The organism is Longimonas haloalkaliphila, from assembly GCF_055379825.1.
The window spans coordinates 1,176,716-1,234,386 of sequence record NZ_AP043948.1 but is presented as its reverse complement, the minus strand read 5'-3'; the positions used below and the strand labels follow the sequence as shown (position 1 = coordinate 1,234,386).

General features: G+C 60.4%; 45 protein-coding genes (1 of these 45 cut by a window edge). 19 read left to right on the top strand and 26 right to left on the bottom strand.

Annotated features, from left to right (window positions below; translation table 11 throughout):
* Positions 1-103: 103 nt before the first annotated feature.
* The 8 genes from ACZ48V_RS04855 to ACZ48V_RS04820 all read left to right on the top strand — a co-directional run bounded on the left by ACZ48V_RS04855 (position 104) and on the right by ACZ48V_RS04820 (position 6,832).
* Entirely contained in the window at positions 104-382 is a 279-nt protein-coding gene (locus ACZ48V_RS04855) for a hypothetical protein (protein ID WP_464542131.1), read from the top strand.
* Positions 383-426: 44 nt separating this feature from the next.
* Positions 427-1,026 carry an ExbD/TolR family protein gene (locus ACZ48V_RS04850; RefSeq protein ID WP_464542129.1) on the top strand — a complete coding sequence of 200 codons (600 nt, stop codon included), beginning with the start codon at positions 427-429 and terminating at the stop codon, positions 1,024-1,026.
* 48 nt (positions 1,027-1,074) lie between these two features.
* A complete protein-coding gene (locus ACZ48V_RS04845; RefSeq protein WP_464542127.1) occupies positions 1,075-1,527 on the top strand; it encodes an ExbD/TolR family protein in 453 nt (150 codons plus the stop codon).
* A 184-nt stretch (positions 1,528-1,711) separates the two neighbouring features.
* Positions 1,712-2,743: an isocitrate/isopropylmalate dehydrogenase family protein gene (locus ACZ48V_RS04840; RefSeq protein ID WP_464542125.1), complete on the top strand. Its 1,032-nt coding sequence runs from the start codon at positions 1,712-1,714 to the stop codon at positions 2,741-2,743.
* Positions 2,744-2,845: 102 nt separating this feature from the next.
* Positions 2,846-3,271, top strand: a complete 426-nt coding sequence (locus ACZ48V_RS04835; protein ID WP_464542123.1) for a DUF4293 family protein — start codon at positions 2,846-2,848, stop codon at positions 3,269-3,271.
* Between the two features lie 15 nt (positions 3,272-3,286).
* Entirely contained in the window at positions 3,287-4,216 is a 930-nt protein-coding gene (locus ACZ48V_RS04830) for a DMT family transporter (protein ID WP_464542121.1), read from the top strand.
* A gap of 732 nt (positions 4,217-4,948) precedes the next feature.
* Entirely contained in the window at positions 4,949-5,284 is a 336-nt protein-coding gene (locus tag ACZ48V_RS04825) for a TolB family protein (RefSeq protein ID WP_464542119.1), read from the top strand.
* Positions 5,285-5,590: 306 nt separating this feature from the next.
* Complete coding sequence (locus ACZ48V_RS04820) at positions 5,591-6,832, top strand: IS256 family transposase (protein ID WP_464538642.1); 1,242 nt, start codon at positions 5,591-5,593, stop codon at positions 6,830-6,832.
* A 513-nt stretch (positions 6,833-7,345) separates the two neighbouring features.
* Here ACZ48V_RS04820 and ACZ48V_RS04815 read toward each other — a convergent pair.
* A complete protein-coding gene (locus ACZ48V_RS04815; RefSeq protein ID WP_464542117.1) occupies positions 7,346-8,398 on the bottom strand; it encodes a glycosyltransferase family 2 protein in 1,053 nt (350 codons plus the stop codon).
* Positions 8,399-8,510: 112 nt separating this feature from the next.
* On the opposite strand from ACZ48V_RS04815, the gene ACZ48V_RS04810 reads away from it, so the two are divergent.
* Positions 8,511-10,514, top strand: a complete 2,004-nt coding sequence (locus ACZ48V_RS04810) for a RecQ family ATP-dependent DNA helicase (RefSeq protein WP_464542115.1) — start codon at positions 8,511-8,513, stop codon at positions 10,512-10,514.
* 236 nt (positions 10,515-10,750) lie between these two features.
* Here ACZ48V_RS04810 and ACZ48V_RS04805 read toward each other — a convergent pair whose 3' ends face one another.
* The 13 genes from ACZ48V_RS04805 to ACZ48V_RS04745 all read right to left on the bottom strand — a co-directional run bounded on the left by ACZ48V_RS04805 (position 10,751) and on the right by ACZ48V_RS04745 (position 23,141).
* Positions 10,751-11,218, bottom strand: coding sequence for a DUF4296 domain-containing protein (locus tag ACZ48V_RS04805; RefSeq protein WP_464542113.1), 468 nt, complete (start codon positions 11,216-11,218; stop codon positions 10,751-10,753).
* Between the two features lie 63 nt (positions 11,219-11,281).
* Positions 11,282-12,430 carry a DUF4837 family protein gene (locus ACZ48V_RS04800; protein WP_464542111.1) on the bottom strand — a complete coding sequence of 383 codons (1,149 nt, stop codon included), beginning with the start codon at positions 12,428-12,430 and terminating at the stop codon, positions 11,282-11,284.
* 48 nt (positions 12,431-12,478) lie between these two features.
* Positions 12,479-13,315 (bottom strand): tryptophan synthase subunit alpha, encoded by an 837-nt coding sequence (gene trpA, locus ACZ48V_RS04795; RefSeq protein ID WP_464542109.1) that lies wholly within the window; start codon positions 13,313-13,315, stop codon positions 12,479-12,481.
* Positions 13,316-13,363: 48 nt separating this feature from the next.
* Complete coding sequence (trpB, locus tag ACZ48V_RS04790) at positions 13,364-14,608, bottom strand: tryptophan synthase subunit beta (RefSeq protein ID WP_464542107.1); 1,245 nt, start codon at positions 14,606-14,608, stop codon at positions 13,364-13,366.
* 107 nt (positions 14,609-14,715) lie between these two features.
* Positions 14,716-15,381, bottom strand: a complete 666-nt coding sequence (locus ACZ48V_RS04785; protein ID WP_464542105.1) for a phosphoribosylanthranilate isomerase — start codon at positions 15,379-15,381, stop codon at positions 14,716-14,718.
* 106 nt (positions 15,382-15,487) lie between these two features.
* Complete coding sequence (trpC, locus tag ACZ48V_RS04780) at positions 15,488-16,297, bottom strand: indole-3-glycerol phosphate synthase TrpC (RefSeq protein ID WP_464542103.1); 810 nt, start codon at positions 16,295-16,297, stop codon at positions 15,488-15,490.
* Between the two features lie 54 nt (positions 16,298-16,351).
* Positions 16,352-17,383: an anthranilate phosphoribosyltransferase gene (gene trpD / locus ACZ48V_RS04775; RefSeq protein WP_464542101.1), complete on the bottom strand. Its 1,032-nt coding sequence runs from the start codon at positions 17,381-17,383 to the stop codon at positions 16,352-16,354.
* Between the two features lie 77 nt (positions 17,384-17,460).
* On the bottom strand, positions 17,461-18,045 hold the full coding sequence (locus ACZ48V_RS04770) for an anthranilate synthase component II (RefSeq protein WP_464542099.1): 585 nt from the start codon (positions 18,043-18,045) through the stop codon (positions 17,461-17,463).
* Positions 18,046-18,157: 112 nt separating this feature from the next.
* Positions 18,158-18,574 (bottom strand): four helix bundle protein, encoded by a 417-nt coding sequence (locus ACZ48V_RS04765; protein WP_464542097.1) that lies wholly within the window; start codon positions 18,572-18,574, stop codon positions 18,158-18,160.
* 88 nt (positions 18,575-18,662) lie between these two features.
* Positions 18,663-19,673, bottom strand: coding sequence for a tryptophan--tRNA ligase (trpS, locus tag ACZ48V_RS04760; protein ID WP_464542095.1), 1,011 nt, complete (start codon positions 19,671-19,673; stop codon positions 18,663-18,665).
* 62 nt (positions 19,674-19,735) lie between these two features.
* Positions 19,736-20,206 (bottom strand): hypothetical protein, encoded by a 471-nt coding sequence (locus ACZ48V_RS04755; protein WP_353562580.1) that lies wholly within the window; start codon positions 20,204-20,206, stop codon positions 19,736-19,738.
* Between the two features lie 116 nt (positions 20,207-20,322).
* The gene (gene trpE, locus ACZ48V_RS04750; RefSeq protein ID WP_464542093.1) at positions 20,323-21,828 is read right to left on the bottom strand and encodes an anthranilate synthase component I; all 1,506 of its coding nucleotides are present in this window, start codon (positions 21,826-21,828) and stop codon (positions 20,323-20,325) included.
* A 350-nt stretch (positions 21,829-22,178) separates the two neighbouring features.
* Complete coding sequence (locus tag ACZ48V_RS04745) at positions 22,179-23,141, bottom strand: PLP-dependent cysteine synthase family protein (RefSeq protein WP_464542091.1); 963 nt, start codon at positions 23,139-23,141, stop codon at positions 22,179-22,181.
* Between the two features lie 890 nt (positions 23,142-24,031).
* On the opposite strand from ACZ48V_RS04745, the gene ACZ48V_RS04740 reads away from it, so the two are divergent.
* On the top strand, positions 24,032-25,126 hold the full coding sequence (locus ACZ48V_RS04740) for a hypothetical protein (RefSeq protein WP_464542089.1): 1,095 nt from the start codon (positions 24,032-24,034) through the stop codon (positions 25,124-25,126).
* Between the two features lie 9 nt (positions 25,127-25,135).
* Here the strand turns inward: ACZ48V_RS04740 and ACZ48V_RS04735 are convergent, their stop codons facing one another.
* Positions 25,136-25,795: a class I SAM-dependent methyltransferase gene (locus tag ACZ48V_RS04735; RefSeq protein WP_464542087.1), complete on the bottom strand. Its 660-nt coding sequence runs from the start codon at positions 25,793-25,795 to the stop codon at positions 25,136-25,138.
* Positions 25,796-26,151: 356 nt separating this feature from the next.
* Between ACZ48V_RS04735 and ACZ48V_RS04730 the strand changes: the two genes are divergently transcribed.
* From ACZ48V_RS04730 to ACZ48V_RS04720, 3 genes are all read left to right on the top strand, one after another.
* On the top strand, positions 26,152-27,357 hold the full coding sequence (locus ACZ48V_RS04730) for a thioredoxin domain-containing protein (RefSeq protein WP_464542085.1): 1,206 nt from the start codon (positions 26,152-26,154) through the stop codon (positions 27,355-27,357).
* 153 nt (positions 27,358-27,510) lie between these two features.
* Positions 27,511-29,559: a transketolase gene (gene tkt, locus ACZ48V_RS04725; protein WP_464542083.1), complete on the top strand. Its 2,049-nt coding sequence runs from the start codon at positions 27,511-27,513 to the stop codon at positions 29,557-29,559.
* A 381-nt stretch (positions 29,560-29,940) separates the two neighbouring features.
* Complete coding sequence (locus ACZ48V_RS04720) at positions 29,941-31,380, top strand: lysophospholipid acyltransferase family protein (protein WP_464542081.1); 1,440 nt, start codon at positions 29,941-29,943, stop codon at positions 31,378-31,380.
* A 21-nt stretch (positions 31,381-31,401) separates the two neighbouring features.
* On the opposite strand, the gene ACZ48V_RS04715 is transcribed toward ACZ48V_RS04720, so the two are convergent.
* Complete coding sequence (locus ACZ48V_RS04715) at positions 31,402-31,902, bottom strand: hypothetical protein (RefSeq protein ID WP_464542079.1); 501 nt, start codon at positions 31,900-31,902, stop codon at positions 31,402-31,404.
* A 295-nt stretch (positions 31,903-32,197) separates the two neighbouring features.
* Between ACZ48V_RS04715 and ACZ48V_RS04710 the strand changes: the two genes are divergently transcribed.
* On the top strand, positions 32,198-34,009 hold the full coding sequence (locus ACZ48V_RS04710) for an acyl-CoA dehydrogenase family protein (protein ID WP_464542077.1): 1,812 nt from the start codon (positions 32,198-32,200) through the stop codon (positions 34,007-34,009).
* Between the two features lie 39 nt (positions 34,010-34,048).
* Here the strand turns inward: ACZ48V_RS04710 and ACZ48V_RS04705 are convergent, their stop codons facing one another.
* Complete coding sequence (locus ACZ48V_RS04705; RefSeq protein WP_464542075.1) at positions 34,049-37,492, bottom strand: ankyrin repeat domain-containing protein; 3,444 nt, start codon at positions 37,490-37,492, stop codon at positions 34,049-34,051.
* Between the two features lie 471 nt (positions 37,493-37,963).
* Here ACZ48V_RS04705 and zigA point away from each other — a divergent pair, with 471 nt between their 5' ends.
* From zigA to ACZ48V_RS04685, 4 genes are all read left to right on the top strand, one after another.
* Positions 37,964-39,163: a zinc metallochaperone GTPase ZigA gene (zigA, locus tag ACZ48V_RS04700; RefSeq protein WP_464542073.1), complete on the top strand. Its 1,200-nt coding sequence runs from the start codon at positions 37,964-37,966 to the stop codon at positions 39,161-39,163.
* A 210-nt stretch (positions 39,164-39,373) separates the two neighbouring features.
* A complete protein-coding gene (locus tag ACZ48V_RS04695; RefSeq protein ID WP_464542071.1) occupies positions 39,374-39,985 on the top strand; it encodes a riboflavin synthase in 612 nt (203 codons plus the stop codon).
* Positions 39,986-40,065: 80 nt separating this feature from the next.
* Positions 40,066-40,776, top strand: coding sequence for a J domain-containing protein (locus ACZ48V_RS04690; RefSeq protein ID WP_464542069.1), 711 nt, complete (start codon positions 40,066-40,068; stop codon positions 40,774-40,776).
* A 172-nt stretch (positions 40,777-40,948) separates the two neighbouring features.
* The gene (locus ACZ48V_RS04685; protein WP_464542067.1) at positions 40,949-41,740 is read left to right on the top strand and encodes a tetratricopeptide repeat protein; all 792 of its coding nucleotides are present in this window, start codon (positions 40,949-40,951) and stop codon (positions 41,738-41,740) included.
* A 611-nt stretch (positions 41,741-42,351) separates the two neighbouring features.
* Here the strand turns inward: ACZ48V_RS04685 and ACZ48V_RS04680 are convergent.
* The 7 genes from ACZ48V_RS04680 to ACZ48V_RS04650 form a co-directional block, all read right to left on the bottom strand.
* Positions 42,352-43,413 carry a DUF2231 domain-containing protein gene (locus tag ACZ48V_RS04680; RefSeq protein ID WP_464542065.1) on the bottom strand — a complete coding sequence of 354 codons (1,062 nt, stop codon included), beginning with the start codon at positions 43,411-43,413 and terminating at the stop codon, positions 42,352-42,354.
* Positions 43,414-43,457: 44 nt separating this feature from the next.
* Complete coding sequence (locus tag ACZ48V_RS04675) at positions 43,458-45,497, bottom strand: heavy metal translocating P-type ATPase (protein WP_464542063.1); 2,040 nt, start codon at positions 45,495-45,497, stop codon at positions 43,458-43,460.
* Between the two features lie 370 nt (positions 45,498-45,867).
* Positions 45,868-47,724 carry an efflux RND transporter periplasmic adaptor subunit gene (locus ACZ48V_RS04670; RefSeq protein ID WP_464542061.1) on the bottom strand — a complete coding sequence of 619 codons (1,857 nt, stop codon included), beginning with the start codon at positions 47,722-47,724 and terminating at the stop codon, positions 45,868-45,870.
* A gap of 71 nt (positions 47,725-47,795) precedes the next feature.
* On the bottom strand, positions 47,796-49,403 hold the full coding sequence (locus tag ACZ48V_RS04665) for a TolC family protein (RefSeq protein WP_464542059.1): 1,608 nt from the start codon (positions 49,401-49,403) through the stop codon (positions 47,796-47,798).
* Between the two features lie 59 nt (positions 49,404-49,462).
* Positions 49,463-53,140, bottom strand: coding sequence for an efflux RND transporter permease subunit (locus ACZ48V_RS04660; RefSeq protein WP_464542057.1), 3,678 nt, complete (start codon positions 53,138-53,140; stop codon positions 49,463-49,465).
* 583 nt (positions 53,141-53,723) lie between these two features.
* Positions 53,724-54,110 (bottom strand): cupredoxin domain-containing protein, encoded by a 387-nt coding sequence (locus ACZ48V_RS04655; RefSeq protein WP_464542055.1) that lies wholly within the window; start codon positions 54,108-54,110, stop codon positions 53,724-53,726.
* A gap of 164 nt (positions 54,111-54,274) precedes the next feature.
* On the bottom strand, positions 54,275-54,739 hold the full coding sequence (locus ACZ48V_RS04650; RefSeq protein WP_464542053.1) for a hypothetical protein: 465 nt from the start codon (positions 54,737-54,739) through the stop codon (positions 54,275-54,277).
* A gap of 269 nt (positions 54,740-55,008) precedes the next feature.
* Between ACZ48V_RS04650 and ACZ48V_RS04645 the strand changes: the two genes are divergently transcribed.
* Positions 55,009-55,380, top strand: a complete 372-nt coding sequence (locus ACZ48V_RS04645; RefSeq protein WP_464543100.1) for a DUF411 domain-containing protein — start codon at positions 55,009-55,011, stop codon at positions 55,378-55,380.
* Between the two features lie 107 nt (positions 55,381-55,487).
* On the opposite strand, the gene ACZ48V_RS04640 is transcribed toward ACZ48V_RS04645, so the two are convergent.
* On the bottom strand, positions 55,488-57,341 hold the full coding sequence (locus ACZ48V_RS04640; RefSeq protein ID WP_464542051.1) for a BatD family protein: 1,854 nt from the start codon (positions 57,339-57,341) through the stop codon (positions 55,488-55,490).
* A 159-nt stretch (positions 57,342-57,500) separates the two neighbouring features.
* On the bottom strand, positions 57,501-57,671 hold the end of the coding sequence (locus tag ACZ48V_RS04635; protein ID WP_464542049.1) for a hypothetical protein. Its footprint extends 624 nt past the window's final position; only the last 171 of its 795 coding nucleotides appear in the window; the start codon falls outside the window, past its right edge — the gene reads right to left on this strand; the stop codon is at positions 57,501-57,503.

Sequence of the window (57,671 nt, the reverse complement as noted above, 5' to 3'; positions counted from 1 at the left end):
ATCAGGCAAGCGCAGCAATGGCAGGCAGCGCGTTAGTGCTCCTGCCACCTGTTGCTTCCCACCTCATCCTCTGTTTACCCCCTTGACCAACGGTTCCGTACACATGGGTAACAACGTCATCCTGATTGTAAGCATCTATATCGCGCTGGGTCTCGGCGGCCTCGGCATCCTGTCTATGGCCCTCTTCAGCCTGCGTAATGTGACCTATGGCAAGGTGCGTCCTATTACCGTCGTGCTCGTCGTAGCCCCCATTCTCCTGCTCGGCATACTCGGGCTCACCATGGAAACATGGGCAGAAGCAGGCATCCTCACGGTTGTCGCTATGTTCATCATAAGCCTTATTGGGCTGTTGGGAAGCGGTGTGCGCTCGCTCTTTCTGTGATCCGCTCTCCGGTTTTTCCTTCTTTCCCCTGAATCTCTCTTGCTATGGCTGGATTGCTTGACAAACGTCGCTCCAAGCGCGACGAGGCGGAAACGCCAACCTCCTCGATGGCAGATATTGCCTTCCTGCTCCTTATCTTCTTTCTGGTGACTACCACCATTAATGTGGACACCGGAATTGGAATGACGCTCCCTCCTAAGCTCGAAGAAGAGCAGGAGCCGCCGCCTGTCATTGAACGTAACTTGCTGCGTGTTCTTGTGAACGCCTCCGGTGAGGTCCTCATTGATGATCGCATGTCGTCGGTCGGGCAGATTCGTGAGGAGGTGCAGACGCACGTGCTTAACTACGGAGAAGAACCGGATTACTCCGAGTCACCTGGCGATGCCGTGATCTCTCTAAAGACCGATGCTCGCACTCCCTACCGCGTCTATATTGACGTCCTCGATGAGATCCAGATGGGGTACCGCGAGATCTATGATAGCATTGTTCAGTCGGGTAACTTGCCTACTGGCGAGCGCATCATGGACCAGACGTACAGCAGCTATAATGAGTACCGGGAGCAACTTGAACCCGGTGAGGATGACGTAGTACGCGAAAACTTCCCGCGGAATATCTCGATTGCTGAACCCGATGCCGGAACGTAATCGGCTGCTCCTCTTGCTCGCCCTCCTTCGATCTTAGCCCCTTCATTCATGGCTTCCGAACGCTTTCAGAAACGATCAGCCGATACGTCGCCCGGCATTACGACGGCTTCGCTCCCTGACATCATTTTCATGCTCCTGATTTTCTTCATGGTTACCACCGTGTTGCGGGAGACGGAAATCCAGGTTCGTACGGAGCTGCCCGAGGCCGAAGCGCTTACCAAAATTGACCAGCGCCGCCTCATTTCAAACGTATATATTGGCCCCGTCATCCGTGGGCCGCGTGAGGGCGAAACTGCCGTTCAGATCGACGATGCGCTTATCGAAGACTATACGGCGATACGCACCATCATGTACAACCAGCTGCAGGAGGAACCCCGCCTCATTGTCTCGCTTCGCGTAGATCGTGAATCCGAGATGCAAGTTGTCAATGAAGTTCAGCAAGAGCTGCGTGAGGCCGGGACCCTCCGAATCAACTACTCGTCCAATCCAGCGCTTGATTAATGATAATCAACCGATAGCGCTCAGCCCGTGCAATGGTTTCTTGGACGATAGTACACTTGTAGTGTGGCCGAAAAAGCTCTGCTCGCCTGTAGCAGAGCTTTTTCTTTGAGCACAACTTTCTTCCCCTGGTTTTGGCTGCACACCCTTTGCACACCCTTTTTGATTGAACTATACCTACTCCACTATGGCTCACCGCGTAACTCTTCTCCCCGGCGACGGCATCGGCCCTGAGGTCACCGCCGCCACTCTTCGTGTGCTGGAAGCAACCGGCATTGACTTTGAATGGGACCGCCACGAAATCATTGGGATCTCGGCTGTCGAAGATGAACGCCCCGAGCTTCCTGATGATGTCCTTGAATCTATACGAGAGCGCAAGGTTGCCCTGAAAGGCCCTATCACCACGCCGGTGGGCGAGGGGTTCACAAGCGTGAACGTGCAGCTGCGCCAGCGCCTCGACCTCTACGCAAACGTACGCCCATGCGTGAGCTTACCCGGCCTCGATACGCCGTATGAGGATATCAACCTGATTATCTTCCGCGAAAATACGGAGGGCCTCTATGCCGGAATCGAAACCTACGACGAGCGCCTTGAAATTGCCGACTCCATCGCACGCATCACGCGTCGCGGATCCGAGCGTATCGTCGACTTCTGCTTCCAGTACGCCGAAAAGAACGGTCGCAATGCCGTTACCCTGGCCCACAAAGCAAATATTCTGAAGAAGTCGTCCGGACTCTTCCTGCAGGTCGGTCGCGAGGTCGCCGAACGCTATCCCGACATTGCCTTCAACGACCGCATCATCGACAACATGTGCATGCAGCTCGTCATGTACCCGCAGGAGTACGACTGCATCGTGAGCACCAACCTCTTTGGCGATATCCTCAGCGACTTGGCTGCCGGACTCGTGGGCGGGCTTGGCGTAACCGCCGGTGCAAACTTCGGAGATGATTACGCCGTGTTCGAGGCGGTCCATGGAAGTGCACCCGACATTGCCGGACAGGGCATTGCAAACCCAACTGCGCTCATTCGCAGCGCTGTTATGATGCTTCGCCACCTCGACGAAGTAGAAGCCGCCAACACAATCAATCAGGCACTCCGAGAGGTGTATGCTGAGGGCGATGCCCTGACCGCTGACGTAGGCGGGTCGAGCTCGACGATGGAGTTTGCTGAGCACCTGGCAGCCCGAGTCGAGAAGCTCCTTGCCACATCCACAGCGTAGCTCTGTCAGATTACGCAGGCCAATGGGGGAAGTGGCATGCCGCTCTTCCGCCCGCGGGCCTGTGCTTTTCTCTGTTGACTGAGACTTGAAAACGATTCCGCTATGATCCAACGCATCCAAACCGTTTATCTGGCCCTTGGGGCGCTGGTCGTGCTGGGCACGCTTCTGCTGGAACCCCTCTGGGCAAGCGAGGCTGCTGCCATATACGGCTGGTTCCTTCCGGTTATCGTAGGGCTTGGCGTCGTAACAGCACTCGACGCCGTCGGGGCTATTTTTCTATACAACGACCGCCCCACCCAGCGCACCGTTGTTGTCGGCGCTCAGCTCATGACCGTGCTATGGGCGCTTACGCTCTATGGGAGTTTCTTTATGACAAACGAACTGGCCGTGTACGATACGTCTGGCTTCAACGTGCAGATGGGACTGCTGATTGCCGCTCCGCTCGTGGCATATATTCTCTTTTGGCTCGCCCGCCGCGGCATTGAGCACGACATCGAACTGGTCGCGTCGATGGACCGCCTTCGCTAATCCTTCCGCTTCAACATGGCTGATTCGCTCCCCCCACGCGTGACTCTTGCGCTCACCGTGGGGGTTCTTAGTTTTGCCTTTGCCCCAATTCTTGTCCGGTGGGCCAGCGAAGCTCCTGGACTCACCATTGCCGTATGGCGCACCAGCACCGCCGCCCTCGTGATGCTCCCGGGCCTGGCCTACGTGCACGACGAAGTGCGCGCGTTCGGATGGCGTGACTGGGGGCTCATCATCGCCTCGGGCACGGCGCTCGGAGCGCATTTCATCACGTGGATCGAAGCACTCTACTACACCTCCGTAGCCAGCGCCTCCGTGCTTGCCACCACGAGCCCGGTCTTCGTGGCCGTGCTGGGCTACCTGATCCTCAAAGACCGGCTGGCGTGGCCCGTGGTGGGTGGCATCGTCGTGGCTGTGGGCGGAGCCGCGCTCATGGGAATGACAGATGCCGGCGCGGTGGCCTTTGGTCCTGAAGCCTGGTGGGGCAACACCCTCGCGCTGTCGGCTGCGCTGCTCGTGAGCGTCTACCTGCTCATCGGTCGTGCGATCCGGCAGCGCGTATCATGGCTTGCGTATCTGATTCCGCTCTACAGCGTGGCTGCGCTGGTCACCCTCGTTGCTGCCGTCGGGCAGAGCGTCCCGCTCACCGGATACAGTCCGGTTGTGTACGCCTGTGGCATCGGGCTGGCGCTGGGTCCGCAAGTGCTCGGCCACAGCGCGTTTAATTTTGCATTGCAGCGAGTACCCGCTGCGCTCATCGGGATGCTCGCGCTTTTGGAGCCGGTCGGCGCCTCCATTCTCGCGTACTTCCTGTTTGGAGAAGCGCCAGGCGGGTGGTCGGCTGCGGGGATGGTCGTGGTACTGGGAGCGGTCGCCTTCGTGGTACTGTATCGGAGTCGTACGGCCACTCCTCAACCAGATGATACATCGCTTCAAGAATCACCGTAGTGAGCGCGTTCGTTGCGCGTGGCAGGGGCAAAAGGAGCGCATCTCTTCGACACGTCCGTACAGTGATGCTGCGCAAGCGCAAAGGGGTCCAGCACGACGAATTTGCATCAGGGAGGATACACAGCGTATCCCTTTGATTCTGATCTGACACGATCAACGGCATCGGGGGGACTGGTACGCTTGGTCGTGTAGTTGAGACGCACTGTCTTGCGCTTCATTCTGGCACTGGACGAGAATCTTGGAGAAGACAGGCCGCTGAATCATCTACACATGTATCCCAAATTGGATACAACTGTACCTTGCACCGGTCTACAATTGTACCGGAAAGAGGGAACACCTGTGTATTGTGGGAGGGCATTGCGCCGTGTAGATTGCCTGTGGTTTGTTTTCCGAGGGCGTGTTGAAGGCTATCCCATAAGGGATCAATCGCATGCATGTATACCAAATGTTAAGTTTGTATGACCATCGGGGGGGGAGGGTAGGGTTTACAATGGCTGCACCGCCTTGTATGCTACCAGTGCATGTATTTCAAATCATCGGCTCTTCATGTCGTGGGTCGGTTCCCCGTTTCGTTGTATACATCTGCGTTCTCATGCCCTTTTCCATACCGGTGTGTCTGTCACGTTTCTCGCATCATGCTCGTCGCTTGTGGTACGGTTGCTTGCGGTACGCATTGCGGTATGCAGGTCTTGTTCTGCTCGAGGCCTGCGCCGTTGGACTGGGGGATGTGATATGTCCTCAGAACCGGATATGCCGGAGCTGCAGCCCCCTGCCCCCCCTGAGGTTTTTCCGACCGACCAGGCCCCGGCTTGGAGTCCGAATGGAGAATGGATTGCATGGGCACCGATAACTGATGGTGGGTCTGAAATCTGGGTAATGCGGAGCGACGGCAGCGAGCAGCAGAAGCTCATTGACCGCGGCCACGATCCGGCCTGGGGACCCAATTCTGAGCGAATCGTCTTCGGGAAGCCGGGCCACGAGAGCGACCTCACCGCCCTCTGGACGATCCGCCGCGACGGCTCGGATCTCCGGCAGCTTACCGATCCTTCTCGCAATCCGTTGAATTGATCTCTTACTCCAATGCCCTGGCCCTCCCGCCTGATCACGTCACTACTCCCAATTCTTTTGGCCCTCACCCTGCTGGGGGGATGCGACCTATTTCAAAACGATCCATCTGATTCCATCGAACACGTATCGCACAGATGGGTCGAGAAGGCGGAAGGGTTGCATGTTCGAGAAGCACAAACACGCGTCTTTCGAGACAGCGCCGAGTGGGGCATGGGCGTAGATTCAGAGTTAGTTGAAAGTCTCAAAAGAAAAGGGGTTCTTCTCCAGTGACCTCGCGCGAGAGTATCACACAGAAAAGAACCCCTTATGATGAGTACTCAACATAACAAACGCAGTGCAGAGACGCCAGCGGTTGAATCGCTTGACCACCTGATAGACCAACCGATCGACGTGAAACTCCATCTTCTCCAACATCACACCCGGATGGCTCGTCTTCTGGCCGAGACCATTCTCGATGAAGAGGTGGAAGCCCTTACTGGCGAGCGCTACAGCCGCAAGCCGGGTGGGCACTCTCTGCGGCGCTGGGGCTCGAATCCGGGATCGATTCGGATCGGGGACGAGCGGGTGCCGATCGATGTGCCCCGAGTGCGCGACACGGAAGCCGGCACAGAGCGCCCGTTAGAGAGCTACCAGGCGATGAAGGAGGGGGCTCCAAGTAAGGAACTCGCCGAGGCCATCCTTTTGGGGCTTTCCCAGCGCGATTATGAGCGAGTAGCAAGCCAGTTTATCGACGGCTTTGGCCTTAGCCAGTCGTCGGTGAGTCGCCGCTTCCAGGAGCGCGCGGAGGAGGCGCTGAAGGAGTTTGAGCATCGCTCGTTGGAGGAAGACACCGTTCTGGCGCTTTGGATCGACGGCAAGCACGTAGCAGGCGAGCAAATGATCATTTGTATGGGTGTAACCGAGACAGGACACAAAAAGGTGCTCGGGTTTACACAGGCCACCACCGAGCGGGCTGAGCCGATTATCGAACTTTTTCGTACCCTGATTCAGCGTGGGCTCAGCTTCGAGGAAGGCCTCCTCTGCATCGTTGATGGAGGCAAGGGCCTGCGCAAGGCGATTCGGGAGGTCTTTGGCTCCTGTGCTCAAGTGCAGCGTTGCCAATGGCACAAACGCGAAAACGTGGTTAGTTATCTACCAAAGGCCGATCAGAGCACATGGCGCAAGAAACTTGGGCGGGCCTACCAAGAGCTCACCTACAAACGGGCCAAACAGCGGCTTCTGAAGCTACGAGCCGAGCTTGAACAGATCAATCGAAATGCGGCTCGCTCCCTTGAGGAAGGCCAGGAAGAGACGTTAACGCTGCACCGACTCGGCCTCTTCGACGAGCTGGGTCGGAGCCTGAAAACAACCAACTGCATTGAAAACCTCAACGGCCAAGTGGAACGTCGCTTCGGCAAGGTCAAGCGGTGGCACCATTCCCCGCAACGTCATCGATGGATGGCACTGGCGCTTCTTGAAGCAGAAACGCGCATGCGACGACTTACCGGCTACGAACATCTACCGAAACTTCAGGAAGCGTTGAAGGACGCACTCCCTGACCAAGAATGAGACCACTGGGGAGAACTCCTTCTCCAAAGGTTTCAACTAAGTTTGCATCTTTGCCGGGGCATGTTCTGGAATAAACATGTTAGTCTCTTTGATGAGAACCACGAGCTATATCCACCCACACCGGTTGACTTTAATCGCCGGACCGTGGTTACGGTGTTCTGGGGATGTTACTACGTGGGGTGCCGTGATTCGGTTAACGCCATTGACGGGATCTATGAGTCGGACGGCCAAATCGAGGTGAAAGTCGGCCCTCTACCTGACCTTGGTCCGTGCCGGGCAGTCCAGCTTCCTTTACAGGTTGTAAGCATTCCGCACTCGGAAAAGCCCATCGAGTTCACCGGCAAGATCCCTGAGCAGAGAAAGGATGTAGGAGAGTGTTCTCCCCCGATCCAATGCCCATCGTGAGAATGCGAGTGAGGAGTCGCTCCGTTCGGGATGACTTGTACCAAAGGCTTCGAAGCGAACAGAGAAGAGCGGTTGTCTTCGATGTGCTTTTGTGTGTCTACGCAAGTGCTACCTCTCCCTCTTCACATCGCCCGCTCCCCAGGCGGCGTCAAAGCCTTCCACCGGCAACGCCGCAAACGTGCGCCGCCCGAGCGCGAAATAGTCGAGTGCGATGAAGCGCCGGTAGGGAGGCAGCACGACGCCTCCGCCGGTAGCTTGCTGGAACGACGTGCGCATGCGGTGGGCGTCGGCGTAGGCGCGGACAATCGCGGCGGCGTGGCGAAATTGACCCTGCGCCAGTTTCTGGGCAACGGCGCCCGCATCCACCGACACACGCTCGGCAAACATGCGCGGCCAGGCGCGCGGCGGCAGGTTCTTGTAGAGCATCAGCAGGCTGTTGCGGAAGTTGAGATAGGTCTTCTCGGGGGCATCCTTGGGAAGCGAGGCCCCGCCGATGTGATACACCTCGCTGCCGGGCACGTAGCGGATGCGGTAGCCGGCCCGCTGCATCCGCCAGCAGAGGTCGATCTCCTCCATGTGCATGTCGAAGCGCTCATCAAGCAGGCCCACCTGCTGCAAGGCCCGGCGGCGCATCATGATGGCGGCGCCCGATGCCCAGAAGATGTCCGTGGGCGTGTCGTACTGCCCGCGGTCGCGCTCCATCGTGTCGAAGAGGCGTCCGCGCGTAAACGGGTAGCCCACCCGGTCGATGAATCCGCCCGCGCCGCCGGCGTACTCGAAGCGATTTCGGTCGTCGTACTGCAGCATTTTGGGCTGCGCCGCGCCAATCTCCGGATCCGCCTCGAACGCCTCCACCAGCGGATGGAGCCAGCCGGGCGGCACCTCCACGTCGTTGTTCAAGAGTAGGATGTAATCGCCCGTAGCATACGGCACCGCGCGGTTGTTGCCTTTGCAGAAGCGCCAGTTTTGGGGATGTCGCACCACCTTCACCGCAGGGTATTCGGATTCGACCCAGGCAGCGGAGCCATCATCTGAAGCGTTGTCAGCCACAATGATCTCCAGGTTCGGGTAGTCGGTTGCGACCACCGAGGGCAGACACTGCTTCAAGAGCGGCAGCGCGTTCCAGGTGACGATGATGATAGAGACGCGGGGAGTGTCCATACGCAGCAGAAATACAGGGGGATGCGGATGATCTACGTTGCACTGAACGCAGACACGGGTTGGAGCGTTGCAGTACCGTCATGTGTTTCATCGCTGATCGACCTGTACCTGCATGCCTGCCGACACGGTTTCGTACACGCTGGAGGATGCCCGCACCGCGATGCAGGACCGGTGGGGGTATCCGTCGTTTCGGGCCGGGCAGGAGGCGATCATCGACGCCGTACTTGCCGGACGCGACGTGATGGGCATTCTGCCGACCGGCGGCGGCAAGTCGCTCTGCTACCAGGTGCCCGCGGTACTCTTCGACGGACTCACGCTGGTCATTTCGCCGCTCATTGCGCTGATGCAGGATCAGGTGGAAGGGTTGGAGCAGAACGGAATCCGGGCCGCGGCGCTGAACAGTGCCATGTCGCGGCGCCAGCGCGAGCAGTGCCTCATCAACGCCGAGCACGGGCTCTACGATGTGCTGTACGTGGCGCCGGAGCGATTAACGACCACGCACTTTCAGGCCCGTGCGGCGGAACTGAATGTGGCGCTGCTGGCGGTAGACGAAGCGCACTGCGTGAGCGAATGGGGGCACCACTTCCGCCCTGACTACAAAGAGATCGCCCCGGCTCGCGAGGCACTTGGTGATCCGCCCATGCTGGCGGTTACGGCAACAGCAACCCCCGAGGTGCGCGCCGACGTGCAGGACCTGCTCGACCTGAAGGACCCGAAGGTCGTCGTGCAGGGCTTTGATCGTCCGAATCTGGTGTGGTCGGTCTTTCAGACGGCCAACAAGCGCGACAAGCTGCGCGACGTGCTGAACGGTGTGCCCGGATGCGGCATCGTGTATGCCTCAACGCGGCGCAACGTGGAGATGTGGACCGACTGGCTGCAGAACGAGGGGGTTTCGGCAGCGGGGTATCACGGGGGCATGGATTCCAGGCGTCGCACTGATGCGCAGCAGCAATGGATCCAGGACGAGGTGCGTGTGATCGTAGCCACGAATGCGTTTGGAATGGGCATTGACAAGCCCGATGTTCGGTTTGTGGTGCATGTCGATCTGCCGTCGTCGCTGGAGGCGTACTACCAGGAGGCGGGCCGGGCCGGGCGCGATGGCGAGCGGGCGTATGCCGTGCTCCTGTACCAGCCGCCCGACGCCGACACGCAGGAGGCTCTTATCGAAGCGGGGCACCCCTCCGTAAAAGAGATTCAGGCGGTGTACTCGGGCATCTGCAACGTCGGCCAGATTCCGCTCGGCAGCCTCCCCGACGCCCCGCTCACCGTCGACATGAAAGCCGTGCAGCGCGTCACGGATCTCCACGCCTCTAAGATTCGCACGGCGATCGACATGCTGGAGCGGGCGGATGCGTGGCAGCGGCTGCCCAACCGGCGGCACCGCGGCTGGATCCGGTTCCGACAAGCTGCATCGGACATCCGGGCGTACGCCCGAGAGCAGTCGAACACGGCACTGCAGCGCTTTGTGCTCGACCTGATTCGTGGGGTGCATGCAGATGCTTATGCCCGGTGGTGGCCCCTCGACATGGAGCAGCTGGAGCGGCGCATGGAGGTGCCGCGTGCACGCATCCACAAGGGACTCGACTACCTGGCGCAGCGCGACCTGCTGGAATGGCGTGCGCCGGGGCGAGCGATTCATCTGGAGCTGCTGCGCCCGCGTGCCAAGCAGTGGCCCGTGCCCGGCGATGCCGTGGCGGCAGCCCGACAGCGCGCCGAGGAGCGCCTCGACGCAATGATCGACTATGCGGAGTCTGCGACCTGCCGACGCCAGCAGTTGCTTGCCTACTTTGGCGAGGCAAGCGCCCCGTGTGGGCAATGCGATGTGTGCCTCGGGCGCCACGACCCCGACCCGGTCACGCCAAACGACAGGGACGAACTGCAGTCGGTGCTTGGCGCGATCGCTCAAGACGAGCCGATGGATACGTGGCTCCCCGACCAGCCGCCGTACCGGGCCCGCCGGCTGCTGCGCTGGCTGGTGCACGAGGGCTATGTGCAGCCTCCCTCCCCACATGCCACAACCTATGCGCTCACTGCATCGGGGCGCCGCTTTCTTCCAGAGACAAACGGCACACCGCACAGCGACTCTGCAGACGGCAACTCTGCCACAGACGAATGAGGAGCTACTCCCCTACGCAGAAGTACCTTCGCGTGTGTTATCGCAGCGTTTACTGCGGGGATGTCCATTTCACGCGGTCCTGTCCGAGGCGAAATGCCTTTCTGGAACGCACAGGTCGCAACATCGGTCGCTGCGCTCTCTGCTCGCGACCACAGAAACGTACATGTATTTTTGCTGATCTACGAAGCACCTTCGGTGTCTTGGGCGGTCCTACAGCGCCGAACCTGGATTGGGTATTACCGGCGTTCTCTCTGGTCGGCGGACCGGGGCGAGGCGTTGTCGGATCCATTTTCTTCGTCAGAAGCCGTTTCTTCGTTGGCTTCTTCGGTGGCCGCTTCGTAGGCCTCTCGGAGTCCGGCAACGTCGCCCTGTATCGCTCGAAGCGAGTCGACTACCTCCTGATAGATATCGCGGTAGACGCTGGGGCGTTCGGCGTAGTATGCGTGTGCTGCCTCAAACTGAGCCCGAGAAAGGCCATGGCGTGCCAGCAGGCTGTCGGGTGGTGGACGCGCGTCGACAGCAGGCGCATTCGGGCGGGCTTCGCCGAGATGGAGATCGACCAACACCGTGCGCATGGTGGACTCGTCAACGGGGGGCGCTCCGTTCTGGCACCCGCCTGCAGCTACGAGGAGCAGGGCACCCAGGAGCGCCAGCGTCGCGCATCCCCCTGCTTTTCGTAACCATGCCAGAACCAGATCGGTCATCTGCTTACTATGCTGCTAAGAACGCCGCATGCCGGATCGTTACTGCTGCCCAACACCCATTCGTTAGTCAGTAGATGCGAGGGTCGGATCGTCAGACTCCTCATCGGTCTGGGTGCGGAAGGTGCGGGCGATGACCTCCATCTGCCGCAGGAAGTCGCGCTTGCCGTACTCTGGCGCGAACACCGATCCGTCGATCATATAAACGCGCCCGCTCTCCTGGTCGTAGAAGGTGTAATTCACAAAAGGCCCGCCGCCGCCCATCTCGCGCAGGCCTTCGCCCTCGTCGGGGCGGCGCACAAAGTGCCAGAGTCCGCGCGTGGTGTAGCCGTAGCGGCCCAGGAAGTCGGTTTCTTCGGTGTTGAGCGGACGGCGGTAGTCGGTGCGCACAAATCCAGCGACGTTGCCGCGCAGGTACTCCTCGGTGAGCGAGTCGCGGGTAGCGTAGATCCATTCTGGCGTGATCTCTTCAGGGGACATCCCCTCCTCGTAGTGGATCATCAGTTCGCGGCGGGTGTCGGTGAGCACACGGCGCATCCAGATGAAGCTGCGGCTGTCGACGGTCGTGTCGATGGCAATCTGGTAGTCGTGCTGCACGTTCACGGCAAAGTTGTGGCGCTGCATGAGCGTATCCTCCAGATTGAACTGGCGCTCCTTCTCGAACATCTCGCGCTCCATGCGGTCGAGCGTGATCTCGTGGAAGGTCGACCGGATGTCGGAGCCGCGCTCCACAATCGCTTCGATGAGCTGCTCGGTGTTTCCGGCAGTCACGTAGTAGACGCGCTGGCTGCGGCGCCACAGATCCTCGCGGGGCACAACGACAGGCGTGCCGTCGAGGGCAGCCTGCAGTACGTTGTCGGAGAGGCGGCTACGCAGGAAGTTAGCAACCGGCGTTTCGTCGCTGAGCGGGGCTACGAATACCACGTTTTTATGCCGCCGCACCATATCGAAGATCCGGTCGGACGCAAGGTTTACCTGGCGCAGGTCGAAGCTGCGCTCGGGCGTGGGGAGCGTTTCGACGTACGGGCCGATGTTCTGACGTACGGCATCTCCCAGGCCCGTGTCCCAGTGGGTGCTATCCATGACAACCATGATCTCTCCCTCTTGCCCGGTGGCACGAGGGCGGTAGTCGCCATCCAGAAAGCCCTCGCACCCAGCAAGCACAATAGCAGCCAGAAGCAGAACGCCGATGCGACGAAGCGTGTACTGAATCATGTTGGGTTCTCTGTTAAGCAGGTGCAAACAACGAAAAGACATAAACCTCTACGTCGTTGGATTGCTCCCCGCAAGGACCGGCCCCTCCTTGAGCTGCTGTGCAAACTGGCGGATGCGCGCGTAGCACGCTTCGTCGGAGAGCGTGTCCTCGTCCCAGCAGGCCTCAATCTCCTTGATCAGCGCCGACCCTACGATAAAGCCGTCGGTGTGCTGGGAAAGCTCCATCGCGTCGTCGTGGGTGGCGATGCCGAATCCAACAAGAAGCGGATTCTGTGTAACCAGCGAGCGGGCTCGCTTCAGATATGCCTGCACGGCCCCGCGCCCGTCGAGCCGCGACCCGGTGAGTCCGGTAACGGACACTGCGTACACAAAACCGGTCGCCAGCTCGTCGACGCGCTGAATGCGTGCGTCAGAGGAGTTGGGCGCGATCAGGAAGACCAGGTCGAGCCCTGCAGCCTGCGCATGCCCGGTGAGCACTTCGGCTTCCTCGGGCGGCACATCGGGCAGGATGAGTCCGTCAACCCCGGCCTCGGCGGCGCGGGTACAGAACGTATCCATGCCGTACTGCAGCACCGGGTTGATGTATCCCATAAGGAGCACGGGCGTATCGCTCTTTTCGCGAAACGTGGCAACCGTGTCGAACGCGTCGTCCATCGTAACGCCGTGCGAGAGCGCACGGGCGCTGGAGCGCTGAATCGGCAGGCCCTCAGCGAGCGGATCGCTGAACGGCATGCCCAGCTCGATAAAGTCGGCCCCGCCCTCATCGATCGCATGCAGGATCGAGACGGTGGCCTCCGGGGTCGGGAAGCCGTTCGTGGTAAAGAGGCCCATCGCGGGGGTGCCATCGGCACGGCAGGCGGCAAGGGTGTCAGAAAGTCGAGACATTACGGGTGGGGGGTGGAAGGTTGAACGTGCGGACGGATGGAGGGGGCGTTACCGGTGTTTGGCGATGGTCTGCATATCCTTGTCACCCCGGCCCGAGCAATTGAACACGATGATGCCTTCCGGGCCGATCTCACGCGCCACGCGTCCCATAGGCACCATAGCATGCGCAGTTTCGAGCGCTGGGATGATGCCTTCTTGCTCAGACAGCACACGCACGCCTTCCATCGCTTCAGCATCGGTCGCCGACGCATACTCGACGCGTCCGGAGTCTTTCAGGTGCGAGTGCTCCGGCCCGATGCCGGGATAGTCGAGGCCTGCCGAGATCGAGTGCGCAATCTCTACCTGTCCGCGCTGGTCTTGCAGCAGGTAGCTCATAGCGCCGTGCAGCACACCTGGCGTGCCCTTCGAGAGCGTCGCCGCGTGGCGTCCGTTGAGCCCTTCGCCCGCGGCCTCAACGCCGACCAGGCGCACGTCTTCGTCATCGATATACGGATAGAAGATGCCCATTGCGTTTGAGCCGCCGCCCACGCAAGCAACTACGGCATCCGGACATTCGCGTCCCTCATGTTCGTCGAGCTGTGCGCGCGTCTCATCCCCGATAACGCGGTGGAAGTTGCGTACCATCATCGGGTAGGGGTGGGGGCCCACCACCGAGCCGATGATGTAGAACGTATCGCTGGGATTCGATACCCAGTCGCGGATGGCTTCGTTGGTCGCGTCTTTGAGCGTACGGCTGCCGCTCATGGCCGGACGCACCTCCGCGCCCATCAGCTCCATGCGTTCTACGTTCAGGCGCTGGCGCTCCATGTCTTCCTCGCCCATGAACACGATGCAGTCCATGCCAAACTTGGCACAGACGGTGGCCGTGGCCACGCCATGCTGTCCGGCGCCGGTTTCGGCAATGATGCGCGTTTTTCCCATGCGCCGCGCCAGCAGGATCTGCCCAATCGTATTATTGATCTTGTGCGCACCGGTATGGCAGAGGTCTTCGCGCTTGGCATAGATCTTCGCACCGCCGTAGTAGTCGGTCAGACGATCGCAGAAGGTGAGTGGGGTCGGGCGCCCCACGTACTCGCGCAAGAGCGTGCGGTACTGGGCGTCGAACTCGGGGTCGGCCTGGGCGTCGGCGTAGGCCGCGCGCAGCTCTTCAAGCACCGGAACGAGGATCTCCGGTACGAAGGCCCCGCCGTACGGACCGAAGTGGCCCGTTTGGTCGGGGGCGGCGTAGCGCGTGTTCGATTTAGTAGCTGGTTCAGCGGCTGATTCAGCGGCTACAGCAGGAGCGTTGGACATGGGTTAGCGGGGTTGGATGCAGAAAGATAACAAGAGGGCGCGCACGGGGCCTGCAGCGCCTGTGCAGGGTTCAAGGAGATTTTAGGGGATGCGCATGCCAGGGGATGCTACGACGGATCGGCCGCTTCTTCGGCCAGTTCGTCCTGAAGCGCGCGAAACGTATCGAAGAACGCGTCGATCTTATCGAGGCTTTTCACGCCTGGGGCTGTTTCGAGTCCGCTCGACAGATCGACGGCATACGGACGCATCGTATGCACGGCGCGCTCGATGTTGTCGGCGTTGAGTCCGCCCGCAAGGAAGAGGCGGTACTCGCTTGAGAGCTCGCGAGCCAGGCGCCAGTTGAAGGATTCGCCGGTGCCGCCCCACACGCTGCTGTTGTGCGTATCGAGCAGAAAGGCATCCACAACGTCGGTGTAGGGCTCCATGAGCGCCCGTAGCTGATCGGAGGCGGCGTCGTGGCGCACGCGGATCGCTTTGATAACCGGCCGGTCGATCTGCTCGCATACAGCGGGAGGCTCGGTACCGTGCAGCTGCACATGGGTGAATCCGGCTGTTTCCACCGCGTGGTTCACGGCGTCCGCATCATCATTCACAAAAACCCCGACCGAATTAATGCCATGCACCCACTCCAGAATCTTGGCTACCTGCTTCGGACGGATGTAGCGCGGGCTGTCTTCATGCTGAATGAAGCCCAGGTAGTCCACACGTTTCCCTGCCAGGTAGCGGGCCGCTTCAAGATCAGTAATGCCGCAGACTTTGACTTTTACGGACATAGTGGAATGGATGACGGGTTAGAGGGATAGATGGGTGTAGGGCTGGAGGGATGGAAGGATGGAGGAGCACACGTACTCACCTCCACACGTACCCCCTCCATACCTGCTACTGTTGGGCAATGGCAATTTCGCGGGCTTCGTTGCGCAGGTCGGTTAGCGCCTGGCCGGGGTCGTCGGCACGCATGAGGTGCTCACCGATGAGCACACCGTTTACGCCGTTCTGGCGGAGGCGAACGAGCGTTTCGGGATCGCTTAGGCCGCTCTCCGACACCCAGCCCAGGTTACGTGGTACGTGCTGGAAGATGTCGAGCGAATTTGCAATGTCTACCTCAAACGTATGAAGGTTGCGGTTGTTAACCCCGAGCAGCTTCACCTGGTCGAAATCGATCTTGTCGAGGTCTTCGTGTGCATACACTTCAACCAGGCACGACAGCCCGAGCTCTTCGGCCTGCGCGTGCAAGTCATAGAGCGTCTCGGCATCGAGCACCGTCGCGATCAGCAGTACGGCATCGGCGCCAACGGCTTTCGCTTCGACAAGCTGATACGGATCGACGATGAAGTCTTTCCGCATAAGCGGTGTATCAGGCAGATGGGCACGGATCCACGCCAGGCTCTCCAGCGACCCCTGAAAGTGCAGCGGCTCGGTCAGCACAGAGATAGCGGCGGCGCCGTGTTTGGCGTACGACTGTGCAATCTGGGCCGGCTGGAATGACTCCCGGATCACGCCCTTCGAGGGGGAGGCTTTTTTCACCTCCGCAATGAACGACATGCCGCGCTGCTTGAGTGCTTTCTCTAACGAGAGCGGTTCGTGATCGGTAAACAGCGGACGCTGCTTCAATTCGGATACGGGCGTCTCCTGGTTGCGGTCGGCAATCAGGGTCCGTGTATCGGCAACGATGTCGTCAAGAATGCTCACAGATTCGATCTGGGTTTGGCGTGCGGAGGACAGCGGGTGGCAGAGGAGGCAGCGTTACTTTGGAGCGTCATTCGAGGCCTCAATGAGCGCGTTCAGGGCATTCAGCGCGCGGCCTGAGTCGATGCTGTTGCGTGCTCCTTGAAAAGCAGCGTCGAGGTCGTCGAACTGCCCGCTGGTGTGCAGCGCATAGCCTGCGTTCAGCAGCACGACGTCGCGGCGCGGCGAAGTGTCGGTGCCGGCGAGGATGCCACGTAGAATCTCAGCATTTTCGTGCGCATCCCCTCCTACCAGTGTGCGGTTCGAGGCGCGTTCAAAGTCATGCTTCTCAGGGCCCACTTCGCGGCTGATGGGCATGTCATGAGGCCCCTCCGTGTTGTATTCGAAGAGCGTACTGGCATCGGCCACCGAGAACTCGTCCATGCCGTCGTTCGAATGCACGGTGATCACGTGCTCGCTATCAAGGCGACGCAGAATCTGCACCATCAGCTGTGCGGTCTGCAGGTCGAACGCGCCTACGAGCTGCCGGGTTACGCCTGCTGGATTGCAGAGCGGACCCAGAATGTTAAAGCAGGTACGCACGCCCAGCGACTTGCGCACAGGCATGACGTGTCGCATGGCCGGGTGAAAGTAGGGCGCAAACAAGAAGGCGATGCCGGCCTCATCCAGACAATACTCGACGCCTTCTTTTTCGAGCTCAATCTCAACGCCCAGCGTTTCCAGCACGTCGGCTGAGCCCGACTTCGACGATACCGACCGGTTGCCGTGCTTGGCGACGGTAACGCCGGCTCCTGCACACACGAAAGCAGCGGTCGTTGAGATGTTGAACGTGCTTGCACCATCGCCCCCGGTGCCACAGAGGTCGATGGCGTGGGGGTCGTTGCACTCTACAGAAACGGCAAACTCACGCATCACGCGGGTAAAACCCACGAGCTCGTCGAGCTGCTCGCCCCGTGCGCGCATCCCAACCAGCATGGCCGCGATGTGCGTAGGGTCGGCGGTGCCCGACATAATCTGATGCATGGCGTCGGCAGCTTCGTCTTCAGTGAGCGCCTGGCCTTGAGCGATGGTAGTTAGGTGGTCGTGCATAGACACGGAAACGGTTCGAAAAACGGTTGGAACGAGTAACTGTAGCAGCTGTCAGGGTGGCGGCAGTCCATCCGGCGCTATCGGGCGGAGCGAGCGGGAAGGCGGCGCACCCAGTTGGCAATGAGCGTGGGCCCTGCGGCCGTTTTGACGCTTTCAGGATGGAACTGAATGCCTTCGATGGGCCATTCTACGTGGCGAATGCCCATCACGATGTCGTCATCGGTCGCAGCGGTAATGGTGAGCTCGTCAGGGATGGTGTCGCGGTCAAGAATAAGCGAGTGATAGCGCGTCGCGGTAAAGGGAACGTCAACGCCCTCAAAGATGGACTGCCCGTCGTGCGTTACCTCGCTCGTCTTGCCATGCATGAGCGAAGGCGCGTTGACCACGTCGGCCCCGAAGACCTCGCCCATGGCCTGATGTCCGAGACAGACCCCCAGAATTGGGGTGGTTGCGCCCATGGCTTCGATGAGCGGCTCGGTGATCCCCGCATCGGCAGGGCGGCCGGGGCCCGGCGAAATCACGATGCCCTCGGGATCGAGCGCCCGCACCTCCTCTACCGTCAGCGCGTCGTTGCGCTCCACCACGATGTCGCCGGTGTGCTCTCCCAGCAGGTGCACCAGGTTGTACGTGAAGCTATCGTAGTTGTCGAGAACGAAGATCATAGCCTGTTAGGGGTGGACGTGTGGAGGGATGGAGGATTAAGAACCTGTTTTGATTTCTTAATTTGGGCTCCGAGCGGCGGCGCTGGACTGCAAACCAAAACCCAAACAGGCTTTAAGAGGCAGGATCATAGGATACGTCAGCCTCCCGTGCGTGGTTGGCAGGACCACACCAGCTTTCGGGGTTGGACATCATTTTTACCAATCCGCCCAAGGTGATGCGTAGCGTCTTCCCCAGTTTGGTAGCTTCTTCTGGGCTAAGATAGCCACTGGCTTCAGCAAACCCGGTCCAGACTAAGGTCTCTGCAGCTTCGCTTCCATCATCGCTGATTTTGCTTCCAACGTGCTTCGGGGGACGCCGCTTGAACCACGCTTCCCCAATATTGGCACGGATAGACCGCGATGAGCGACGAATCTGATCAGTCAGAGCATACTTTTCCTCAGGCCTACAGTGCTTCGATACCTCAGAGATCGTCACCGACGCCGAAAAGGCCTGCTTGTATACGCGTAACTCTTTGTAATCCGTAACCATCGCATTCACGTCGTTTCGTGCTTCCCCTACTCTTAAAGCTATAGACTTCCAAACCTCCCCCCTTTCATCCCTCCCTACTTTCACAGTTTTACACCGTCGTCATCAGCCCCGTGGCTTCGCGGACCTGTGCCATGAGCGGTTCGGTTGTAGCCCGGGCGCGTTTGGCTCCCTCACGCAGCACATCGTGTACGTAGTCGGGGCGCTGCTCCAGCTCGTGGCGGCGTTCGCGCGCTTCGGCGAAGAAGTCCTGGATTAGCCCCAGCAGCTCTTTCTTGGCGTGGCCGTATCCGTATCCGCCCGCCCGATACTGCTCCGCGATTTCGGCGCGGCGCTCCGCATCCGCAAACAGCTTGATGAGCGCAAACACGTTACACTGCTCCGGATCTTTCGGCTCATCGAGCGGCGTAGAGTCGGTCACAATGCTCATCACTTTCTTCTTGAGGGCCTTGCCCTCGTCGAAGATACCGATAGTGTTGCCATAGCTCTTCGACATCTTCTGTCCGTCGATGCCCGGCACGACCGATACGTCGTCGAGGATATACGGCTCGGGGAGCGTGAATATCGGGTCGTCGGGGCAGAACGTGTTATTGAAGCGCTGCGCCACGTCGCGCGTGATCTCGATGTGCTGCTTCTGGTCGGCCCCGACAGGCACCTGGGTGCCTCCGTAGATCAAGATGTCAGCGGCCTGCAGCACCGGATAGTTGAGCAGTCCGGCATTCGGATTCAATCCCTGAGCAACTTTCTCCTTGTACGACACGCCGCGCTCCAAGCGCGACACCGGCATCAGATTATAGAAGATCCACGCCAGCTCTGTCACCTCGGGCACGTCGCTCTGGATGAAGAGCGCTGCCTCATCGGGGTCAAAGCCCAGCGCCAGATAGTCGAGCGCTACGTCGATCGTATACTTGCGCATCCGGTCGGCGTCGTGCAGCGAGGTGAGCGCGTGGTAGTTCACAATGAAGTAAAAGGCCCGGTGCTGCGTATGCAGGTCGAGGTGCTGACGCAGCGCACCGAAGTAGTTTCCAATGTGCAGGCGTCCAGACGGCTGGATACCAGATACAACCACGGTGTCGGCGTTCGAAGAAGCGTCGTCAGTCATGCGGTAGGATAAGGTCAAAGAAAATCGGTGGGGATGCGAACGGGGCGGCAGGCCACGTCGGCTTAGCGCCGCTTCCGAATGCGCTTCAGCACGTCGAGCCGCTCCTGGCTGTTGTCGCGCACCAGTTCCAGGATGGCGCGCGTGCGCATCTGGTGCTCTACGTCGTTGCGCTCGGTGCGTACGGCCTCCTGGAACGCTTCTTCCTCTTCAATCAGGTTTGGAAGCGCCGTATCCAGGTCAGGACCGAGGTCGAAGTCCTCGGGCTTCAGGTCGGTGCCGTTATACGCGGCGCCTCCTGCGCTGAACACCGTTTCGGAGAGCTTGCCGACATCGGCGCGGGCGGTTTTGAGGAGCGCGTTGAGTGCATCCACCACCCGGCGGTCATCGGCAACCCGCACAACAGCCCGGTAGGCGTGGTTCAGCTCGATGTGTGCCCGCACGAGCGGGTTGATGTGCTCCACGGTCTCTTCGCGGCTGATGGTGCGGCCAATCCAGCCACGTCCAAAAAGGGTTTCGGTAATCGGGTTCGGCATAACAGGGCAGTATGTCGAGTAGGTTAACAGGGTCAAAAACATGTACCCGCTATCGGAAAGCGGGTTTAGGTAGGGCCAGGACAGATCGCCAGACCGCCTGGCTGGTTGTATATAGATTATAGAAGATCATCGGTGGCCACCTGCAGCGCCTCGTGTAGCGCAGCGGCCTTGTTGCGCGTCTCTTCATACTCCGAGGCCGGGTCGCTGTCGGCAACGATGCCTGCGCCGGCCTGCACGTAGACGGTATCATCACGCACGACCATGGTGCGGATAGCAATGCACGTATCCAGCGTACCTGAAAAGTCGAGGTAGCCTACGGCCCCGGCGTATACGCCGCGTCGCGTGGGTTCGAAGGCATCGATCAGCTCCATAGCGCGTACCTTGGGGGCTCCGCTCACGGTGCCTGCGGGAAAGCAAGCGGCAAGCACTTCCATAGGTGTGCGCTCGCCAGCTACCTGGCCCGACACCGACGACACGATATGCATCACGTGCGAGTAGCGCTCGATGAACGCGTAGCGATCTACGTTGATTGACTGGTAGGTGCACACGCGCCCCAGGTCGTTGCGCCCCAGATCCACAAGCATCAGATGCTCGGCGCGCTCCTTCGGATCTGCAGCCAGCTCCTCGGCCAGCGCGTTATCTTCGGCCTCGGTAGCGCCACGCGGACGCGTCCCCGCAATGGGCAGCACCTCGGCGTGCCCGTCTTCGACGCGCACAAGCACCTCGGGCGAGGAGCCCACCAGAGCCACGTCGTCGAAATCCAGGTAGAACAGGTAGGGCGACGGGTTTACCTGCCGGAGGGCGCGGTAGAGGTTGAACCGGTCACCGCGAAAAGCGGATTCGAAGCGCTGGGAGAGCACCACCTGGAAGATATCGCCATCCACAATGTGCTGCTTGGCCTCACGAACGGCTTGCTCGAACGCATCGCGTTCAAAGTTCGAGCTGATGTCGGGCGACGGCAGTTCGAGCGGCTCCGGGTGCGCCGCCGATGCATTGAGCTGCGCCTCCAACTGGTCCAAGCGCGCGGTGGCATCGTCGTATGCGGTGCGCAGATCGGTATCGGGATGCACAAACGCGCTTGCCATAATCACAAGCTGGTGGCGCACATGGTCGAACGCAGCAAGCGCATCGTAAAAGCCCCAGACGGCATCGGGCATGCCAAGCGTATCGGGAGGGGCGTCGGGCAGGTGCTCGATAAGACGCACCGTATCGTATCCCATATACCCGACAGCGCCCCCACGTAGCCGTGGCAGTCCCGGCGCCGCAAGCTCCGTAAACGGCTCGGTGAGGCGCGTAAGCACGTCGAAGATCGTACCCGAGGCGTCGGGGTTGGGTATGCCGTCTACAGCGCGGCGCGTGTCGATAGTAACGGAGGCCCCATGCTCAGTGGCCTGCACCACGCGATAGGGGTTGCCCCCCAGGAACGAGTAGCGTGCCAGCTTCTCACCGCCCTCTACGCTTTCGAGGAGAAACGGGAAGTCGGCCCCTTCGCGCAGCGCCAGAAATGCTGACACCGGCGTAAGCAGGTCGGCACTGCGACGGCGATGTACCGGCACCACGAGCGAACCGTCGGCCTCTGTACGTGCCTCGTTGATGCGGGCAGCAAAATCGTCGAACGTCATGAGCAAGCGGGATAGGAAGGCTACAAACGAAAAAAACCCACTGTCTGCAAGGGCGACAGCGGGTCAGCGAGCACGAGAAACAGGGGGCGCAGCGTATGCGCTACCTGTGCGGGGTGGTGTGCCCAGTAACCCGGGTGCACCACCACCATGCAGCAATGTGTTGAGGGCGACTATTCATCATGCTATGTATATACGTGAAGCGTACAGGGGTTGCAAGTCCACAGGTTGAAGATCCTGTTTGGGATTCGCTCTGGGACTGAGGCGTGTGACGATGAAGGGAGGGGGACGTTCTTCTCGTACCCCTTTCATGCATCCATCTTCCCATACATCGACGGAGCATGCGGAGCTGGTTACGCCCCAAACAGCGTATCAAAGTACTGGTCGCCGCCGTCGCAGATGATGGTGACGACCGTAGCGGCAGGGTCGGCCTGGCTGATGTCGCATGCAATCTTAAGGGCCGCTCCAGCGCTGGGACCAATGAGCATGCCATGCTGCCGGGCCGCACGGCGGGCCTGGTCGAAGGCTTCATCGTCGGTCAAGCGGCGCATCTCGTCGAGATGCTCAAACCACATCGTAGGCAGTTTTCCGCCTTTGCCGAGCCCCTCTACACATGTGTCGTACGGACGCTCGGGCTCGTTGTAGAACGCGGTGGCGATATTGGAGCACTCCGCATCCACCCCTACAACCGTAACCGGACGCCCCGCCTTGGCTGCCTGCTCCTTAACGTGACGCGCAGTGCCGCTGATGAGTCCGCCCGTGCCCATCGCGCAGACCAGATGCGTCATCTGGTCGCCCGCCTGTGCCCACACTTCAGGACCCGTCCACTGCGCATGCACGCCCGGATTCGACTGGTTGTAGTACTGGTTCATCAGAAACCCGCCCGTCTCTTCAGCCAGGCGTTTGGCCGTAGCGCGGTAGTGGTCGGGATGGTCTGAAGATACGCTCGGGCACTCATGCACTTCAGCATCAAAGGCTTTCATGTAGCCGAGCTTCTGGCGGCTGGTGGATTCGGGGCAGGCCAGAATGCACCGGAGACCGAGTCGATTCGCGACCAGCGCAACTGCCCCCGCCGTGTTGCCCGAACTGGCTTCGACCACCGTATGAATGTCTTTCGTGCGCACCGCCTCCGTCAGAATGCCCATCGCAATACGGTCTTTCATCGAGCCGGTCGGGTTCATCGACTCCATCTTACAGAGCACACGCTCGTTCTCAATACCCGGGTAGGCCACCATCGGTGTATTTCCAATCAGGCTCAGCACCGGATCGTTTGTCACAAACGGAGAGGCAATAGATGAAGGCACAACAGAACGCATAACGGGGATGGCTAATGGGTTGAATCACTATTGAAGTGTATAAAAACACGGCCACGAATTGAAGTGAAGATCATGTGTGCCTAATGTTTTTAGAAGGCGTACGGCATGGCCTTCCTGCAATCCGTCAGCGTCCACGGCCATGTGAAGCCCACCCAGACGCCCCATCTGGCAGGCGGTCCGTTTTGCCCCTGTGTATGCCCGGTCGCTACCGCGGCTACTTACTTACACAGGTCGCCTTCCTTTAATGAACGAGCTTCGACAGAAAGGGATGGTTTGGATTTAGCAGATGAACGCATCTCAGCAGCGGCCAAACTTTTTTCGCAGACCGTAGCCCAACCCATTTGCATCAACTGATCGGATCCCTGCTCAACCAGATCTATGAGGAGACAAGCTTCGCATTTCTTACCCAGATACCTACATTAACCTTATCTTTATTTATTAGGACTTGTGTTTTGGGAGGGGGGGGGGGTATTATAGGACTGCATTTTCTATCACAAATCAATTCAAGTTTCAGCTATGAATAACTTAAATAACGGCATGTGCGGGTTTCCTTCCTCCTTTGTTGATCGCCGCCTTGTCGCAGAATGCGCGGTCCTCACATCCCCCATTCCCTCACGCTGTTCGGGATTTCCCCCTTCGCGAAGGGGGAAATGTCGCGTAGCCACAAAGTCAGTGCTAGATCAAAATAATTGAGTACGGCACCAAAATTCTTGGTACATGCAATTTTGGGGGTACGTGCAACTCGGTCACGTATAAAGGACCATGTGACTATATAGACGGACTGAAAGAAATATTGGGGTTGTAAATTTTTTATTTTGGACGTGCAGCGAACTGACGTTCCAAGTCGGAAGGTCAGTTCGCTGTAGTTCAGTCAACTATAGGTAGAAATCATGCGCTTTACAACGATAACCATCGCTCTCTTCTTCTTTTGCCCGCTACTTTTGTCTTTTGCACAGGAAAACCCTCAGGTATCCTGGACGCATGTTGCTACTTATGATAGTGGGTTCGCAGCCCCATATGACTTCCAACTCTTGTTAGATGACACCAGCCAGCCAACTTCTGTATTGGCAATAGATCCCTTTTCATCCGACCAGGTCCTTGCCCGTATCCGTCTCGCCGACGCCAGCCCGATTGGGTCTACTGTCGTATCTGGGGAAGGACCTGGCGAACTCTCTGGAGAAGAGGTCAAAATCAGCCAGTTTTCAGATGGCGGCTTCCTGGTATGGGATAGCGGCCAGCGAAGAGCGTATGTATACGACAGTGATATTCACTTTCAGGGGCAGGTGCGCGGTATCAGCGGTTTTCCAGGAGACCTGTTTCTCGTCAACGATTCCACGGTGGCAATGGCAAGCTTTAGTCCAGACTCTTCTATTTTCACACTTCACCGTCTCCGGGAAGATAATGGGGCGTACCAGATTACTGATAGGTCTGTTGCAACAGTAGACGTATCAGATAGTCCTGCTCTTGAACAGAGCGATATTGACGACAATGTGATGCTCCGGCAAGGGCCGCATCACACGACACAGAACGGAGCGTTTTTCGGGTTTACGTACGGATCGCTCGTACTTAAATTGACCGAAGAGGGGCTACGCTGGGCAACAACTGATCCGCCCGAGCACGCGCTTCCCTTGTACGACTACCGCGACGGATACACCGTGTCCGCACCCGATGTTACGGAACACCCTCTTGGTGTACTTGACGTTACAGGCAATGATCAATACCTCTACGTTTTATATTCTGGCAGGAAAATCGACCGTGCTGGGCTTTTCGCAACCATGACGGGTGCGATACAACGACGGCTGGAAGAGATTCGCCACTCCGGTCGTCTCTATGTACTGGATCAGGACACAGGGCGCGTTGTGGCTGACACGGAGCTGCCGACGCGGGCGCGGTCTATCAGCGTGGCTGGCGATTATCTTGGACTACTCACGCATGAGGGGGATGAGCCTGCGTTTGAGATATACGAGCTTCCTCAAGAATGGTAGGCTACCTATTCAGGTGTGACCGATCACCACCTCCGACGGAAAGGTGCGCTGTACGATGCGCGTGCGCTGCACGTCGGCGAAGCCGGCTTCTTGCATGAAGGGGGCAATGGCCACGCCCCGGCAGCCGCCCAGCAGTGGGGGCCAGATCGCATAGATCGTGTCCCAGAGTCGCTCGCTCCAGTGGGTGGGCACGGTCATGTTGATGCAGACGCACCGCCCGCCTGGTTTGAGCACGCGCTTAAACTCGGAGAGCACCGGCACGAAGTCCGCCACCGGTAGCATGTCGAACATGTAGCTGTTGAGGAGCGCGTCGAATGCGTTGTCGGGATACGGCAGGTCGTACGCATCCCCCAGACGAAGCCCGAACCGCTGGTGGGGCGCATTGCGCATGCGGCGGGCGGCTTTGCGGAGCATCGCCGGCGTGCGGTCAAGGCCTTCGGTCCAACCATCAGGATTTGCCTGCACCAGCGCGGGGAACGAGAGCCCAGTGCCCACCGCCACCTCCAGCACCTGCTCGTCGTTCTGCACCGCAAGCTGCTGCAATCCGAAGGCGCGAGCCTTTGCCTCTACCCACACCGCCAGCCAGTCGTGCGTGGGCGCAATCGCAGTGTACACGTAGGACACTGCTGACTGCGGCATGCGGGCGGGCTGCATAGGAAGGCGGGGCATGAGAAGAGGGGGCAGGATGGAAGCGTGTAGCATGTGGTGCGTGGAGAGCACAGAGCATACCCCCTTTACGGGGTCTTGTAGGACCAGGTTTGCTGTGGCGGCAGCGTGCCGACAGGGTGCGCAGAATAGCGAGCGGTCGTGGCTGTACTGCAGTACGCCCGATCCTTTGCCGGACTTCTGCAGATGAAACGCAACTGCAGACCGGATGTCTTGTTATATAGTGCTGCTATTCAAGTGTCGCAATGCGCAGTCCCCGTGTTGCCTGCAGGCGTACGCACTGTTGCCTACACGCTGCTGTGTTCGCACGAACCACATGCTTGGATGCCCACCCTCCCCTTTGCTCTTACGTTCGACTTATGTCTACTTGGAAGACGTACCGTCCGTGGCTTGAACGGACGCTCTTTGGCCTCTCGATGCTTGGCATGCTCATCGTTGTTCACCTGGCTCTGCAGGAGCAGCGCGGCTTCGACCGCGGCTGCCTGGGCGTCACCGACGGCGCAGCAGCCACAACGTTCGACTGCGCCGCCGTGGTTGGCAGCGATGCCGGGGCGCTCTTCGGCGTGTCGAACGTCGTGTGGGGCTTCCTCTTTTACGCGGCCATCGCGGTGATCACCTTTCTCGTTGTACGCGCCTCCGCTGCGCAGCGTCCGGTTGTTGCCAAGCTGCGTGCCGGACTGCTGGGCACCGGCGTGCTCTACACGAGCTACCTGATGTACGTCCAGTTTGTGCAGCTCGACGCCTTCTGCGCCCTCTGCCTGGCCTCAGCCACCGTCGTGGGCACTATGGCAGCCGCTGTAGCCCTCCCTCTACTTTCCTCGACATCTTCTTCTTCAAAACCTATGTCTGACACCACCCGACGCTCAGAATACAAATTTCTGGGCATCCTCGTTGCCGCAGCCGTCGTGCTCATGGGGGCCGATGTCGCGTACTTTACGCAGACCGCCCCGCAGTCGCACCTGCCTGCTGCCTTTACCAGCGCCTCGGTTGACGTACCCGAGCAGTGCCGCTTCGATGCCGATAAGCAGCCGCTTCAGAACTGGGAGAGCCTCGTACGCGACGACGACCCAATCAAAGGCACTGCCGATGCACCAGTGACGATCATCGAGTTCTTCGACCCAAACTGCCCGCACTGCGCAACCATGCATGAGGTGCTGGAAGTCGTTAAGGAACAGAACAGCGACCGCGCCCGCTTCGTGTCGAAGCCGTTCCCACTCTGGGAGTACTCGGTGCCGCAGATTGAAGCGCTCTACGCTGCGGCCGAAGTCGACAAGTTCCACGAGATGCTTAACATGCAGTACGACAACCAGCGCTCCGGCGGGCTGTCGGAGACGCAGCTGCGTGCTATTGCCGAGCGCATCGACATGGACCCGAATCTGGTGTCGGCGCACATCGAAGACGATCGCCACGTGCGGCGCATCATGCACCAGCGTCAGCAAGGCATTGCCGCGGGCGTGTCGAGCACGCCTACGGTGCTCATCAACGGACACTTCGTGGCGCCACAGTCGCGCTCGCCTGAGTGCTTCGATGCGTTCATCAGCGCAGCGCACGACGCAAACTCGTAGCATCGGCTCATCCGTCTGATACCGGAGACTGTGCGCCTGCGCGATTCCGTTTCTTGGAAACGCAAAAGGTGCGGGGTACGCCGCCCGGCGTTGCCCCCCTGACAGACCGTATGCATCCCTCTATCTCATTTTTTCTGGTTACCCCGTAGCTCTATGCCCACAACACCTGCTTCTGTCGAATCTATTATCGAACCGTCGGCGCTCGACCGGCAGTCTATTAACACGATCCGTTGCCTGGCGATGGATGCGGTGCAGCGCGCGGAAAGCGGCCACCCGGGCATGCCAATGGGCGCTGCCGCGATGGCCTATGTGCTGTGGACGCGCCACCTGAAGCACGACCCCAACGATCCGAGCTGGGTAGATCGTGACCGCTTCATCCTGTCGGCCGGCCATGGCTCAATGCTGCTCTATGGGCTTTTGCACCTGACCGGCTACGACCTGCCGCTGGAGGAGATCAAGAACTTCCGGCAGTGGGGGAGCAAGACCCCGGGCCACCCCGAATCGCACATCACGCCGGGCGTGGAGACGACGACGGGTCCGCTCGGGCAGGGATTCGCGACGGGCGTGGGCATGGCGATGGCCGAGCGCTACCTGGCGGCACACTTCAACACGGATGAGCATCCGCTGGTCGACCACTACACCTACGGCATCGTGTCGGATGGCGACCTGATGGAGGGCATCTCGTCGGAGGCGGCGTCGCTGGCCGGGCATCAGGGACTGGGGCGGCTGATCTACCTGTACGACGACAACGAGATCTCAATTGACGGGTCGACCGATATCGCGTTTACGGAGAACGTGCCGCAGCGCTTTGAGGCGATGGGCTGGCACGTGCATTCTGTGGACGATGGCAACGACCTGGTGGCGATTGACCAGGCGATTCGCGCCGCCAAGAGCAAAACGGATCGGCCTTCGCTGCTCTGCGTGCGCACGAGCATCGGCTACGGCAGTCCCAACAAGCAAGATACCGCAGCCGCGCACGGGGCGCCGCTGGGCGAGGAGGAGATTGCCCGTACCAAAGACGCGCTGGGCTGGCCCTCGGATGCACCGGCGTTTCACGTGCCCGAAGCGGTGGCCATGCACATGCGCGAGGCTGCGCAGACCGGCGCGGAGGCACACGCGCAGTGGGATGCGCTATACGAGACCTACCAGGCGGCACATCCTGAGCAGGGTGCCGCATTCGACCAGTGGATGCACGGCGACCTGCCGTCGGACTGGGACGCAGTGCTTCCGACGTTTGAGACGGGCACCTCGCGTGCTACCCGTGCGGCCAGCGGCACGGTGCTTGATCACTTGGTTGGCGAGATGGGCGCCCACCTCGTGGGCGGCTCAGCCGACCTCACCGGATCGAATAAGACGCACGTAAACGGCCAGGCCGACATGCAGGCCAGCACGCCGGGCGGATCGTACGTACGGTACGGCGTCCGCGAACATGCAATGGCTGCTGCCGCCAACGGCATGGCGCTACACGGCGGCGTGCGCCCGTATGTGGGCACCTTCTTGATCTTCAGCGACTACCTGCGTCCGGCCCTGCGTCTGAGCGGCCTCATGGAGCAGCCGGTTGTGCACGTGCTCACGCACGACTCTATCGGGCTCGGCGAAGACGGCCCCACGCACCAGCCGATTGAGCATCTGGCGGCGCTGCGGTCTATCCCGAACGTAACGGTAATCCGCCCTGCCGACGGCGCCGAGACCGCCCAGGCGTGGCGGGCAGCGCTGGAACAGGCCAACGGGCCCACTGTGCTCGCACTTACGCGACAGGGCCTGCCCGAGCTCGACCACAGCGGCGACGCCTCTGCCGAGGGACTACAGCGCGGCGCGTACGTTCTGAGCGACGATGGCGCCCCCCCCGACGTTATCCTGATGGGCAGCGGCAGCGAGGTACAGCACCTGGTTGCTGCCGCCGACACGCTCCGCTCCGACGACGAGCTCGCGGTGCGCGTGGTGAGCATGCCCTCGTGGGAGCTCTTTGAGGCGCAGCCTGAGGCCTACCGCCGCGCGGTGCTGCCGCCGGAGGTGCCCGTCCGGGTTTCGATGGAGGCGGGCTGCACGCAGGGCTGGCACCGCTACGTGGGCGACCATGGTACCGCGCTGGGCATCGACCGCTTCGGCGCATCGGCCCCCGGCGACGAGAACATGCGCCAGTTCGGCTTTACGCCCGAGCGCGTCGTAGAGACAGTCCGCGAGCACATGGTGCAGGCATAAGCTCGCTGCATCTCACGTGTTGTATGTATTGCACGACCTGCAGAGGCGTCTCAAGCCTGAGGCGCCTCTGCGTGGTTTGTGGGGGACTCTCGCGCGGGAACGGACGCCGTGCCCGGTTCTCGGTCCATTCTCAACTCCGCGTGTTTCGTTAGTGTATGAAGGTTTTTGTACAAGGGGTTCGATGTGTGGACGGCTAAACGGATACCCACAGAAGGACGCCCCGTGACTGACGACGTAGGTCCGGCGTCTTGCAGAGAAGCGATCTCGCCACGGAGCAACCGGGCTTGATCTCACAGATTGTCTGTTCACGGAGGCGGCACCCCACATCAAAGCGTTAGTATATCGTCTACACGCTGGCTTCCATTTTTGCCACACCGAAGCATGACCCTGTACAGCATCCTGGTACGCCTGCTCCGGTTCATCAACCACCTGTACTTTGTAGACGTGCGTGCGGCGGGCCGCGAGCGGATACCCGACGACGGTCCGCTCCTGCTGGCAGCCAACCATCCGGGCTCGATTCTCGACACGGTGCTCATGACCACGCAGATTCCGCGCCCGATTCGCTTTCTGGCACGGAGCGGTCTTTTTCGCTTTCCGCTCCTGGCCGCGTTCTTTCGGCAGATGGGCGCCATTCCCATCTACCGCTCCCACGAAACCGAGCAGGCCGGTGCCCGCAATCGCGATGTCTTCGAGAAGGTGTACGAGCTCTTTGAATCCGGCGGATGCGTGGGTATCTTCCCCGAAGGACAGAACTCGCCCAGCGACCAGGTGGCGCCGCTTCGCACGGGTGCTGCCCGCATGGCGCTGGGTGCCGAGGCCCGAAACGACTACGCGCTGGGGCTGACTATCGTACCGGTGGGTATCAATTTTGAGAGCCGCGAACTGCTCACGGCCGCTGTGCTGCTTCAGTTTGGATCCCCCATTCGCGTAGCCGATTACGCCGACCTGCACCGGTCTGACCCACAGGCTGCCGTGGCGAAGCTTACGAGCGACCTGCAAGCGGCGCTGCGGCGGCAGGCCATCCACATTGAAGATCGCCGCACGGGGCAACTGGCCGACGACCTGTACGAAGTGCTGGGCGAGGAAGTGGCCACCCATCTCACCGAGCAAGATCCGCGCAGCGCCCCTCCTACATCGTCACGCTTTCGGCAATGGCTGCGCGCGCTCATGCGCTGGTACCAGCGCACCACGCCCGAGTCCAGCTATGCGTTTGAGATGCGCATGCACAGCCGCAAGTACATCTACGACGTGCTGCGTGCCGCCCTGCAGCGCACGCCTACGGCGGTGAAGCACCTGCGCACCCGTGTCGAGCAGTACAAGGATTATCTGAATCAGACCAACCTGCGTGATGCGCTCGCCCACTCGTTTGACGACCCGGTCCGCGAGCGCCTCCTCCGGTTGCGTATGACGCTGTATGCCGTGCTCATGGCCCCGATCGTCGCTTTTGGGCTGACCCACAACGCAGTACCGTATCTCTTCACAAAGCTCACCGCGCAGCGCTTCGACGACGAGGCGGTGCGTGGATTTGCCTATTTTGTGCTGGGGCTTTTTTCGTTCGGCCTCACGTATACGGGGATCGGGCTTGGGCTCTGGTACTATACCGATCTATCGTGGGTACAGCGCCTGGCCTATGTGGCTGCGCTCCCGCCAACCGGGTTTTCTGTGCTTAGCTATCGGCGCAACATGGTGCTCTATCGCGACCGCATTCTGGTACGTACCTTCTTCTGGCGCGACGACGATCTGCTGGCGCTCCTTCGCGAGCAGCGAGCCGCCATCGCCAGACGGTTTCGCGAACTGACGAATCAAGTAGAAACATCGTAAGCGGCCCCCGACATCAGCCTGTTACTCTTCAGCCGCTTCCTCATGCGTTCGGTGCCAGGCCGCAACCAGCTGTGCCGACTCGTCAGGCACGAGTCCGAACAGTTTGATGCTGCGTGCAGCTCCATCTATCGAGAAGACCTGTGCCGCGTAGCGCACGCGATCGTCCATCACGACCACGAGATGCGGCGCCTGGTGGCTCTGCAAGAGCACGCGCAACTCCTCTTGCTGCGCAGCCCCGGGCACGCCCGTAAGCACCGGCTGCCCGTTCTCGATGCGAAACGTAAGCTGCTCCCAGGCCTCCGGACGGACGGTAACCGCATCGGGGCTGATCCACAATGGTGCGTCGCCGTGCGGCTGCGCTTCGGCTTCAACGCGGGTCCAGCCCTCGCGCGCCTCGTCGACGGCCGCGTGCACATGCACCGCTGTCGAGCCGGCACTTTCCTCAGAACCCAAGGCCGCGTCTGCATTATGCATTGGCGCCCCGAATCCGAGTAAGATCGATGCAAGAAGAATAGTGTACATAGCACATGCGGTCATTGCTCAAAAGGATGCGCGAACGGGTGTCTCTGCACCGTGCCGTACGGACGTATTGCCGGGGCGGTTGGTTGCACAGAGCACTGGAAACACCTCCGATCCACACTGCAGTCCGCACCGCAACATGTAAACCCAACACATAAACCAACATGTAAGCCAGCACATCCTGATTGATTGAAGGGCACTTGAAAGCGCTTTCCGCATTATGTATACACGTAGCATAAACCTGTTTGCCCTGCGCCTGAGCCGTCTTTTCTTTTCAACGTTCCCCAGCATAGTTATTATGGATACGACCGCCGTTGATACCACGCAAGCTCCCCCCGAGCTTGGCAACCAGTACACCGACGACCGGGTGCTCGCCAGCTACTTAAAACGGACCGTCCCAGAAGATGTCCGCGCCGATATCGAAGAGTCGCTGCACACGCTCGGCGCCCGCGTCGGCGGCGACCTTTATGCGCTACAGCAGTCCGATCGGCTTAACGAGCCCACACTCACACAGTGGAGCGCCTGGGGCGAGCGCATCGATGAGATTACGGTGACCGATGTCTGGCAGACCGCCGCTCCTATCGCCGCACGCTACGGACTTATAGGCCTGCCATACGAGGCCCCCTACGGCGCTCATAGTCGCCCGATTCAGTTTGCGCTGGCCCACCTGTTTATCCCCTCGACCGACATGTACGGGTGTCCGCTTGCTATGACCGACGGCGCAGCGCGCACGCTACTTGCCTCCGGCAACGAAGCGCTGATCGATGAAGCCGTGCCGCACCTCACCAGCCGCGACCTCGAATCGGCCTGGACCAGCGGGCAATGGATGACAGAGCTCTCGGGTGGGTCGGATGTCGGGCGCGCGCTGACGACGGCACGCCAGGACGACGACGGCACCTGGCGCCTCTACGGGCGCAAGTGGTTTACCAGTGCAATTACAGCCAACATGGCGCTGGCGCTGGCACGTCCCGAAGGCAACCCAGAGGGCGGACGGGGTCTGGCGCTCTTCTACGTGCGCATCCGCACCGACGAGGGCGCGCTACAGCCGGGTCTGAAGGTGCTGCGCCTCAAGGACAAGCTGGGAACGCGCAAGCTGCCTACCGCCGAGCTGCACCTGGATGGCGTGCGAGCCGAGCCAGTGACAGAACTCAAGCGCGGCACGCGGCACATCTCGCCAATGCTGAACATCACGCGCACCTGGAACGCCGTAACTGCTACAAGCTTTATGCGCCGCGCTATTGCACTGGCGCGCGACTATGCCACGAAGCGCACTGCTTTCGGCAAACCACTCATCGACCAGCCGTTGCATCAGGACACGCTCGCGCAGATGCAGAGCACGTACGAGGGCGCGTTTCACCTGTCGTTTCGCGTGGCCGAACTGCTGGGCCGCACCGAAAACGAGACCGCCTCCGATGCCGACCAGGCCCTGCTTCGCCTGCTCACCCCTGTAGCCAAGCTCCTCACGGCCAAGCAGTGCGTATCCCTGACTAGCGAGGCCATGGAGGCTTTCGGCGGGGCAGGCTACGTTGAGGACACCGGCATTCCACAGATTCATCGGGATGCGCAGGTGCTGCCCATCTGGGAGGGTACAACCAACGTGCTTTCTCTCGATCTGCTGCGTGCCGTGAAACACGTAGGCGGAATCGACCCGCTGTTCGACGAATTCAAGCGCTGCATGGACTCCCTTTCGGCGCCCCGCCTCGTCCCCCCTATGAAGCAAGCAGCGCAGGCGTTGAAGCACGCCCGGCAGTGGTTTAGCCGCACTCACGCATCCGGCAACGACGATCTGGTACAGGGCGGCGCGCGGCGCTTTGCCATGACCGTTGGGCGCGCCATGGAGGTCGCGCTTACAGTGCACCACGCCCAGTGGGCCCTTGATCATGAAAACGATGGACGTCCGGCCGAAGCCGCTGTGCGATTGGCTCAGCATGGCATCGACCGGCTGCACCGGGTCGACCCGCATGGCGCCCATGTGCTCGCACACGACTACAACTGCCCGACGCTTTTTGAATGTCACACCGCAACGCCAGACAATGCAGACAGCGAGGCTCCCGTGCCCACCGCCTCACCATCTGAAGCCACGCCTGAACAGGTGCTATCAGATGCATAGCCTATGGATCGTAGAGCCGGCCGGACGCCTTTATTGCAGTCAGGCGCGCTTTAAGCGGCGGGCGGCCTCTGACGTCTCATCGCTAATCAGATCGAGCGGTGTTTCGCCAGCGTCGGTACGCCGTTTTGCGTCGGCGCCGTGCTTCAAAAGCACCTTCACCGCCTTAGCCGAATCGTCTTCAGCCGCCACATGTAGCGGTGTTCGGCCTGATGTGTCAGTGGCCTGCACATCGGCTCCGTGCTCGATCAGTACGCCAACGGTGCGCAGGCCATCGCTCCAGATCGCGCTGTGGAGCGGCGTGCGTTCGAACGTCGCATCCCGCGCCTCAGTGTCGGCACCCGCCTCAAGAAGGAGCCCGGCGGCGTCCGCTGCATCATACCAGGCGGCCACATGAAGCGGGGTCTGCTCTTCATCGTCGCGCCCGTCGACCTCAGCACCAGCGTCGAGCAGCAGGCGGACGATCTCGGTAGCGTTGCTGCTGGCCGCGGCATGCAGCGGTGTTCGCTGCTCCATATCGGCCAGTTGCACGTTCGCACCTGCATCAAGAAGAAGCGTAGCGGCCTCAAGTGCGCCCTCGCTTGCCGCAATGGCCAGCGCCGTCGTTCCAGCATCGTCCTGCTGGTCGATAGCGGCTTCCGCATCAATCAACTGCTCGATGAGTGCCCGCGCGTTGTTACGTGCAGCGATATGAAGCGGGGTGCGTTCAAACGAGTTGTCGGGAAGATCGGGATCGGCACCGGCATCGAGAAGGATTGACGCAACCGCCTCTGACTCATTCCACACAGCTACATACAGCGGGCTACGCCCGAGCTCTGGACTACGGCTATCTGCGTCGGCCCCGGCGTCGAGAAGCGCCTGTACGGCTTCGGCGGCTCCGACGCGGGCCGCTACATGGAGAGGCGCGTAGCCATCTTCGTCGATCACGTCGAGCGCAGCTTCGTGGTCGACCAGCATTTCGATTGCGGCCGCGTCGTTGTGGCGTGCGGCGATATGAATCGGGGTGCGCCCTTCGTTGTCTACCGCGTTGGGATCGGCCTGCCCTTTTAGCAGCTGGTGTAAGGCCTCATCGGCCTCGTTATCGGCGGCCAGGTGGAGCGGTGTCTGCCCCTGTGCATCGGACACCTGAGCGCTGGCCTTGTAGCGTAACAGTGTGCGCACGACGGCGCCAGCGTTCAGGCTGGCTGCGGTATGTAACGGCACGCGTTCGGAGCGGTCGGGCAGTTCGGGGTTAGCTCCGGCTTCAAGCAGTTCGCGTACTGCCTCGTTCGCCTCTTCCCAAACGGCAACATGGAGCGCCGTACGCTCAAACTCTGTATCGCGCGCATCGATCGGCGTCTTTGCTTCTATCAGGAGCTGGATAGCCGCTTTCGCATTGCGACGCGCAGCGGCATGCAAAGGGGTTTCGCCGTTTTTGTCCGTTGCGGTTGAGTCGGCCCCATGATCCAGCAGCGTGGTAATCGCATCCACGGCATCGGCAGCGGCTGCAGCATGCAGCGGAATCTGCCCGGAAAAGTGTCCGGGTACATTGACCGGAGCATCTTCCCTGATGAGCAGCTTGATCGCCTCTACGGCGTTGCCATCAGCAGCAACGTGCAGGGGTGTGTAGTCGTTGTCGTGCTCAGCCTCAAACGTTGCTTCGTGTTCCAGCAGCGCGTCGAGCGTATCGGTGGCATTGGTGCCTGCCGCCACATGCATGGGTCGCCAGCCTTTGGCATCAAACGCATGGGGATTGGCCCCCTTCTCAATGAGCATAACGACCGCATCCACCGCATCGGCCTGTGAGGCCGCATGAAGCGGCGTACGCCCTTCCTGGTTGGCTGTGTCAGGGTCAAGTCCATGGCTGAGTAGTGCCGACAGTGCTTCGCAGGCGTTGCGGTTTGCCGCAACATGAAGCGGAGCGTATCCTGACTCGCTAAAGTGATTGGCGTTGGCCCCGTTCTGCAGAAGCACCTTGATTACTTCAACGGCGTCGGTCTGTGCGGCAGCATGAAGCGGCGTACGGCCCTGCGTGTCGGTTGTGTCGGGGTCGAGTCCGCTTTCGATGAGCGAGGCAACGGTCTCCGGGTCGTTTCGATACGCCGCCTTGTGCAGGGGCAGGTAGCCACCGCTATCAGCGGTCTCCGCATCGGCCCCGCCCTTAAGCAGCGCTGTAATGGAGTCGGTCGACGACTGGTCCACGGCGCGGTGGAGTGCCGTGCGCCCCTGCAGGTCGCGCCGGTGCGGACTCGCACCGCCTTCAAGCAGCGACGTCACGACCGCGGCATGGTCGTTATCGACTGCCAGGTGGAGCGGCATGAGTTCGTCGTCGTCGACGGTGTGGGGGTCGGTTTCGTGTTTGAGAAGCGCGCTGACAGCCTCGTTGGCCCCTGCAGCGGCGGCAGAGTGCAGCGGGGTGCGTCCGTTCGCACCGCGACGGTGCGGATCAACCCCGCGCTCGATGAGCAGCTCCACTGCATCGGCCGCATTAGCACGGGCTGCCCGGTGCAGTGGCGCATCTCCGGCCTCGTCACGCTGGTATGTATCTACGCCATGGTCAAGGAGTAGCTTCATAAAGGCGACCTTGTTCTGCTCCGCCGCGCTGTGTAGAGGCGTGCGGCCGGCGTTGTCGGTCGTGTTGGTATCGGGGTCCTTTTCGAGCAAGAGCTCAAGGGCCGATGCGGCGTTGGCACCGATGGCCCGGTGTAGGGGTGTGCGGCCCGATGCGTCGCGCCGGTGCAGATCGGCTCCGCTTTCCAGAAGTACCGTAATAATTTCTGTTGCATCTTGGTCTACAGCCCGATGTAACGGGGTACACCCCTCATCGTCTTTCTGGTTGGGCTTTGCTCCGCCGGCAACGAGCGCCCGAATTGCAGCAGGGGTCTCGGCCGCTACGGCAAGCTGTAGCGACGAAAGCGTTTCGCGGGTGCGCACGTCGGGGTCAGCCCCTGCGTCCAAGAGCACCTCGACCACGGATGCCGCGTTGGCCTCTACGGCACGGTGCAGCGGCGTGCGCTCATCCTCGTCGCGTTGATGCAGGTAGGCGTCTCCTGCGAGCAGCGCGGCTGCCACGTCGGCAGCATCTTGCTTCGCCGCCCAGTGCAGCAGCACCTGGCCTGCATCCAGCTTCTCGTTTGGGTCGGCGCCGCCTTCCAGCAGGGCCCGCACAGCTGCAGCAGATCCCGACTCGACAGCCACCTGCAGGGCCTCTTGCAGCGCTTCTTGGTCCATGTCATGGTCGCCGTGCAACACTGCACGGCATACCGAGGCCGCATCGGCCCGCGCCGCTTCTGCGAGAAGCTTTTTACGTGGCCCCTCCGCAAACGCGTCTGCCGCCTCATTCAGGTTACCGTTCAGGGCAGATTCCACAGCGGGCCAGTCTACGCTGCTCCACTTGATCGAGGTGGCCGACGCGCTGCGCCACGCCGCCGCTCCTTTCACACCGAAGTGCTGATAGAGCGTGTTCGATATGTCTGAGGCATCGGTAGAGGAGGTTGAGTTCGCCATAGTTACATTGGGACATTCAGTAGGGCATAGAGTAGCGAAGTATGTTACACGGCCATACCTCTCATTGCAAATCTCATTGCGGATAAGCACAGGCCGAACGAGACCGCCAATCAGCCTGCCACAGCCTGCCTTTGCCACGCGCCAGCCATGAGCAGATTTAGCGCCTGTTTTGATTCCTTACTTTGAAGCCCCCAGGGGCACTTCTTCCCTGATAGTCGGGCTGCTCCGAGCGGCAGCGCAGAGCTCTTGCCTATAAACTAAAACTAAGCAGGCTTCTAAGTTTAACGGAGACACTTTACATATCGCAAGGCACACACATCATCGCAAAAATAGTACCCATATACAACACATCCGCTTGAAAACTACCACGAATCCTCTACGCCCACGCTCCACGACCCATACGCAACATACACATGTCGTGTGTATTACATAGGGTACTCTGGTTATACTCTGTATTTAATGCTCCGTAATATGGCGCGCTTACCTGTTACCGTGCTTTCCGGCTACCTTGGCGCTGGAAAGACCACACTCCTTCACCACATCCTGCACAACGATCATGGCAAGCGCATCGCCGTCATCGTGAACGACATGTCTGAGGTTAACGTGGATGCCGCACTCGTTGAGGGCGACGAGGTGGGTGTTACCCGTGCTGATGCGAACCTGGTCGAGATGTCGAACGGATGCATCTGCTGTACCCTGCGCGAAGATCTGCTCGTGGAGGTGAAACGCCTGGCCCGGAACGGACACTTCGACTATCTGGTGGTGGAGTCGAGCGGGATCTCGGAACCTATGCCGGTAGCGGTAACCTTCGATTTTTCGGATGAGCACGGCGATGCTCTCTCGTCGTTTGCTCGCCTCGACACCATGATCACCGTCGTAGATGCCGAGCGCTTTCCGAGCGACTTCAACTCGACGGAACGCCTGCACGATCGCGATCAAGAGGTAGATGCCGACGACACGCGCTCTATTGTTGACCTACTTGTGGATCAGGTGGAGTTTGCTAATGTGATCCTACTCAACAAAACCGACCTGGTCGATGACACGCAGATCGACTATCTGACGGGCGTGCTGCGAAGCTTGAATCCGGATGCGGAGATCATTCCTACCACGCACAGTCGGGTGCCTCTCGACCGGATACTCGACACCGGACAGTTCGACCTGGAGGCTGCCCAGGAAATGCCGGGCTGGCTGAAGGAGCTGCACGGCGAGCCTATTCCGGAGACCGAGGAGTACGGCATCGGCAGCTTTGTGTACCGTGCCCGCCGCCCGTTCCATCCGCAGCGGTTCTGGGACACGCTGCATGGCTCCTGGCCGGGCGTTATTCGCGCGAAAGGGTTCTTCTGGCTGGCAACGCGCATGCAGCAGGTCGGTGAGCTCTCGCAGGCCGGGCGCCTCCGCGACTTTCGTCCGGCAGGATACTGGTGGGCGGCGGTGCCTGAAGCGCGCTGGCCCGACAGTGCGGAACTACGTGCCGACATCGAGGCGCGCTGGGAACCCGACATTGGGGACCGGCGCCAGGAGCTCGTGCTCATCGGCGTGAACATGCCCGAGGCTAACCTGCGAGCACGGCTGGATGCGTGCCTGCTCACCGAGGCAGAGATGGAGCAGCTCCTTACAGGCGACCTGACGCTCCCTGATCCGTTCCCGGCCTGGCAGATGACGGAGGCGTAACCTTGCTGGCAGACTGCTGACCAACTGCTGGAAGAGCCGTATACGGACGAAATGTGCTGCGCACATCCTGTTTACCGTAAAGTGACTGGCTGTTCGCACGCGAGTTCACACCATCGTTGAAGCCATGGCGATCTCTATTTGGCTGCAGGCGTAGCATAAAGGCATTTGCTTTCGCATCCTTCTGCCCCTGTAGAGCCCCCATATACGCTTATGTTTACTGGTATTGTTAAAGACGTTGGACACATCACGGAGATTGAGGACCTCGGTGGCGGCATCCGGTTTACGATTCGCAGCCAGTTTGCGCCGGAGCTGAGCATAGACGAGAGCATTTCGGTAAACGGTGCCTGCCAGACGGTCGTCGCGGCCGATGACGAAACGTTTGCGGTCGACTCGATTGAGGAAACGCTGCGGAAGACTACGTTCAGCACGCTGTCGGTGGGCGACCCGGTCAACCTGGAGCGTCCACTCAAGGCGGGGGGGCGCCTCGACGGGCATTTCGTGCAGGGGCATGTGGATGCGACGGGGACGATTACGGAGGTGGAGCGTGAAGGCACGGATTGGCTCTACACGGTGTCGTTTCCGGATACGTTTCAGCGTTACTTGATCCCGGTCGGCTCTATTACGATCGACGGTATTAGCCTGACGGTGGCGCGCATCGGGGAGGGCACGCTGACGGTCGCTATCATCCCGCACACCTACGCGCACACAATCGTATCGGACGCCTGGACGGAGGGCGCGCCGGTGAACTTGGAGTTTGATATGCTGGGAAAATACGTGGTCGGGTTTATGGAGGAGAAGGAGCACGCGGCAACGGATCTGTAGGTCCGCCGGCTCGTTAAGATTACGTGTGGAGGCGTTCGATGCGTCTTCTTTCGTATGTCATATCTGCGAACATACCCGGTATGCCGACCCCTCGCTCTCGCTATCGTACCTGCCCCGACAATCCGTACCATGTGCTGGGCGTGCCGCCCGATGCGAGCCAGCGTGCCATCAAACGGGCTTTTCGGAAGCGGGCCCTGGAGTGCCACCCCGACCGGGCAGCAGCGGGCGAGGAAGCAGCCTCCACCGAGGAGTTTGTGCGTGTACGTGAGGCGTTCGATCTACTCAGCGACCCGGCATCCCGGCGTCGGTATGACGAACAGCGCGCTGCGCGGCGCCGGCGGTCGCGCAGGCGAGCACGTCCATCGAACGGGGCTACCCCGTCTGCATCGAAGGGGCGTTCGTCGTCGCGCTGGCGGCGTGCGCAGCGCAAGGGCCGCGAGCATGCCGATCGCCGGGCACGCCGCTATGCCCGGCGCCGTGAGGGTGGACGGTTTGCCCGGGCATGGCGCAACGAGGAGACGCCCAATGTATGGGTAGGGCCTATGTCGGAACGCATCAATGGGCTCTCGCGCAAGCATGACCTGCTACACCAGCATCACCGTACAGTTGTGCCTGCAGGCGGCATACTGGGGGCAGTGGTGTTTCTGTCAAACCCGACCATCATCCACACAACCGGGTCGCCCCTTGTTGATCTTGCACTCTGCGTGTTCATCAGCGCGGCCTGTGGCTTTGCCGTAAGCATGCTGGTGGGCGTGGTTCACGTGCTGTTTCAGGAACGACGTGCCGCATAATCTATTTTCGCTCCCTGGATTGACGGCGCGTCTGTATGCGACCATGAAGGCGTGCGCCTCGTGTTGCTCTTTCCTGATGCCTCTTTCATCCGCTATGGAAAGCCCCTTTCAACAAAGCGCTCAACAAGGCGCTGCTCGGGTATGCAGGCTTGCAGCCACTCTTCTACTGGCTATGGCCGCCCCTGTCTACAGCCAGGCTTCTCCGCCTCCTCAAGACCCTGTGCTTACAACGCATGAGCTGCTCATGGAGCGCAGCCTCTCTATCTCAACGGATGTGCAGTTGCACAACCGTCTCATAGAGCTGGAACGCGAGCGCAGTACAGGCGAGTTTGTGCGCATCATGGAGGAGCTGAAGGCACTGTCTGTCGCCTTCCCCGATAACGGCGAAGTGCTGTGGCGACTGGCGCGCACCCGCACCGATGTAGCCGAGCGCGACCCCGACGCATCGCAGCGCGAAGCCCTGCTACGCCAGTCCCTGACCGATGCCAAGCGTGCCGTGGAGCTGCTGCCGGAGCACTCCAATGCCCATCTTACCAAAGCTGTTGCCGCCGGTCGGACGGCGCTCGTAGCAGGCACCCGCGAACGGGTCGAACTCTCGCGTACGGTACACTCTTTTTCGAATCGCGCTATCGAACTCGACCCGAGCAACGACCTCGCCTATCATGTGCGCGGACGCTGGGCCTATGAGGTGGCCGACCTTGGATTTGTGGCGCGCCGCATTGTGCAGATCGTCTACGGCGGGCTTCCCAGTGCGTCGTATGCGGATGCGGCCGCCGACTACCAGCGGGCGATCGACCTCGAAGAGCGTGTAGTACATCGCTTTGAACTGGGACGCACCTACATCCAGATGGGTCGTCCCGACAGTGCACGTGCTCAACTGCAACGCGTACTTGACCTTCCCATCGGCGACGTCACCGACCCGCTTTACAAAGCCCGGGCGGCCCGCTTGCTCGCAAACCTGTAGCACGATGCAACGGCACCTCCTGCTCCCCCGGTGGCGCCCAGCACAAGCTGCGTGAGTCGTTGGACCCGATGGCGGATCCGCCGAACCGCTCGGCAAAGTCGCGGGCCTGAACGACGTTTGACGGCAGTTCAGCCATCACGGCAAGCACCTTATCGGCCTCTTCGGGCGTTCGGCAGAAGGGAATCATCACGACGATGTGTTATATCTAAGCGCCCGTCGTATTGCACGGGTATTGGGCCTCGATCGGTCGCGACTTAGCCGGTTCAAAACGTATTTGTCAGCCACATATCCCGATCGCTTTCAACCGCCCGTGTGGGTGTGTTAGGTGGCCCAGCAAAATACGTGCACGTCTTGTCACCAGAAGGAAGGAGCCTACGACCGACGCGGCACTGTGAGCGCAGCGAACGAGACGCCTGGGGGCCATTTCATGCCCTCGTTTGATCGGTTGCGATCCATTGAATGGCATGAGATTACCTCGTCGGTAACGCTCCTCGCAATGACACGCAATGACATACGCAAAGATACGTTTGTCTCCCCACATAAGTGAAAGGCACGATTATAGGCTGCCCCACTACTGACGCTACAGATACAGTACGTCCATGCTGTGGCCTCTACTCAATGGCCTGAACCGTCATTCGTCTGAGCGTAACGGTTCCGCTCCCCTCAATCAGGAGTCCGGTTTGACCGGCCTCAGGTGCTGAGGTATGCGTATGCGCAATGGTTTCATGGTTTACGTAGCCGTAGAAGTGACCATCTACTCCTGTTGCGCGCATGGTAACCCATCCGTTAACATTGTGGGAGACCTCGTCCTGGATGTCGTCTTCGCCATTCAATAGCCGCCCCTGCCCGAATCGTCCATTCGACGTACGCCAGTAGTGCAGATCTTCGGAAGATGTGACGTTATGAATCAGAGCTACCGTTCCGTCGAAGGCATCGGTGTTCAGATCGCTGCTGATCTCTACGCCGCTGAGCTCATTGCCTGTCACGACGAGAAGCGCTCCATCAATGTCTGATATTTCGAGCCCAGGCCCATTCTCCTCATTCTCCACGATCTCAAGCTCAACGGCATCCGGGTCCCCCTTCAGCCAAGTGAATGACTCTTTGAAGGCCGCGCTGGCCCCCTCAGTAATACGCCATGTCCAGCTACCATCATCTTCGAACACGGGCTCTGCCTCTGCAATACGCTGGGCCTTTTGGATCGCATCCAGTTCTGCACGCAGCTCTTGCGCAGCGCTGACCCCCACGCCATGTGCATAAACAAGCTCTCCGCCCCGCTCGCTTCCTTGCCAGAGCAAGAGCATCCCTGGCAGAGCCATCAGCCATAGCCCGAGCCCCAACCAGCGGTTGGGTTCAGCATTCGATAGGAACGCACCAATACGGATCAGCGCGTATGCGCCGAAGAAAAGCAGCGTGTAGAAGGCCCAATCTTCATGCGTAGTTAGTGTGGCCATTGCCTCGGTTGGTACATCCAACGACTCGGCAGCCCGCTGACCGCTCAGGTAGGCGGCTCCTGTGCCAATTGCGCCAAGGACATAAAGAATCACTGCTGTCAGCGATAAGGCTTTCCGCCGAACAAGTGCAGCAACCAGATCGACGAGCACAGCGCCAACCAGCAGCCCAATGGGTACGTGTACAATGAGCGGATGTATGTTTGGAAGCCAATCGGGAAGCATGGGCTTGCATTTTTACAGATGAGGACGAAGACAAGGTACCGATCTCAGGCAGCACTGAGATCATGCCGCCGCATCAGCATCGCGTTGATGGCAACGATTACGGTGGAGGTGCTCATGAAGACCGCACCGACCGCCGGGGAGAGCAGCACGCCCAGAGGGAAGGCCACACCGGCCGCCAGCGGAAGGGCTATGGCATTGTAACCCGTGGCCCAGAACAGATTCTGAATCATCTTTTGGTACGTGATGGCCGATAGACGCAGCGCGCGGGTGACGTCCTCGGGGTCGTTGTCGACAAGCACGAGGTCGGCAGATTCGATGGCGACGTTCGTGCCGGCACCGATGGCGATGCCGAGGTTCGACTGGGCGAGCGCCGGGGCGTCGTTGATGCCATCCCCCACGAAGGCGACCTGCTGCCCCTCGTGCTGCAGGTCCTTGACGATCTCGGCCTTGTCGCCGGGCAGGACGCGTGCGTAGTAGCGCTCAATGCCGAGTTCGTCGGCCACCGTCTGGGCCACCGCTTCCGCATCGCCGGTAATCATAACGGATTCGACGCCCATCTCCCGAAGCGCCTCGACGGCGGCCCTTGCACTGGGCCGCACCTGGTCGGCGAGAGCGATGAGGGCGACCACAGCCTCTTCATCCATCAGCGCGACGACGCTCTCGCCCCGCTCGTTGACAGCGTCGTACGGCTCCTGCAACTCATCGGGAAAGTCGATGCCGAACTCCTCGCGCCATTCGAGTTGGCCGATGCGATAGGTTTGTCCGTTTAAGCGTCCATTGACACCTTTCCCGGCAGTCACCCCAAAGTCCTCGATGGCAGGGGGCTGCAGATCGCGCTCCCGGCCAGCCGTCACAATAGCCGCGGCCAGGTGGTGCTCCGAGCGATTTTCCAGCGCCGCGGCGAGCTTGAGTGCCTCATCTTCGTCGATGCCGTTCGTGTGGATCGACTGCACGACGTGCTCGCCCTTTGTGAGCGTCCCGGTCTTGTCGAAACACACCACGTCGATGTCTCGCGCCCGCTCGAAGGCCTCCCGGTTGCGCACGAGGATGCCATTCTGGGCCGACATGGACGTGGCGTTCACCACTACGAGCGGGATGGCGAGCCCGAGCGCGTGCGGGCAGGCCATCACGAGGACCGTTACTGTGCGTACGATGGCGAAGTTAAACTCGTAGCCGATCAGGAGCCATGTGATGAAGGTGAGGGACCCCGCGCCGATGGCAATGAGCGTGAGCCAGAAGGCCGCGCGGTCGGCCAGGTTCTGAAACTGACTGCGTGATTCCTGCGCTTCTTCCACGAGCCGCTGCACCTGACTGAGCGTGGTTTCGCCGCCGGTGCGCTTGACCTTGACCGTCAGCGCCCCCTCGCCGTTGACGCCGCCCGCCACCACCTCGTCGCCCTCTTCTTTCGGTACCGGCTTCGACTCGCCCGTAAGAAACGCCTCATTCACGCTCGACGCGCCATCGACGACGTCGCCGTCAGCCGGAATCTGGTCGCCGGGGCGGATGAGGATGCGGTCGCCTTCCTGGAGTTCGTGGACAGGCACCGTTTCCGTACTGCCATCGTCCCGAAGCAGCCGCGCCTCGTTTGGAACGAGTTCGGCCAGATGCTCCAACGCTTTGCTCGCTCCCTCCACCGACGCCATCTCGATCCAATGGCCCAGCAGCATAATCAGGATGAGTGTCGAGAGCTCCCAGTACAATTCCATGCCCGGTGCGCCGAACGTCACAGCGAGGCTATACCCGTAGGCCACGGTGATGGCCATGGAGATGAGCGTCATCATGCCCGGCTGGCGAGCGCGTATCTCGTGCACGAAGCCCTTCAGGAAGGGCCAGCCCCCGTAAAAAAAGAGCACGGTGCCAAACACGGGCCCCACCCACTCAGCTCCCGTAAAGGGGACCGCCTCGTAGCCAAACCAGCGTTGAATATCCTCCGAAAGGTAAAGAATCGGAAGCGTAAGCACGAGGCTCAGCCAGAACCGGTCGCGAAATGCCGCGGGGCTGTGATGATCGTGGTCGCTGTGATCGTGGCTGTTACCGTGCTCGGCGTGGTCGTGGTGAGCATGGCCGTGGTTCGAGTGTGCCATATCGATTTGGGTGTTCTGTTTATAGAAAGCGGCATGGTACATGACAAAAAATTGCGAGCCTTCATATTCGTCTCGGTGATCAGCGCCTTCCCCAATCAGAGGCGTCGATCAAAACCGTTTCAACGGGACGACTGCACTATCACGCTTGATTGTTTCGCGCTTGAGCGCAAAATCCCTCCCCCTACATCCCCCTCCTCCGAGGGGGACTTCATGAAAGCGCCCTCTGGTTCCTTCCTCCCTGGGGAGGAAGGGTAGGATGGAGGGGAAACCATTCATCTGAACCCACCCTTTTGGGGGTGACATGCCCCTATGAAGAGTCGTCTGACTTTTGTCGTGTACTGTAAGAAAGCGGTGTAATCGAGAACAAGAGTCACTCATCCAACCGCTCAATCACCTCCCCACACCCGAGCATATTTTCGGGCAGATACGGGTTGCGGATCTCCTCTTCATCGCTGATCCAGTAGGCGCCATCGTCTCCAAACGCCATAGGACAATACTGCCGATACGCAACCCCATCAATACCAAATCGCTGAATGCTGTAGGCCAACACAAGCGAGATGGTGTTGAACTCGGCCCGAATCCCATCAAGGTTTTCCGCATGCTCAACGTGGCTTAGGTGCGATTCGAGGGCGGTCAGATCTTCCATCCAGGCGTCGTGAGGGGCGTCGTCAAGAAGGGTCATATCCACCTCACCGAGGGTGGCCTGTAGCGTTTGGAGATGCGAACGGGCGGCGGCTTCGTCGGAGTCAATGAGTGCATCTCGGACGCTCAGATAGTCGCTGATCACATCGGTCAGTTGGGCGCGAAACGCATCGGGCACCTCGTCATGAAAGGTCTGCTCCGGGGCTTCGAGGTCATGCTCGTCCTCCTCCATTTCGCCGTGATCCATCTCACTATGATCCATCCCATCATCCTCCATGTCCCCATTCATATCCCCATGATCATGCCCACCGGGTGCAGCGCCGGTGCCGGGTTCGACGTTCATCATACTGCGGCGGTCGGCAAGCTGAAACTCGCTGTCGATGCGAAACGCGCCGTGGGTAACCACGTGCTCGCCGGCTTCGAGCCCATCGGTAATGACGTAGTCGTTGCCCATGCGCGGTCCAAGCGTCACTTCGCGAGCTTCGAAGCGGGGGGCATCGGCCTGGGTATCGTGCACGTACACGAGCGAGCGCGGTCCCGTCCACAGTACAGCACTCGATGGCACAACCAACTGCTCCGCCTCTGCATCCGCCTGAATGGTGCCCCGCACGAGCATGTCGGGCTTCAGGCGTCCCCCCGGATTGGCAATCTCAGCGCGCACACGTACGGTACGGCTGTCCGGATCTATCATGGGATCGATGTAGCTGATGGTGGCTTCGTGGGTATCTGACGCCTGTCCCCGGGCATGAAAGGTGACGGATTGCCCGGTATTGAGCCACTGTAGGTCTTCTTCGTACGCCTCAAACACAACCCAGAGCGCACCCAGGTCGGCCACCTCGTAAAGTACCGATCCCTGCTGCACATACTGCTCGCGAGTCACATTGCGCTCCATCACAATGCCCGACACGGGGGCCGTGATGTTCACTTCGGTCTGCACGTCCCCGGCCTCCTCGATACGCTGAATCTCTTCCTCCGAGAGTTCCCAGAGGCGCAGCTTCTGCCGGGCGGACTCCACCATTTCGGGGCGGCGATCCGCATAGCGCAGGGCCTCCAGCAGTTCGCGCTGTGCACTGATCAGGTCGGGCGAGTAGAGCGTGCCCATCGTTTGGCCTGCGCGGATGGGGGCTCCGGTAAAGTCGACATTCAAGTTGCGGATGCGCCCGTCTACATGGGCAGTTACAGAGGTGATACGCCGCTCGTCAACTTGCAGCCGTCCGGGCAGGCGGAGCTCACGCGTGGGCACCCGCTCCTCCACGCGGCTGGTCTGCACCTGCGCCAGTTCGGTGGCGGTTTCGGTCATGACGAGCGCGAAGTCGCCCGTGTCTTCGGTCTGGCTGGCGGGGATCAGGTCCATGCCGCAGATCGGACACGAGCCGGGCTGCTCCTCGCGCACCGATGGATGCATGGAGCACGTCCATACCTGGGCATCAGCAGCCTCGCCGTTGTCGGAGCCATGGTCGGCGTGTTCAGTAGACGCGTCGGTTGGTGCTGGATCGGAGGCCGATCCGCCAAAGAGCACGTAGCCCAGCAGCAGTCCGGTTCCGATCAGGGCTGCGCCGATCCAGAGGTTCGTTTTCGTAGGCATGATGCGTTGGGTCATAGTCAGGGAGTGCGTCGGGGCACATCGCCGATGTGTCCGTGCGGAAGGAGGGCGGCTCAGGGAGCGAAGTCAGGAGCGGGGCGATTGGGGCTGCGGGCAAGCGCTTCGAGGCGCGCCCGTGCGCGATGCTGGTCGGCCTTTGCATCAACGATGGCCAGGGTATAGTCGAGCATCTGGCGTTGCATGCGGATAATCTCATCGAAGGAGGTGCGCCCGGATACGTAGTCCTCGCGTAGGACATCGAGCGCCTGGGCTGCGCGCGGAAGCAGTTCCTCGCGGTGGAGCGTAAGGCGGCGCGTGGCGTCGCGATACGCCTGCACCTCGCGCTCGACGGTTGTGCGAAGCTCTCTTTCAAGCGCGTGCTGCGCATGCTGGGTGCGCTGACGTTCGGCGTCTGTCTCGCGCTGCCGCGCCCGGTGCTGTTCGCGAAAGAGAGGCACCTGTACGGTCGCCATCAGGGCAATGCCTTCGTTCATGCGCTCCATCGTGCGCATCTGCATAAAGTCGCGCCCCATCACCTCTACGCCCAGCCCGATACGCGGGTAGCTCTCACGCCGCGCAATTTCAGCATCGGCGCGGAAGGCATCGTCCTGCGCATCAAAGCGATCCAGAGTGGGATTGCGATTGAGCACGATATCAGCAAGCGCGTCGGCATCAGCCGGGACGGTACGGTCGGCGAGCTGCAGGTCGGTGTCAGGAAGCCCCTCCGGCAGGTCGATGGATGCGTCGGGAGCGCGGTCGAGCAGGGCGTTGAAGGAAGCGCGGATGGGATTGCGGGCTTCGCGGAGCGTCTCCAGCTCGGTGCGCAGTTCCTCCTGCTCCATCTCGATGCGAAGCAGATCGACCTGTCCGCCCGAGGCACGCCCCGTTTCGTATCGGGTACGAATGATCGGCTCCAGGTCGTCGAGTAGCTCAATCTGCCGTTCGGTGAGCTCTACGGCGCGCTGCGCCCGGTAGTAGTCGAAGTACGCCGTCTGCACCTCGCGCATCATGTCGAGCCAAGCCGCCTCAAACTGCTGCTCCTGCGCCCGCGTGCGATGGTCGGCGGCGGTGCGACGGGCCGTGCGCGTGCCAAACCAGGGAAACATCTGCATGGCGGAGACCGCAAAGCGTCCGGGCAGACTCCCTTCTTGGTTGGGCGGATTCGCAAAGAACGCGAGGTTTACTTCTGGATTCGGCAACGCGCCCACTTGGGCCCGCTGATGCGACTGCGCGACTACCGCCTGGTACTGCGCCTGTAGCTGCGGATTGCTGGCCGCTGCTTGCTGCATATAATCGTCAAGCGGAGCCAACGCGTCGGCATCGGCCTCATGAAGAAGGGCATCGTACGGGGTGTCCTGGGCGGACGCCGGTACGCTTAGGATGAGCAAGACGATCAATATTGCAAACGAGTATACTTTGGCATCCCATCGCGCATTTGGTTGTTCATTTTTTTCTGGATAAAAAAACGAACCAAAAAAATCGCGGCTGGGAAGACTCGGGCTGAAGTCAGATCCCACGCCGCTGCAATCAATCAAACTCCCCCGGCTGGCACCGGTCTCAAACATGATTGATTGCGGACGCTCTGTTGCCTCCGACGTCCGGGCGCCCGACTCTTCGAGGCCGATGGGGCTCGTTTCGCGAAGGGAATCCGGCTTGAGAAAGTACGTTATATGTTGAGTCATTTCAGGCACAGGCTTGCGTAGGTTCAGGTCGTGAGGAACTCCATGGAGAACACAATGCGTCAGGGCCCATCCAGCGTCCACTCCTTCCAGAGAGCGTAGAGGACCGGCACTAGAAAAAGCGAGAGCACCTGCACGAGCATCCCACCAAAAATGGGCACCGCCATGGGCACCATGATTTCGCCCCCCTTGCCCGGCGTGGTCAAAATGGGAAGCAAGGCCAGCAGGGTGGTGCCGGTCGTCATCAGGCAGGGACGCACGCGGCGCATTCCAGCACGGACGGCTGCATCTCGAATCTCGGCCACGGTCGTGGGCGCTTCGCGGTCGAAGAGTTGCTTCAGATAGGTGGCCAGCACCACGCTGTTATCCACCGCGATGCCAAAGAGCGCGAGAAAGCCCACCCACACCGCCACGCTGAGGTTGATGGTGCCCATCTGAAAAAGGTCGCGGATCTCGGTACCCAGCAGATTCACGTTCAGGAACCACTCCTGTCCGTAGAACCACATCATCACAAACCCGCCGCTCCATGCAAGCGCAATCGCCGACAGAATGATGGCCGCGGTAATGGTGCTGCGGAACTGGAAGTAGATCAGCAGAAAGATGATGAGGAGCGTGATGGGCACGATCAGCGCCAGGCGGCTCGCGGCGCGCTGCTGGTTCTCAAATTCGCCCGCCAACTGGTAGGTTACGCCCTCGGGAAGCGTCAGATCGCCGCGCTCGATGGCGTCGTCGATCGCCAGGCCCGCGTGCTCGGCGGCTTCGACAGCCGAGGTGCCCGACTGCGCGTCGAACGTCACGTAGTTGACCGGAAAGGTATTCTCGCTTCGGATGTTCATCGGCCCCTCGGCGTATCCGATGTCCACAAGCTGACCGAGCGGAATCTGAGATCCGCTTGGAGTGGGGACCAGGATGCGAGCAATGGCTTCGGGGTGGTCGCGCATTTCACGGGCGTAGCGCACCCGTACCGGATACCGCTCGCGCCCCTCCACCGTCTGCGTAAGCGTTTCACCGCCCAGTGCAATGCCGATCACCGTCTGCACATCATCGACGGTGAGCCCGTGGCGCGCAAGGGCCGTCCGGTCGATATTAATCTCCAGGTACGGCTTGCCCGCCACCCGGTCGGCAAAGACCGACCCCGGACGCACGCCCTCGGCTTCGCGGATGATATCTTCGAGCTGGATCGATACGTCGTCGATGGTACCAAGGTCGGGGCCGAATACCTGCACGCCGATGGGTGCACGCATACCCGTTTGCAACATTACGAGGCGCGTTTCGATGGGCTGCAGACGGGGCGCCGAGGTCACGCCCGGCAGATCAGCGGCCTGCACGATCTCGGTCCAGATGTCATCTTTCGACTGGATATGGTCGCGCCACTGCCGGTAATAGCGTCCGCGGCGGTCGGGAATCAGGGCGCCGTTGGCATCGCGCACGAATTCGCCGTCGCTGTTTGTCTCAAAGCGCACGCGGCGCCCGCGCTCATCGGTCTTGTACTCGCTGGCGTACTGGATGACGGATTCGAACATGGAGACGGGCGCCGGGTCGAGGGCCGATTCGACGCGTCCGATCTTGCCAACGATGGTTTCTACTTCGGGGATACTGGCCACGCGCATGTCCATGATGCGCATCTGTTCGAGCGCCTCCTCGGTGCCTGCATGCGGCATGGTGGTGGGCATCAGCAGAAACGAGCCCTCGTCGAGCGTGGGCATGAACTCGCGGTCGAGCGTCTGCCAGCTAAACACGGCGGCGACAAGCAACAGAAGCGGCCCCAGCAGGAAGAGCCCCTTCCGCGTCATAAGGGCACGCAGCATGGTTTCGTAGTGACGCTGGAACAGCAAGAAGGCACCCAGGATGAGTACGACCGCAGCCAGCACAAAGAGCAGGCTAAACACGACGGGGTTTTCGGGGCCGAGGGGAAGCCACACGCCGGCAAGCAACCATCCGATACCCAGCACGATGATGCCAACCGCGATATACGGCTGGTATGTGCGCAACTGCTTCGCATCCACCAACCCCTGCCGATTGGGGAAAAGCACCGCCAGCCCGAGCAGGCCCAGCCCCAGCAGGATGAACCCGGCCCAGGGCATGTAAAAGAGGAGTGCGAGTCCGCCAAGCACCATCGCACCGTTGGCCCCGATGCGCATCCAGCGCTTGGTTTTTGTCCGAGCGAATAACGCGTGGGCAAATGGTGGAATGAGGGCAATGGTGATGACGAGCGCTGCGGCGAGCACAAACGTTTTCGTCCACGCCAGGGGCCCGAACAGGCGGCCCTCCGACGCCTCCAGCAAGAACACGGGCAGGAAGCTCACAATGGTAGTGGTGAGCGCAGTGATGACGGCGGGACTCACCTCGCTGGCGGCGCGGAAGATGACATCACGACGCGATTCATCGTCCTCGGCCTCATCGAGATGGCTCAGCATGTTTTCGGTCATGATGATGCCCATATCCACCACCGTTCCGATGGAAATGGCAATACCCGCCAGAGCCACGACGTTAGCATCAACCCCGACGTAGCGCATCATAATGAACGCCATGAGCACCGCCACGGGCAGCAGCGCCGACACAATGAACGACGCGCGCAGATGCATCACCATGATCATGATCACGATGATGGTGATGAGGATCTGCAGGGAGAGCGCTTCTTCGAGGGTGCCGAGTGTTTCGTAGATGAGGCCGGTGCGGTCGTAGAACGGCACAATTTCGAGCTGCGACACGGTGCCGTCGTCCAGGGTCTTCGAGGGCAGCCCGGTCTGGATCTGCTCAATCTGCGCGTGGACGTTCTCGATCACCTCCAGTGGATTCTCGCCATAGCGCGCCACCACCACGCCGCCGACCGCTTCGGTGCCGCCTTTGTCGAGCATGCCGCGCCGCTGAGCGGGACCCAGCGATACACGGGCTACATCGCGGATGCGAAGCGGGGTGTTTCCTTCACGCGCGTCAACCACGCTTTCTTCGATGTCGGACAGCGTTTCGATCTGTCCGCGTCCGCGCACGATGTACTCGGCGCGGTTCATTTCAAGCGTACGGGCGCCCACATCGCGGTTGCTCTTGCGGACGGCTTCGGCAATGTCGACGACGCTCACATCGCTTTCGCGCATGGCAAGCGGATCGATATCGATCTGGTACTCCTGCACGTGCCCGCCGATACTGGCCACCTCGGCCACCCCTTTAGCAGAAGCCAGCCCGTAGCGCACCTGGAAGTCCTGGATGCTGCGTAACTCGTGCAGATCCCAGCCGCCGGTGGGATTGCCGTCTTCGTCGCGCCCTTCGAGGGTGTACCAGAAGATCTGCCCGAGCCCGGTGGCATCGGGGCCGAGTTGGGGCTGCACGCCGTCGGGGAGGATATCGTCGGAGAGGGCGTTGAGCTTTTCGAGGATGCGCGTGCGGCTCCAGTAGAACTCGACATCTTCCTCAAAGATGATGTTGATCGTCGAGAAGCCAAACATGGAGCTGGAGCGCACCGCCTCTACGCCGGGCACACCGAGCAGCTCGGTGGTTAGCGGATACGTAATCTGATCGTCGACGTCCTGCGGCGACCGTCCGGACCACTCGGTGAACACAATCTGCTGGTTCTCCCCGATGTCGGGAATGGCATCAACGGGGACCGGATCGCGCGGGAGCACGTCGAGATCCCAGTCAAACGGCGCCGTAGCCACGCCCCATCCCACGAGCGCGAGCAGTAGCAATACCGCTACGAGCTTGTTGTCCAGAAAAAAGGCGATGATGCGATCTGTCAACGACATGGACATCCACTATTCAGTCGGGGGTACAAATGGAGTTCTGTGTCACGCGTGATTAGTTAACGCGGTGTACAAGTTTTCCATTATCCTTTTGGGCGCATATCCCCCTTTGTGGCTACGCGACATTTCTCCCTTCGCGAAGGGGGAAATCCCGAACAGCGTGAGGGAATGGCGGATGTGAGGACCGCGCATTCTGCGACAAGGCGGCGATCAACAAAGGAGGAAGGAAACCCGCACATGCCGTTAGTTGGGCGTTTGAGAGCACAGAATCCCTCCCCTAACCCCCCTTCTTCTGAGAGGGAGTGACAGCCTGCCGATACTAACAAAGCACCTGTCATGGTAAGCAAAGGCCGACGGAGGAGGCCGAAGTCAAACCATCTCCGCGGCACTCAGCAGACTTTGGCGATTCAGCAGCCCTGCCCTCCATTTCGGGGGAGATTTTTAATTCGCTACGCTCAAGATGACAATGCATGAACGGAGCGGTGCCTACCCAAAACGGACGTGTGACAACACTTAGAACCTGTTTTGATTTCTTAATTTGGGCTCCGAGCGGGGGAATCTGTTGGGTCCACGCACGCGATCGGGATTACGACTGAACCATCAGCGTACCACCGACCATGTCCATGCCGCATACGAAGGCAAATTCACCGTCTTCGGTCGGCGTCACTTCAACGGCGACGGGTTCATCCATCGGAAGCTCGACCGGATCCACGTCCAGGTCAGGGATCGTGACGTTTTCGATGCAGGGCGACTCGCCTTTGCGTGTGAAGATGAGCCGGGTTGTCGTGCCGGCTTCCAGCTGGATATGAGAAGGCTCGTAGCCGTTGTTGTGTACAGCAATCTCCACCGTGGACACGTCGTTTTGCGCTGTTAGCTGTTCACGGTCGTCTGCCGATGGGTCGTCATACCCACAGGCTACGAGCACAAACGCCAACGATAGAATAAGAGCAGGGGAAATAAGACGAGTAAACATAGCAATCAAAGGGGGAAGTAAACGTAGCATAACGGGATGCGTGAGGCCAAGCCCTGTTGGAAGGGAAGCCCCCAAATACGAACGTCCTGTGTTCGCCAGATGCGCCGAGGCTCAAGATGGACGCTCAACCTGGCGAGGCGACACAGGACCGTGCTACGCGATTGCTATATCAGAAATGAACTGTTGCGGATAACGAGTGACTGGCGTGCGGTAAGCGGGGGGCCACGATCAGAGAGTGGGGCGACGGTTGCGTGCTGCACGTTCGGAACCGCAACAGCGTGCAGCGATGCAGATGCTACCTGCATGTCATGCGCAACCGTAGCGCGCGGGTGTACCGCTTCGCTTGCCGCCTGCTGCATTTCGAGGTCGCAGCAGGTGTCTCCCGAAACGAGCACATCAGCCGGTTCAGGGGCATGCTCGTGACAGGGCACCGCGTCGTTATCGGCACCGTGGTTGCTCGGTGCCTCCTCGGCACCCGCCGGACAGCAGCAGACCAGCATCGAGGTCATGCTTCCCTGCTGCATCATCTGCGCACACACGTGCTGCGCGATGGGCGCGACGCTGCTTAAGAGCAGCGCGGCCATCGTAAGCAGTGTGCCAATCCGGTGCGTATGGGATAGGTGCCCCACAGAAAACGTTTAGCGCTTGGTTATAATAGCGTTTCAGATTATTAACGAGAGAGCAGAATCAGGGTTTCTTGGGCTATGGAGCCTTGTGCTTCCAGGGTCGTATACAAAAACACTCGCGTTATCCTGTATGCAGTCCTTCTCCCATGTTCAAGAATCTTTCTGCGGGCCCCATCCTCAAAGGTTTGGTTGCTGGTATCGTGCTGGCAGCTATTACGATATTTGCTCTTTCACAGTTTGGCGTTGTCTCTGCCTCTGACGACCTCCCGCCCATGACGGTCTATCAGGATCCAGACTGTGGATGCTGTGGCGACTGGATCGACCACCTTGAAGAAAATGGTTTTGAGGTCGAGGCCGAGTTTCGCAATGACATGGGCAACGTAAAGCAACAAGCGGGCGTACCGCAGCACCTAGGTTCGTGTCACACGGCTCTTGTCGGAGACTACGTGATTGAGGGCCACGTGCCGGCCGATGATATCAAGGCGCTGCTTTACAACGCGCCGGAAGGCATTCAGGGCCTCACCGTACCCGGCATGCCTGTGGGCTCGCCCGGTATGGAGCGCGGCGACCGGCTCGATCCGTACGACGTGCTTTCGTTTACGTCTGATGGAGCCACACGGGTTGTTGCCAGCTATGGTAAGTAGTTGTACAGCATCATATTGGCGGCATTGCCCCTCACACGAGACCGCATATTGGGGACTGGGGCTGCGTCTTCCCTCAAGCTGGCCCGTTCAGACTCAGCCAGTCAGACTCAGCGGGATATGAGCGGCTCCGTGGGAAGCGTAGCGTCGAGATGAAGTACCAGCGTATGCGCGGCATCGAGAGCGGCCAGCATCGAGTCGTACGAAGGCTCTGATGGACTAAACTGGGCCTGATCGCACGCTTTCAGAAGCTCCTGCGCAGTTTCGCGCACGGAAAAATCTACGCCGTGTGCCTTTAGCTCCGCATCAAGCATGCGATGTGTCATCCCACGTGCCGAGTGTCCGGTACGCTGCGCCACCAGTCCGACAACAGCGTGCTCCAGCGAACGATAGAACGGCTTCGAGGCATTCTCGCGCAGTGCATGCTGCGCCGCATCGAGATGCTGCTGCGTTTTCTGGATGTCCGCTGTAGCTACCTCTCCCGCTGCCGGAGACGTATCATCGTCTTCCGAATTTGCTCCTGCAACGAGCGCAGACCAAAGGCTCCCCCATATTCCGTAGCCCCATCCGCCGGCAATCAGCCCGGCAACTCCCAACCCGGCAATGATAACTCCCCAGGGCATCTCGTTAGACGAAGCACGGTCTTGCGAGGGAGCCGGGTCGGCCTCGGCAACGGTTTCGGAGGGCCGCTCCGGTCCAGGCTCCACGCGAACCCGGGCTGCCGGTGCCTGGTGGGTCACGTACGATTCCGCTTCCGGATCGAAGTAGCTCCATTCCATCTCTGGGATAGCAAATCCGGCAGTCGATCGGGGGACTACCGTGTAGGTAAACGTGCGCGTGCCCTGCAGCGTGGTGCCCTCGCGCTGCAGATCAACTTCTACCTCAGGGTCGAAGACATCGACGTGATCAGGGAGGTCGAGCAGTGGTGGTTCGATGCTGTAAAGATTTCCGTCTCCCGTTATCGTGATGCGAAACGTGAGTGCGTCGCCGACCTCAACGCGATCGGGGATGCGATTGCGCGTCCATTCAAAGCGTCCTACGGCTCCTTGAAAGGAGTCAGGAGCACCCTCGGGGAGTGGGTTTGCCTGCACGTCAACCGTTCCTGACGAGAGCAGAATTTCTTCGAACTGACGGTGCGCACCACGTGGGCGTCCCTGTTCCGACTGGAACCCAGGGGTTGCCTCCGTTTCCACCCGTAGCGGATCGATCTGAAGCATCCCTGTTTGCGTAGGAAAGGTGGCCACCCGCTTGATTACCAGATACCGGTAGGCTGCATCAGCATCTTCAGAGCGCGGCTGGCTCTCTACGGCTAGCTCCTCACGCCAGAATCCGGGGGCTTCCCAGGCGTCCGCCAGCCGGCTCTGACGCAGGCGCACTCCCGGGCGGTAGTACAGCCGGTACTCGATCCCAATCTGCTCACCCACGAAGACCTCCGCATCAGCCGGCGTTACCTCAATAAAGAGATCATCGCTGCTTACAAGTCCAGTAGGCGACTCGGCCTCTCGCTCCGTAATATGAAACGGCATTCCTGAGGGCGGCTGCCCGGCACGATTGGAGCGCGATGACACGTCGACATCAATAGCTCCGGTGGTGAGCTCCTGGTTCTGGATACGCACGGTGGTAGAACGAAGCTGCGCAGCGCCAGGACGCATGGGCCGGTAGCGCCAGGCGAAGACGACGGCACGCTCTGTATTGCTGCCCTCGCCCACGAGGTATTGCTCTGTGGAGGGTGTTGTGTCCAGCAGTACGAGATTGGACGTAGCCGGAGGCTCTGGTGTACTTATCTCCTCAAGCGCCGCTCCTCGAACTCGGATGGCGTATGTGAGACGGTCTTCAGATCCGATCGTGTGCGCATCGACACGGGCTTCGACCTGTATAGACGACTGCGCCACGCTCAGGGGGCCGCCCAGGCCAGCGAGTAGCCCAACGAGGATCAGTGCCAGAGGAAATACGCGCGCGGCCATTATCCAGGGATGATGAGGTATCTTAGAGGAGATCGCAAGAGCAAACGTACAGCACGTTCCTGTACGCGCAGCGGGATCGAGAGTTACAGGCAACTGCCCGCCGTTACAGCGTCGGATGGCATGAGACCAGACGGCATGGAGAAACTGCGCTGCGGCTCGCTATCTGTCGGGCTGGGCCTCTGAGGCGCGCCCGAACTGGCGCAGCGTATGCATCAGTGGTCGATCCTGTGCGTCAAAGAGCTGCAAGAGCTGCTCAGCCTGCTCGGGGGTGAGCGTCGGCATCTCTAATGGCAAGGGGGGATGAGGAGGCCTCTCTGGACTCGCATCGCT

Excerpts from the sequence above, each read along its gene's own strand:
- ACZ48V_RS04855 (WP_464542131.1), top strand. The coding sequence starts at position 104 with ATGGGTAACAACGTCATCCTGATTGTAAGCATCTATATCGCGCTGGGT.
- ACZ48V_RS04850 (WP_464542129.1), top strand. The coding sequence starts at position 427 with ATGGCTGGATTGCTTGACAAACGTCGCTCCAAGCGCGACGAGGCGGAA.
- ACZ48V_RS04845 (WP_464542127.1), top strand. The coding sequence starts at position 1,075 with ATGGCTTCCGAACGCTTTCAGAAACGATCAGCCGATACGTCGCCCGGC.
- ACZ48V_RS04840 (WP_464542125.1), top strand. The coding sequence starts at position 1,712 with ATGGCTCACCGCGTAACTCTTCTCCCCGGCGACGGCATCGGCCCTGAG.
- ACZ48V_RS04835 (WP_464542123.1), top strand. The coding sequence starts at position 2,846 with ATGATCCAACGCATCCAAACCGTTTATCTGGCCCTTGGGGCGCTGGTC.
- ACZ48V_RS04830 (WP_464542121.1), top strand. The coding sequence starts at position 3,287 with ATGGCTGATTCGCTCCCCCCACGCGTGACTCTTGCGCTCACCGTGGGG.
- ACZ48V_RS04825 (WP_464542119.1), top strand. The coding sequence starts at position 4,949 with ATGTCCTCAGAACCGGATATGCCGGAGCTGCAGCCCCCTGCCCCCCCT.
- ACZ48V_RS04820 (WP_464538642.1), top strand. The coding sequence starts at position 5,591 with ATGATGAGTACTCAACATAACAAACGCAGTGCAGAGACGCCAGCGGTT.
- ACZ48V_RS04815 (WP_464542117.1), bottom strand. The coding sequence starts at position 8,398 with ATGGACACTCCCCGCGTCTCTATCATCATCGTCACCTGGAACGCGCTG.
- ACZ48V_RS04810 (WP_464542115.1), top strand. The coding sequence starts at position 8,511 with ATGCCTGCCGACACGGTTTCGTACACGCTGGAGGATGCCCGCACCGCG.
- ACZ48V_RS04805 (WP_464542113.1), bottom strand. The coding sequence starts at position 11,218 with ATGACCGATCTGGTTCTGGCATGGTTACGAAAAGCAGGGGGATGCGCG.
- ACZ48V_RS04800 (WP_464542111.1), bottom strand. The coding sequence starts at position 12,430 with ATGATTCAGTACACGCTTCGTCGCATCGGCGTTCTGCTTCTGGCTGCT.
- trpA (WP_464542109.1), bottom strand. The coding sequence starts at position 13,315 with ATGTCTCGACTTTCTGACACCCTTGCCGCCTGCCGTGCCGATGGCACC.
- trpB (WP_464542107.1), bottom strand. The coding sequence starts at position 14,608 with ATGTCCAACGCTCCTGCTGTAGCCGCTGAATCAGCCGCTGAACCAGCT.
- ACZ48V_RS04785 (WP_464542105.1), bottom strand. The coding sequence starts at position 15,381 with ATGTCCGTAAAAGTCAAAGTCTGCGGCATTACTGATCTTGAAGCGGCC.
- trpD (WP_464542101.1), bottom strand. The coding sequence starts at position 17,383 with ATGCACGACCACCTAACTACCATCGCTCAAGGCCAGGCGCTCACTGAA.
- ACZ48V_RS04770 (WP_464542099.1), bottom strand. The coding sequence starts at position 18,045 with ATGATCTTCGTTCTCGACAACTACGATAGCTTCACGTACAACCTGGTG.
- ACZ48V_RS04765 (WP_464542097.1), bottom strand. The coding sequence starts at position 18,574 with ATGGTTACGGATTACAAAGAGTTACGCGTATACAAGCAGGCCTTTTCG.
- trpS (WP_464542095.1), bottom strand. The coding sequence starts at position 19,673 with ATGACTGACGACGCTTCTTCGAACGCCGACACCGTGGTTGTATCTGGT.
- ACZ48V_RS04755 (WP_353562580.1), bottom strand. The coding sequence starts at position 20,206 with ATGCCGAACCCGATTACCGAAACCCTTTTTGGACGTGGCTGGATTGGC.
- trpE (WP_464542093.1), bottom strand. The coding sequence starts at position 21,828 with ATGACGTTCGACGATTTTGCTGCCCGCATCAACGAGGCACGTACAGAG.
- ACZ48V_RS04745 (WP_464542091.1), bottom strand. The coding sequence starts at position 23,141 with ATGCGTTCTGTTGTGCCTTCATCTATTGCCTCTCCGTTTGTGACAAAC.
- ACZ48V_RS04740 (WP_464542089.1), top strand. The coding sequence starts at position 24,032 with ATGCGCTTTACAACGATAACCATCGCTCTCTTCTTCTTTTGCCCGCTA.
- ACZ48V_RS04735 (WP_464542087.1), bottom strand. The coding sequence starts at position 25,795 with ATGCCCCGCCTTCCTATGCAGCCCGCCCGCATGCCGCAGTCAGCAGTG.
- ACZ48V_RS04730 (WP_464542085.1), top strand. The coding sequence starts at position 26,152 with ATGTCTACTTGGAAGACGTACCGTCCGTGGCTTGAACGGACGCTCTTT.
- tkt (WP_464542083.1), top strand. The coding sequence starts at position 27,511 with ATGCCCACAACACCTGCTTCTGTCGAATCTATTATCGAACCGTCGGCG.
- ACZ48V_RS04720 (WP_464542081.1), top strand. The coding sequence starts at position 29,941 with ATGACCCTGTACAGCATCCTGGTACGCCTGCTCCGGTTCATCAACCAC.
- ACZ48V_RS04715 (WP_464542079.1), bottom strand. The coding sequence starts at position 31,902 with ATGTACACTATTCTTCTTGCATCGATCTTACTCGGATTCGGGGCGCCA.
- ACZ48V_RS04710 (WP_464542077.1), top strand. The coding sequence starts at position 32,198 with ATGGATACGACCGCCGTTGATACCACGCAAGCTCCCCCCGAGCTTGGC.
- ACZ48V_RS04705 (WP_464542075.1), bottom strand. The coding sequence starts at position 37,492 with ATGGCGAACTCAACCTCCTCTACCGATGCCTCAGACATATCGAACACG.
- zigA (WP_464542073.1), top strand. The coding sequence starts at position 37,964 with ATGGCGCGCTTACCTGTTACCGTGCTTTCCGGCTACCTTGGCGCTGGA.
- ACZ48V_RS04695 (WP_464542071.1), top strand. The coding sequence starts at position 39,374 with ATGTTTACTGGTATTGTTAAAGACGTTGGACACATCACGGAGATTGAG.
- ACZ48V_RS04690 (WP_464542069.1), top strand. The coding sequence starts at position 40,066 with ATGCCGACCCCTCGCTCTCGCTATCGTACCTGCCCCGACAATCCGTAC.
- ACZ48V_RS04685 (WP_464542067.1), top strand. The coding sequence starts at position 40,949 with ATGGCCGCCCCTGTCTACAGCCAGGCTTCTCCGCCTCCTCAAGACCCT.
- ACZ48V_RS04680 (WP_464542065.1), bottom strand. The coding sequence starts at position 43,413 with ATGCTTCCCGATTGGCTTCCAAACATACATCCGCTCATTGTACACGTA.
- ACZ48V_RS04675 (WP_464542063.1), bottom strand. The coding sequence starts at position 45,497 with ATGGCACACTCGAACCACGGCCATGCTCACCACGACCACGCCGAGCAC.
- ACZ48V_RS04670 (WP_464542061.1), bottom strand. The coding sequence starts at position 47,724 with ATGCCTACGAAAACGAACCTCTGGATCGGCGCAGCCCTGATCGGAACC.
- ACZ48V_RS04665 (WP_464542059.1), bottom strand. The coding sequence starts at position 49,403 with ATGACTCAACATATAACGTACTTTCTCAAGCCGGATTCCCTTCGCGAA.
- ACZ48V_RS04660 (WP_464542057.1), bottom strand. The coding sequence starts at position 53,140 with ATGTCGTTGACAGATCGCATCATCGCCTTTTTTCTGGACAACAAGCTC.
- ACZ48V_RS04655 (WP_464542055.1), bottom strand. The coding sequence starts at position 54,110 with ATGTTTACTCGTCTTATTTCCCCTGCTCTTATTCTATCGTTGGCGTTT.
- ACZ48V_RS04645 (WP_464543100.1), top strand. The coding sequence starts at position 55,009 with ATGACGGTCTATCAGGATCCAGACTGTGGATGCTGTGGCGACTGGATC.
- ACZ48V_RS04640 (WP_464542051.1), bottom strand. The coding sequence starts at position 57,341 with ATGGCCGCGCGCGTATTTCCTCTGGCACTGATCCTCGTTGGGCTACTC.